Annotated in this window: 49 protein-coding genes and 2 pseudogenes; 39 read left to right on the top strand and 12 right to left on the bottom strand. The window is 47.8% G+C overall.

The features are described 5' to 3' along the window. Window positions 1-107 precede the first annotated feature (107 nt). The 7 genes from KTG14_RS10260 (at window position 108) to KTG14_RS10230 (ending at window position 8,231) form a co-directional block, all read left to right on the top strand. Entirely contained in the window at window positions 108-1,196 is a 1,089-nt protein-coding gene (locus tag KTG14_RS10260) for a D-alanyl-D-alanine carboxypeptidase family protein (protein WP_254178102.1), read from the top strand. A 291-nt stretch (window positions 1,197-1,487) separates the two neighbouring features. Beyond that, entirely contained in the window at window positions 1,488-3,395 is a 1,908-nt protein-coding gene (nagE, locus tag KTG14_RS10255) for an N-acetylglucosamine-specific PTS transporter subunit IIBC (protein WP_216970856.1), read from the top strand. A 57-nt stretch (window positions 3,396-3,452) separates the two neighbouring features. Beyond that, entirely contained in the window at window positions 3,453-4,631 is a 1,179-nt protein-coding gene (nagA, locus tag KTG14_RS10250) for an N-acetylglucosamine-6-phosphate deacetylase (RefSeq protein WP_308462001.1), read from the top strand. Continuing rightward, window positions 4,628-5,368, top strand: a complete 741-nt coding sequence (nagB, locus tag KTG14_RS10245) for a glucosamine-6-phosphate deaminase (RefSeq protein WP_216970854.1) — start codon at window positions 4,628-4,630, stop codon at window positions 5,366-5,368. Before nagA ends, nagB begins: the two co-directional genes overlap by 4 nt. A 5-nt stretch (window positions 5,369-5,373) precedes the next feature. Further along, the gene (locus KTG14_RS10240) at window positions 5,374-6,096 is read left to right on the top strand and encodes a GntR family transcriptional regulator (RefSeq protein ID WP_216970853.1); all 723 of its coding nucleotides are present in this window, start codon (window positions 5,374-5,376) and stop codon (window positions 6,094-6,096) included. Between the two features lie 123 nt (window positions 6,097-6,219). After that, window positions 6,220-6,954, top strand: coding sequence for an SIS domain-containing protein (locus tag KTG14_RS10235; protein ID WP_216970852.1), 735 nt, complete (start codon window positions 6,220-6,222; stop codon window positions 6,952-6,954). A 308-nt stretch (window positions 6,955-7,262) separates the two neighbouring features. Then, window positions 7,263-8,231: an NAD(P)-dependent alcohol dehydrogenase gene (locus tag KTG14_RS10230; protein WP_216970851.1), complete on the top strand. Its 969-nt coding sequence runs from the start codon at window positions 7,263-7,265 to the stop codon at window positions 8,229-8,231. 129 nt (window positions 8,232-8,360) lie between these two features. Here KTG14_RS10230 and KTG14_RS10225 read toward each other — a convergent pair whose 3' ends face one another. Beyond that, the gene (locus KTG14_RS10225) at window positions 8,361-8,879 is read right to left on the bottom strand and encodes a GIY-YIG nuclease family protein (protein WP_216970850.1); all 519 of its coding nucleotides are present in this window, start codon (window positions 8,877-8,879) and stop codon (window positions 8,361-8,363) included. A 175-nt stretch (window positions 8,880-9,054) separates the two neighbouring features. Between KTG14_RS10225 and KTG14_RS10220 the strand changes: the two genes are divergently transcribed. Then, a complete protein-coding gene (locus KTG14_RS10220) occupies window positions 9,055-9,411 on the top strand; it encodes a hypothetical protein (protein ID WP_216970849.1) in 357 nt (118 codons plus the stop codon). A 189-nt stretch (window positions 9,412-9,600) separates the two neighbouring features. Here the strand turns inward: KTG14_RS10220 and KTG14_RS10215 are convergent, their stop codons facing one another. Continuing rightward, window positions 9,601-10,104 (bottom strand): hypothetical protein, encoded by a 504-nt coding sequence (locus KTG14_RS10215; protein WP_216970848.1) that lies wholly within the window; start codon window positions 10,102-10,104, stop codon window positions 9,601-9,603. A 268-nt stretch (window positions 10,105-10,372) separates the two neighbouring features. Further along, a complete protein-coding gene (gene ade, locus KTG14_RS10210; protein WP_216970847.1) occupies window positions 10,373-12,100 on the bottom strand; it encodes an adenine deaminase in 1,728 nt (575 codons plus the stop codon). 396 nt (window positions 12,101-12,496) lie between these two features. On the opposite strand from ade, the gene KTG14_RS10205 reads away from it, so the two are divergent. The 8 genes from KTG14_RS10205 (at window position 12,497) to KTG14_RS10170 (ending at window position 26,232) form a co-directional block, all read left to right on the top strand. Continuing rightward, window positions 12,497-14,056, top strand: coding sequence for a response regulator transcription factor (locus KTG14_RS10205; RefSeq protein WP_216970846.1), 1,560 nt, complete (start codon window positions 12,497-12,499; stop codon window positions 14,054-14,056). After that, the gene (locus tag KTG14_RS10200) at window positions 14,016-15,794 is read left to right on the top strand and encodes a sensor histidine kinase (protein ID WP_216970845.1); all 1,779 of its coding nucleotides are present in this window, start codon (window positions 14,016-14,018) and stop codon (window positions 15,792-15,794) included. Before KTG14_RS10205 ends, KTG14_RS10200 begins: the two co-directional genes overlap by 41 nt. A 732-nt stretch (window positions 15,795-16,526) precedes the next feature. Next, window positions 16,527-17,825 carry an ABC transporter substrate-binding protein gene (locus tag KTG14_RS10195; RefSeq protein WP_216970844.1) on the top strand — a complete coding sequence of 433 codons (1,299 nt, stop codon included), beginning with the start codon at window positions 16,527-16,529 and terminating at the stop codon, window positions 17,823-17,825. A 111-nt stretch (window positions 17,826-17,936) separates the two neighbouring features. Next, window positions 17,937-18,884, top strand: coding sequence for a carbohydrate ABC transporter permease (locus KTG14_RS10190; RefSeq protein WP_216970843.1), 948 nt, complete (start codon window positions 17,937-17,939; stop codon window positions 18,882-18,884). Further along, on the top strand, window positions 18,881-19,708 hold the full coding sequence (locus tag KTG14_RS10185; protein WP_216970842.1) for a carbohydrate ABC transporter permease: 828 nt from the start codon (window positions 18,881-18,883) through the stop codon (window positions 19,706-19,708). Before KTG14_RS10190 ends, KTG14_RS10185 begins: the two co-directional genes overlap by 4 nt. A 314-nt stretch (window positions 19,709-20,022) precedes the next feature. Beyond that, window positions 20,023-22,233 carry an alpha-galactosidase gene (locus tag KTG14_RS10180; protein WP_216970841.1) on the top strand — a complete coding sequence of 737 codons (2,211 nt, stop codon included), beginning with the start codon at window positions 20,023-20,025 and terminating at the stop codon, window positions 22,231-22,233. 212 nt (window positions 22,234-22,445) lie between these two features. Continuing rightward, complete coding sequence (locus tag KTG14_RS10175) at window positions 22,446-24,170, top strand: glycoside hydrolase family 35 protein (RefSeq protein ID WP_308462000.1); 1,725 nt, start codon at window positions 22,446-22,448, stop codon at window positions 24,168-24,170. 31 nt (window positions 24,171-24,201) lie between these two features. Next, window positions 24,202-26,232, top strand: coding sequence for a beta-galactosidase (locus tag KTG14_RS10170; RefSeq protein ID WP_216970840.1), 2,031 nt, complete (start codon window positions 24,202-24,204; stop codon window positions 26,230-26,232). A gap of 451 nt (window positions 26,233-26,683) precedes the next feature. On the opposite strand, the gene KTG14_RS10165 is transcribed toward KTG14_RS10170, so the two are convergent. Genes KTG14_RS10165 through KTG14_RS10150 form a run of 4 tightly spaced genes read right to left on the bottom strand, consistent with a single transcriptional unit; the run spans window position 26,684 to window position 31,503 of the window. Beyond that, on the bottom strand, window positions 26,684-27,781 hold the full coding sequence (locus KTG14_RS10165; protein WP_216970839.1) for an ABC transporter ATP-binding protein: 1,098 nt from the start codon (window positions 27,779-27,781) through the stop codon (window positions 26,684-26,686). Window positions 27,782-27,824: 43 nt separating this feature from the next. Next, window positions 27,825-29,321: a UDP-glucose--hexose-1-phosphate uridylyltransferase gene (galT, locus tag KTG14_RS10160; RefSeq protein ID WP_216970838.1), complete on the bottom strand. Its 1,497-nt coding sequence runs from the start codon at window positions 29,319-29,321 to the stop codon at window positions 27,825-27,827. Beyond that, window positions 29,318-30,319: a UDP-glucose 4-epimerase GalE gene (gene galE, locus KTG14_RS10155; RefSeq protein ID WP_216970837.1), complete on the bottom strand. Its 1,002-nt coding sequence runs from the start codon at window positions 30,317-30,319 to the stop codon at window positions 29,318-29,320. Before galE ends, galT begins: the two co-directional genes overlap by 4 nt. Further along, the gene (locus KTG14_RS10150) at window positions 30,316-31,503 is read right to left on the bottom strand and encodes a galactokinase (protein WP_374939897.1); all 1,188 of its coding nucleotides are present in this window, start codon (window positions 31,501-31,503) and stop codon (window positions 30,316-30,318) included. The genes galE and KTG14_RS10150 overlap by 4 nt, the downstream gene beginning before the upstream one ends. A 104-nt stretch (window positions 31,504-31,607) precedes the next feature. Between KTG14_RS10150 and KTG14_RS10145 the strand changes: the two genes are divergently transcribed. From KTG14_RS10145 to KTG14_RS10095, 11 genes and pseudogenes are all read left to right on the top strand, one after another. After that, window positions 31,608-32,759 (top strand): ROK family transcriptional regulator, encoded by a 1,152-nt coding sequence (locus KTG14_RS10145; RefSeq protein ID WP_216970835.1) that lies wholly within the window; start codon window positions 31,608-31,610, stop codon window positions 32,757-32,759. 51 nt (window positions 32,760-32,810) lie between these two features. Next, complete coding sequence (locus tag KTG14_RS10140) at window positions 32,811-33,857, top strand: aldose epimerase family protein (RefSeq protein ID WP_216970834.1); 1,047 nt, start codon at window positions 32,811-32,813, stop codon at window positions 33,855-33,857. A 341-nt stretch (window positions 33,858-34,198) separates the two neighbouring features. Continuing rightward, complete coding sequence (locus KTG14_RS10135) at window positions 34,199-35,095, top strand: hypothetical protein (protein WP_216970833.1); 897 nt, start codon at window positions 34,199-34,201, stop codon at window positions 35,093-35,095. A gap of 379 nt (window positions 35,096-35,474) precedes the next feature. Continuing rightward, on the top strand, window positions 35,475-38,270 hold the full coding sequence (locus KTG14_RS10130) for an EAL domain-containing protein (protein ID WP_216970832.1): 2,796 nt from the start codon (window positions 35,475-35,477) through the stop codon (window positions 38,268-38,270). A gap of 196 nt (window positions 38,271-38,466) precedes the next feature. Continuing rightward, window positions 38,467-38,940, top strand: a complete 474-nt coding sequence (locus tag KTG14_RS10125) for a MarR family winged helix-turn-helix transcriptional regulator (RefSeq protein ID WP_216970831.1) — start codon at window positions 38,467-38,469, stop codon at window positions 38,938-38,940. After that, window positions 38,937-40,661 (top strand): ABC transporter ATP-binding protein, encoded by a 1,725-nt coding sequence (locus KTG14_RS10120; protein ID WP_216970830.1) that lies wholly within the window; start codon window positions 38,937-38,939, stop codon window positions 40,659-40,661. The genes KTG14_RS10125 and KTG14_RS10120 overlap by 4 nt, the downstream gene beginning before the upstream one ends. After that, the gene (locus KTG14_RS10115) at window positions 40,658-42,484 is read left to right on the top strand and encodes an ABC transporter ATP-binding protein (RefSeq protein WP_216970829.1); all 1,827 of its coding nucleotides are present in this window, start codon (window positions 40,658-40,660) and stop codon (window positions 42,482-42,484) included. The genes KTG14_RS10120 and KTG14_RS10115 overlap by 4 nt, the downstream gene beginning before the upstream one ends. Window positions 42,485-42,828: 344 nt before the next feature. Then, entirely contained in the window at window positions 42,829-43,395 is a 567-nt protein-coding gene (locus tag KTG14_RS10110; protein WP_216970828.1) for a TetR/AcrR family transcriptional regulator, read from the top strand. A 67-nt stretch (window positions 43,396-43,462) separates the two neighbouring features. Continuing rightward, a complete protein-coding gene (locus tag KTG14_RS10105; RefSeq protein ID WP_216970827.1) occupies window positions 43,463-44,317 on the top strand; it encodes an SDR family oxidoreductase in 855 nt (284 codons plus the stop codon). A gap of 324 nt (window positions 44,318-44,641) precedes the next feature. Further along, window positions 44,642-44,938 carry a ferredoxin reductase domain-containing protein gene (locus KTG14_RS18000; RefSeq protein ID WP_367948938.1) on the top strand — a complete coding sequence of 99 codons (297 nt, stop codon included), beginning with the start codon at window positions 44,642-44,644 and terminating at the stop codon, window positions 44,936-44,938. Then, window positions 44,934-45,452: pseudogene (locus KTG14_RS10095) on the top strand (phytoene desaturase family protein); the annotation flags it as partial. The gene KTG14_RS18000 and the pseudogene KTG14_RS10095, both read left to right, overlap by 5 nt. A gap of 116 nt (window positions 45,453-45,568) precedes the next feature. Here KTG14_RS10095 and KTG14_RS10090 read toward each other — a convergent pair. From KTG14_RS10090 to KTG14_RS10080, 3 genes are all read right to left on the bottom strand, one after another. Further along, entirely contained in the window at window positions 45,569-46,768 is a 1,200-nt protein-coding gene (locus KTG14_RS10090) for a cytochrome P450 family protein (RefSeq protein ID WP_216970825.1), read from the bottom strand. Between the two features lie 142 nt (window positions 46,769-46,910). After that, on the bottom strand, window positions 46,911-47,723 hold the full coding sequence (locus tag KTG14_RS10085; protein ID WP_216970824.1) for an alpha/beta fold hydrolase: 813 nt from the start codon (window positions 47,721-47,723) through the stop codon (window positions 46,911-46,913). A 15-nt stretch (window positions 47,724-47,738) separates the two neighbouring features. Further along, window positions 47,739-48,578, bottom strand: a complete 840-nt coding sequence (locus tag KTG14_RS10080) for a DUF4097 family beta strand repeat-containing protein (protein ID WP_216970823.1) — start codon at window positions 48,576-48,578, stop codon at window positions 47,739-47,741. A 221-nt stretch (window positions 48,579-48,799) separates the two neighbouring features. On the opposite strand from KTG14_RS10080, the gene KTG14_RS10075 reads away from it, so the two are divergent. The 6 genes and pseudogenes from KTG14_RS10075 to KTG14_RS10055 all read left to right on the top strand — a co-directional run bounded on the left by KTG14_RS10075 (window position 48,800) and on the right by KTG14_RS10055 (window position 51,187). After that, window positions 48,800-49,246, top strand: a complete 447-nt coding sequence (locus KTG14_RS10075; protein ID WP_216970822.1) for an SRPBCC family protein — start codon at window positions 48,800-48,802, stop codon at window positions 49,244-49,246. An 80-nt stretch (window positions 49,247-49,326) separates the two neighbouring features. Further along, window positions 49,327-49,512: a hypothetical protein gene (locus KTG14_RS10070; RefSeq protein WP_216970821.1), complete on the top strand. Its 186-nt coding sequence runs from the start codon at window positions 49,327-49,329 to the stop codon at window positions 49,510-49,512. A 48-nt stretch (window positions 49,513-49,560) separates the two neighbouring features. Then, window positions 49,561-49,689: a hypothetical protein gene (locus KTG14_RS17945; RefSeq protein WP_258048462.1), complete on the top strand. Its 129-nt coding sequence runs from the start codon at window positions 49,561-49,563 to the stop codon at window positions 49,687-49,689. 96 nt (window positions 49,690-49,785) lie between these two features. Continuing rightward, window positions 49,786-49,959: a hypothetical protein gene (locus KTG14_RS10065; RefSeq protein WP_216970820.1), complete on the top strand. Its 174-nt coding sequence runs from the start codon at window positions 49,786-49,788 to the stop codon at window positions 49,957-49,959. A gap of 128 nt (window positions 49,960-50,087) precedes the next feature. Then, window positions 50,088-50,729: pseudogene (locus KTG14_RS10060) on the top strand (bile acid:sodium symporter family protein); the annotation flags it as partial. Between the two features lie 125 nt (window positions 50,730-50,854). Beyond that, the gene (locus tag KTG14_RS10055) at window positions 50,855-51,187 is read left to right on the top strand and encodes a hypothetical protein (RefSeq protein WP_216970819.1); all 333 of its coding nucleotides are present in this window, start codon (window positions 50,855-50,857) and stop codon (window positions 51,185-51,187) included. A gap of 26 nt (window positions 51,188-51,213) precedes the next feature. Here the strand turns inward: KTG14_RS10055 and arr are convergent, their stop codons facing one another. Then, window positions 51,214-51,630, bottom strand: a complete 417-nt coding sequence (arr, locus tag KTG14_RS10050; protein WP_216970818.1) for an NAD(+)--rifampin ADP-ribosyltransferase — start codon at window positions 51,628-51,630, stop codon at window positions 51,214-51,216. A gap of 383 nt (window positions 51,631-52,013) precedes the next feature. On the opposite strand from arr, the gene KTG14_RS10045 reads away from it, so the two are divergent. The 6 genes from KTG14_RS10045 (at window position 52,014) to KTG14_RS10020 (ending at window position 57,319) form a co-directional block, all read left to right on the top strand. Then, on the top strand, window positions 52,014-52,541 hold the full coding sequence (locus tag KTG14_RS10045; RefSeq protein WP_216970817.1) for an RNA polymerase sigma factor SigX: 528 nt from the start codon (window positions 52,014-52,016) through the stop codon (window positions 52,539-52,541). Then, window positions 52,538-53,671: an anti-sigma factor family protein gene (locus KTG14_RS10040; RefSeq protein ID WP_216970816.1), complete on the top strand. Its 1,134-nt coding sequence runs from the start codon at window positions 52,538-52,540 to the stop codon at window positions 53,669-53,671. Before KTG14_RS10045 ends, KTG14_RS10040 begins: the two co-directional genes overlap by 4 nt. A 62-nt stretch (window positions 53,672-53,733) precedes the next feature. Continuing rightward, a complete protein-coding gene (locus tag KTG14_RS10035) occupies window positions 53,734-54,669 on the top strand; it encodes an ABC transporter ATP-binding protein (RefSeq protein WP_216970815.1) in 936 nt (311 codons plus the stop codon). Continuing rightward, window positions 54,653-55,525, top strand: coding sequence for an ABC transporter permease subunit (locus tag KTG14_RS10030; protein ID WP_216970814.1), 873 nt, complete (start codon window positions 54,653-54,655; stop codon window positions 55,523-55,525). The genes KTG14_RS10035 and KTG14_RS10030 overlap by 17 nt, the downstream gene beginning before the upstream one ends. 150 nt (window positions 55,526-55,675) lie before the next feature. Continuing rightward, the gene (locus KTG14_RS10025; RefSeq protein ID WP_216970813.1) at window positions 55,676-56,662 is read left to right on the top strand and encodes an aldo/keto reductase; all 987 of its coding nucleotides are present in this window, start codon (window positions 55,676-55,678) and stop codon (window positions 56,660-56,662) included. A gap of 174 nt (window positions 56,663-56,836) precedes the next feature. Next, window positions 56,837-57,319 (top strand): hypothetical protein, encoded by a 483-nt coding sequence (locus tag KTG14_RS10020; RefSeq protein WP_216970812.1) that lies wholly within the window; start codon window positions 56,837-56,839, stop codon window positions 57,317-57,319. A 76-nt stretch (window positions 57,320-57,395) separates the two neighbouring features. Here the strand turns inward: KTG14_RS10020 and KTG14_RS10015 are convergent. Beyond that, window positions 57,396-57,671 (bottom strand): AIM24 family protein (locus KTG14_RS10015; RefSeq protein ID WP_216970811.1); only part of this gene is annotated, 276 nt, incomplete at its 5' end.

The raw sequence follows: 57,671 nt of genomic DNA, 5'->3' as shown, positions 1-57,671 counted from the left end.
GTATGATCATGGACGTAGCGAAAAGCTTGTATCCTGGTGCCCAAAGATATGTGACCTGATTTTTATGTGTAATAAAGATACAGCAAAAGAAGATGGAGTTGGTTTTTATGACGAAAAACAAAATGACAACAAAAGCGGTTATCTCAACAGCAGTACTCACATTGGCTATTTCCATCGTGCCAACGGGCAATGCTTTTAGCAATAGCGAATTCGGACTGATTCAAGCAGAGGCGTCGACAGCTACGCACGTGGCGAAAGGGAATTTGAATCTTCGCAGTGGCGGTTCATTAAAGGACAAGATCATTTTGCAAATTCCGAAGGGTGGAAAAATTGAGTACATCTCGGGAAGCGGCATTTGGTACAAAGTGAAATATGGCACGACCACGGGTTATGTTCATTCCGACTACATAACGAAAATCGAAACAGTAGCCCCGGAAACACCAAAGGCAACCCACTTTGCGAAAAGTAACGTCAACCTCCGTACCGGGGCTTCGACCAAACATGAAATCGTGTTAGTGATTCCTAGAAACGCAGAAGTTTCGTATATTTCGAAGAGCGGCATTTGGTATAAAGTGAAGTACGGCACAAAAACGGGCTATGTTCATTCCGACTACCTAGCAAAAATCGGAGCAGCAGAGCCATCGAAATACCCGGCTCCTTCTACGGACACACCGGGCAAATATGTAGAAGACATTCTGATTGTCAATAAAAAGTACGCATTGCCTTCAACTTACAATCCTGGAGTAAATGCGACGGCGAAAAAAGCATTAGATGCTATGATTGCGGATGCAAAAAAACAGAGCGTCACATTAAAGATCACGAGCTCATACCGTTCTTATTGGTATCAAAACACTTTGTATAATAACTATGTAGAAAAGCACGGCAAAGCAAAAGCAGATCGCTTCAGCGCACGTCCTGGACATTCTGAACATCAGACTGGACTAGCCTTCGATTTAGGTGGTGTTAATCAGGCACACTGGTTTGAAGAGTCGTTTGCAAACACCAAAGAAGGAAAATGGCTGGCTTCAAACGCTCATAAATATGGTTTCCACTTGCGCTATCAAAAAGGCAAGGAAGACATCACGGGTTATATGTTTGAGCCATGGCACTTCCGTTACATCGGGGAGGCCAACGCTACTAAAATCAAAACTAGTGGAAAAACACTGGAAGAGTATTTCGATATTCCGGGGAAATAAACGGAATGAAAAGAGTCTCATAGGAGGCTCTTTTTTTTTGCGCAAGTGGCGTCCCTGTGCATGGCACAATTCGAGCGAGGAGAATGGCAGTAGAAGTAGGTTTTTATAGTGTGAGTGATTGATTACGTCCCTGTGCGTGACACAATTTCAGCAAGGATACACGGTTTTTCATCGTACTGATCACTGATATGAAAGCGAATACATTTCTTTAATTAATGCCTTAATTGGTATAGACAACTATACATATTAACTCTATAGTAAAAGCAAGAATACATAAAGGGGTGGAATAAAATGTTTGGTTTTCTGCAGAAAATTGGTAAATCATTGATGTTTCCGATCGCGACACTTCCGGCTGCCGCATTGCTGTTGCGTTTTGGGCAGGACGATTTGCTCGGGATTCCGTTTCTATCGGCAGCGGGCGCTGGGATCATTGATAACTTGGCGATTATTTTTGCCATCGGTATTGCCATGGGGCTGGCTCATGATGGAAATGGCGGAGCGGCACTTGCTGGGGCCATCGCTTATTTAGTTTTAACTTCAGCCATCGTCACCATCAACGAATCCATAAATATGGGCGTTTTCGCCGGTATTCTCTCAGGAATCGTCGGCGGGCTGCTGTATAACAAGTTTTATGATGTGAAACTGCCGAGCTGGCTGGCTTTCTTTGGAGGCAGGCGCTTTGTGCCGATTATTACAGCGGCCACCATGACCATAATTGCCGGCGCACTCGGTTATTTATGGCCACCGGTTCAAGAAGGAATTGACGCGGCCGGGGCGTGGATTTTAAATGCAGGGATGTTTGGGGTTGGTTCCTATGGGTTCTTAAACCGCCTGTTATTGCCGACCGGTTTGCATCATGTCATCAATACGGTCGTTTGGTTCGATTTTGGTACTTTCACGGATGCCAACGGCGAAGTGATACGCGGGGAAATCAACCGCTTCCTAAAAGGCGACCCGACAGCCGGGCCTTTCCTTTCCGGATTTTTCCCGGTCATGATGTTCGGACTTCCGGCTGCTTGCCTTGCCATGTATATGGCTGCGAAAAAAGAACGTAAGGCAGCAGTGGGCGGCATGCTTTTCAGTATTGGATTTACTTCTTTCTTGACAGGGATTACAGAGCCAATTGAATTTTCTTTCATGTTCTTGTCTCCGATATTGTATGTCATTCATGCATTGCTGACAGGAGTCTCCATGATGGTCGCCTATGCGCTGGACATCCGTCACGGGTTTGGCTTTTCAGCGGGCGCCATCGACTATGTGCTGAATTATGGTTTGGCGGAAAATCCGCTCCTGCTTCTCGTCATGGGGCTCATTACAGGAATTGTTTACTTTACGGTCTTTTATTTCATGATCATAAAATTCGATTTGAAAACACCTGGCCGTGAAGATGAAGATGCAGAAGACGGGAATGCTTATTCCGGAGATGATAAAATTGATGTAAGAGCTTACCAAACGATTGAAGCACTTGGCGGAAGCAACAATCTCACGTCAGTGGATTATTGTACAACGCGTCTTCGAGTGACGGTGAAAGATGCTGGGGAAGTGAACGAAAAAGATTTGAAACGCCAGGGCGCAATGGGTGTTATGAAAGTGAACAAAACCAACGTTCAAGTCGTTATTGGAACTGCAGTGGAATTCTTGGGAGATGCGATGAAGAAACGGTTGGCAGATGGCAATCCTGCTCCGGAAAACACGGATCAAGTCCTAGAAGACGCACCGGCTGGCCAAGAAATGACAAAAGAAATTTTAGCTGAAGATTTCGTTATGCCGATAGAAGGGGAAATCGTTCCTTTATCAGAAGTCCCGGATGATGCTTTTGCAAAAGAAATGATGGGGCCAGGGTTTGGCATCAAGCCTTCAAGCAGTATTGTCTATTCACCGGTTGACGGCAGATTGGTTACTGTATTCCCGACCAAGCATGCTCTTGGAATTGAGACTGACACAGGAGTGGAAATATTGATCCATGTCGGGCTGGATACAGTCAAGCTGAACGGCGAAGGATTTGAATCGCTGGTCGAACAAGGGCAGCTGGTTCAACGGGGAGACGCTTTATTGAAACTCGATTTGGCCTTTTTGGAAGCCAATGCGCCTTCTATCGTTACACCAATTGTTTTCACTAATTTATCAGGCCAAAAATTGGATATGTTAAAAAACGGATTCCAGCAGCAAGGAACGGCGTCTATCTTGAAAATTAAATAACTTAAAGAAGCAAAAGCCGGGGATGTCAGTGATGATTTTCCCGGCTTTTCGTAAGGAGTGCTGATTTTGAATAAAACAATATTGATTTCAAATGTGGCCATCGCCAATGCGAAAACCGAAAGCCGAATAGCCGATCTCCTTTTGGAAGGCGGCAAAATAGCAGAGATTGGAGAAAGCCTATCCCGGAAAGCAGATTTTCACATCGACGGAAATGGTAAAAATTGGGTTGTTATGCCAGGGTTTATTGATGTCCATATTCACGGGTCTTCAGGCTTTGATACGATGGATGCGACACCGGAGGCATTGAACGGACTAGCTAGTTCGCTCCCACGGGAAGGGACAACCAGTTTTTTGGCGACCACGATGACGCAGTCGGATGAAGCCATTTCGAAAGCTTTGCAAACCGCCAGTGCTTTTCAAGCCGATGAACAGCAGGCAGAAATGCTCGGTGTGCACTTAGAAGGGCCGTTCATTTCTCCGGAGATGGCGGGGGCACAGCCGCTAGAATATATTATGGCCCCTTCGCTTTCTTTATTCGAAAAATGGCAGGAACTCAGCGGCAAGCGCATCAAGCAAGTGACTATTGCTCCTGAGGCAGATCACAGTATGGAATTCATCAGAACGCTATCAGCGGATGGAGTTGTGGCTTCAATCGGGCATTCGAACGCCAGCTTCGAAAAAGTCCAAGAAGCGATAGCAGCGGGAGCGAAACAAGTCACTCATTTGTATAATCAGATGAGCCCGTTCCATCACAGGAATCCGGGAGTGGTCGGGGCTGCTTTTCTGGAAGAAAGTTTGGCGGTGGAGCTGATTGCAGATTTTGTCCACAGCCATCAGCAATCCGTCCGCTTGGCTTACCAGCAAATAGGCGCAAGCCGCTTAATTCTCATCACGGACGCTATGCGGGCTAAAGGTCTCGCGCCGGGAACTTATGATTTAGGGGGACAGGGCGTACAAGTGAGTGAGCGGGATGCCCGCTTGCCAAATGGAGCGCTCGCCGGCAGCATCTTGACGATGGAAACTGCAGCGAAAAATGTAAAAGCGATCACGGACTGCACGTGGCCGGAGCTCGCAGCGATGACTTCGGCCAATGCCGCCAGACAATTGGGCCTTGAAAATAAAGGCGTTATCGCAACGGGGAAAGATGCAGACCTGGTGATTCTGGATGAAGACGCGAATGTCCAGTTGACAATTTGCAGAGGGAATATCTCATATGCAAAGGAAGAGTTGCAATGAAAATAATTACAGTCGATAATTACAATGCAATGAGCGAGACAGCCGCACGACTGGTAGAACAGCAAATTTCAGAAAACAGCAAGACGGTATTGGGGCTGGCCACAGGAGCCACGCCGCTTGGCCTTTATGAGAATATGATTGAAGGACACAAAAAACGTGGAATTTCCTATAAATATGTCCAGACCATCAATTTGGATGAATACAGAGGCCTGAGCAAAAATCATCCGAATAGCTATTATGCGTTTATGTGCGAAAAGTTATTTAACCAGCTCGATATCCCTTTGGAAAATGTCCATCTGCCCGACGGAATTGCCCGTCCGGTCGAAGCGGAATGCCGCCGTTACGAAGCCCTTCTGGATCGTATCGGGCCGCCGCATCTGCAGATATTAGGCATGGGGACGAATGGGCATATCGGGTTCAATGAACCGGGAACTCCAGAACATAGCTTGACCCATTGCGTGAAACTCGATGAGTCGACGCGGGCGAACAATGCGCGTTTTTTCAAATCGGCTGATGAAGTGCCCCCACATGCAATCACTTTAGGGATTGCCTCGATTCTAAAAAGCAAGGAAATTCTTGTGCTGGCTTCTGGTAAAAAAAAGGCGGAAGCTGTAAAGCGCTTGCTTGATCGAGAAATCAGCGAAGCTTTTCCTGCTTCTTTTTTGTGGAAGCATCAAAATGTTACGCTGATTGTTGACCGGGATGCTTATCAATTGGCCCAAACAGAAAGGCGGTGAATCTTTTGCTAGACAAGCAATCACGGATACCGATGTATGTCCAAATCGAAGAGGAATTGAAGAGCCGCATAGAGCGGGGCGAGTTTCCTGTAGGGACCGCCATTCCTTCTGAGCGCGAACTGACGGAGCTTTTCAACGTCAGCCGCATGACCGTCCGGCAATCCATCACTAATTTGGTGAACGACGGGTTGCTGTACCGTGAAAAAGGGCGGGGCACGTTTGTTGCTTCGCCGAAAGTTGAACAGCCGCTGATCGGCATGACCAGTTTTACCGAAGACATGCAGTCACGCGGCATGGTCCCTGGCAATAAACTGATTCGTTTCGAAAAAATGACTCCCAGCCCGGATATCGCAAAAGAGCTTCAGCTGCAAAGCGGCGAAAAGGTTTTTTATGTGGAGAGAATCCGTTATGCAGATGACAAGCCGATGGCACTTGAAAAGACGTACCTTCCAATCAAACTTTTTCCCCAGCTCAGCAAAGAAGCGTTAAAAGGCTCTCTCTATTTATTAATTGAGCAGGAGCAACAATTGATGATCAGCCATGCAAAGCAGCGCATGGAAGCGGCACTCGTTAAACAGGAGGATGCGGAACTGCTTCAGATCCATGTTCCCTCGGCCATCCTGCTCATAGAAAGAGCCAGTTACTTAACGAACGGGCAGCCCTTTGAAGTGGTCCGCAGCATCTACCGCGCAGACCGCTATAAATTCATTACCGAAATTAAGCGTTAAAGAAAATGAATTCAGTGGCCCCCATTCTGTGGAGCAAACCGAAGTGGCATAAGTGGGGAAAACGAGCCACCTCAAGGAACTGATAAGCCACTGGCTATTTGAATAAGCAGGGAGCTGGGATAAATGTTAACTGCGTACTTTGAAAAAATAAAAGAAAAGCTCCAAGCGATTGAAGCATGTGAAAAAGAGAATATGGCCGAAGCGGCACGAAAAGTGGCCGAAGCCATAAAGCAGGGCAATATCGTCCAGCTATTCGGCTGTGGGCATTCGCATATCTTAACGGAAGAAGTGTTTTTCCGCGCGGGCGGATTGGTGCCAATCAAGCCGATATTGATAGAACCGCTGATGCTTCATGAAGGCGCCGTCACTTCCTCGCAATTGGAACGGCAGCCGGATTACGCCGCGAGTTTTCTAGCGGAACAAGATTTTCGTCCTGGAGATGTGCTGATTGTATTATCCACTTCAGGCCGCAATCCCGTACCCGTGGATGTGGCCCATCACGCGCGTGAAAAAGGCGTGTATGTCATCGGGCTGACTTCCCTGGCCTATTCACAAAGCCAGCCTTCCCGGCATAGCAGCGGAAAACATTTATATAACTCTGTCGATCTTGCCATAGACAACCATTCTGTCGCCGGAGACGCCATTCTTTCAGATGCCAAAGTAAAAGTCCCGTTCGGCCCTACGTCAACTGTGACGGGAGCCGCCATCTTGAACGCCGTCTTCGCTGAAGCGATTGCCCTGATGGCAGCCGAAGGGTTCGAACCGCCTGTTTTTTTAAGTGGTAATATTGACGGCGCAGATGGCCACAACCACCGACTTGTGGAGAAATACCGCAACAGAATTCCTTTATTGTCCTGATGTCCCTGTGCACGGCACAATTCGCTCAGACAGAAATGGCGGCGTTGCTGGTTTTTCTGCCGTGTATAGTCGAGTTGCGTCCCTGTGCAAGACACAATTCACCAGCTATCCATCTAGCCTGGGGCAGGAATAGCCGGCATCAAAGTGGAAGTAATGAAGTATCGGATTGGCAGCTAGTTGGATGGAATTCTATCACCTGCTGGTCATTGAGCAATCTTAAGTCGATCCACTGCAAGGGAACCATGCAAGCTATAGATAATGATGCTTGAGGAAGACATGGCCAAATTGTAGAAAAGGGGAGAAGACACATGAAAGCGATGGTCTGCACGCGTTATGGAACTCCGGATAGACTAGAGCTACAAGAGCTTGAACAACCGCTGCCAAAAGCCAACGAAATCAGCATCAAAGTCCTGGCATCTACTGTCACTGCAGGAGATTGCGAGATGCGCAGCTTTACTTTTCCTCTGTATTTGCATCTTCCAATGCGTTTATTGTTCGGTGTCCGTAAGCCGAGAATGAAAGTGTTGGGGCAGGAATTTGCCGGTGTGGTGGAGGCGGTCGGCGAAAGCCAGAAACACTTCAAGAAAGGCGACCGTGTAGTCGGGTCGACCGGAATGAAACTCGGTGCGAACGCCGAGTATGTGTGTTTGCCGGAACGTTATGCGATCGTCCACATGCCAAAAGAGCTGGATTATGAGCAGGCCGCAACGATTCCGACAGGCGGGATGAATGCTTTATTTTTTCTACGGAAAGCTAATATCCAAGCCGGGCAAAAAGTATTGATTCTTGGAGCAGGCGGCAGCATCGGCACAATCGCTGTCCAGCTCGCGAAACATGCAGGAGCTGAAGTGACAGCGATCGACCGGCAGGAAAAACTGGACATGCTTTTATCAATCGGGGCGGACAAGGTCATTGATTATGAGCGGGAAAATTTTACGGCTAGTGGCGAAACGTATGACGCCATCTTTGACATTGTAGGGAAGAATACGTTTTCACAAGCCATGGGTTCGTTGAAACCAACAGGCATTTACTTAATTGGCAATCCGAGCCTTGGCAAAGTCCTACGGAAGTTTAGTGGGAGAAGGAAAGGTGCAGGGAAAGTGTTTGTGGGTGTAGCGGATTACAAAGCCGATGACTTGCGCTATTTAGTCGATTTATCCGCAAAAGGAAAGCTCACGACGGTCATTGATCGTACTTTTCCACTTGAAGAGTTAGCTCAGGCGCATCATTACGTGGAGAGCGGGATGAAAAAAGGGAATGTGGTTATTGTGCACTGACTGTCCCTATGCTTGAACCTCCAGTGCAACATATAATACTAGCAAAAAATGCATGAAGAATATTCCCGATATTAGGGGGAAGTTCTTCATGCATTTTTATGTTGTGGTGTTGAAATTAAAAAACTATTTTTAAATAGAGGCCTCCTCGTCCTGCACCTTAAACATTTCGTATTCAATATCGTCTAATTTGCCAGTCCATCGCAACCCTGAAATTTCCGGCAGCAAGGACCGATGATCGCCCCAGTTCAAGATATGTATAAGCTGCAATTCCTTTTCGGGAAAAGAAGCAATGCTTCTGGCGTTATAGGCAGGCTTATGCGAGTAGATTAATAGGCGTTCTGCCAAATCAATATACGTAGACCACAGTTCCTCGTTTGTAGGTTGAATGCCGTGGAGCCTGCCAATATAAATTTTGTGGTTGTTGGAATCATTAGTGTATAACCAATTTTCTTGAGAAATTCGTTTGCCCAGTGTTTGATAGTCTGCTTTGCCAATATAAAGCAAGACATCACTTCCATACACAGGATGCGTTCCATAAATCTGATAAATTCCATAGTCGGTTTCATCATTCATTAAATGCGGTAAGTCTGTTAATTTATAAGACCCTTCCCATTGAATTTGAATTATAGTTGATGCAGTAATTGTCATATAGATCGCTCCTTTTAATAACTAAGATTTTTTAAAAAAGACAGAGAGTGGATAAATCATATTATTTAAAATTTGTATTTTAGTGTATAATTTATAATACTATTTACTTAATAATTTTAATAGTAAAAATTTATCAATAACTTAAACGTTTTAGTGTGGAAAGGGCGGGGAACTGGTGAAAATTACGATGGAAATGAGTGAAAGAGCATTCCCGATAGCCAAAAAAGTGTTCGCTGGACAGCTGACAAGAAATGATGGGAAGATCGAAATTCATAGAATTTCGGGTATGAACGAGGGATCTGCACAAGCATATATCACTATATTTCTGGCGATGATGAGTGGAGAAGAATACAAGCGGGCATTTAATAATAAGACGAATAAATTCTTGCTGGAGAACATTCGAAAAGATTATGGTGAAAAGCATTTCACTCACGCATTAAATGCTGCACAGAAGCATATAAATTACTACGCAACGCTCAATAAAGGAAATTTAACTGGTTTACAGAGCATTGTTGATCAGCTGAGACCGTGATTGGCTGAGTCCTTTAAGCACGGTGTTTGAAACACAAAAAGCATGAAGCCCTCGCTTATTCTCTAAGGGAGAGCTTCATGTTTTTTTCAGTTAAATTGTATGGCGCACAGGGACGAGCATCAACAAAAAGTAGTCCCGAATGCAGTCATATCAACATTCTTGGGGCATCTACCCAATAAGGAAGCCTTTTTAACCAATCGTTTTATCGTTGAAGCTTTCCCGGAGGTTTTGATAGATGCGCAGGCCATCGGATGGATAGCCCGACAATGCGCCGAAAAACCCTGGATATGTAACGGGGATTACGCTCGTGAGAAACAGGCAGAAATTGACCGCAGCAAACGGATAAGCATATTGAAAGCTTTCAGCACTAATAGACAAGCCATAAGCCAGCGTCCCGGCAATAAGAGAAAACAACGGGCCGCATGCATCGACTAAGAGTCTCTGTACGTTTGATAAGGGAGGGATGTCTTTGTAGTTGGAAATTAAACAAAAACCTGATAATCCCAATCCGAGGTAAAAATGAATCTTGCGGATGCTGAATGCCAACTTATTTTCTTTATGCGGCGTGCCTAGAAAAATATTCGCCTCGCCAGATTTTGTCGATAGGACGATCGGTAGAGCATGTCCGAGTTCGTGGATCAGGATGGAAATCGGCAATAAAATGAAAAAGATAGTCAATAGATCTAATATCAATTAGCATTCTCCTCCGCAAAGTACCAATTAAATGCTGGCCAATTCGTTTGTCATTATAGTATAAATAAATGAAATAAAAGTCAATTTCTCTTATATTTCCATATTTAAAAAAGGAACGCAGTGCCGGGATACATCCGCTAGCTGCGTTCCTTTTTCGCTTAAATTGTGTCATGCACAGGGGCAAAAACAGCAACGCCCAACACGGAAATACAGTTATGCCAACGTTCTGGAGTGATCATCGGCATTTGAATTGTGTCGTGCACAGGGACTACTCTCCCCGAACCACTACCTCGATATGCCGGAAGCTCGCGACATCAAACAATCCGCGATCGGTCAGTTTCAGGTGAGGAATGACCGGCAGCGACAGAAACGACAAAGTCAGGAAGGCGTTGAAATGCGTTGGGGCGCCAATTTGCAGGAGGCCTTGGTCAATTGCCTTGAGCTGACTGTAAACAGCGGGGAACGGTTGATCGGACATCAATCCGGCAATCGGCAACGATAAACTGGCCAAGACTTTGCAGTTTTGGACGACGGCTAGCCCGCCTTGTAGCTCTTGCAGTGCACGAATTGCCGCCAACATATCCTCATCATTTGTCCCGACCACAATGATGTTATGGGAATCGTGCGCTACGGTTGTGGCGATGGCGCCGTCTTGGAGGCCAAGCCCTTTGACGATGCCGAGCCCGATATTGCCAGTCGCCCGGTGGCGTTCGATGACGGCGATTTTTAAATGATCGCTTGCCGCATCCGAAACAAAGTATCCGCCGGCGACTGATACTTTTTCTATTAAATGTTCGGTGATCAATTTGTTCGGATTGATGCCGATAATATGGGCGCTCGCATTCGCCTCCATTGGAATTTGTAGATTTTCTGTGGATAGCCCGGCAATGCGCACTGTGTCTCGCACAGTTGCCGTTTCGCTATCTTCTTGAACGGGTCCGGCGTAGCGCCCGTCTTTCGCTGCCAATTGCCCGCCTTTATAAACTTCATCAATCGTGAATTCTTCCAAATTATCGAGCACAATAAAGTCCGCATCGTAGCCGGGAGCGATAGCGCCTTTTTGGTGCAGTCCGAAACATTGGGCTGCGTTGAGAGTCGCCATGGAAATGGCGGTGATGGGGTTGATTCCGGAGCGGATCGCTGTCCGGACATTATGATTGACACTGCCTTCATCGATTAGATCATCGAGATGCTTATCGTCGGTGCAGAATAAGCAACGATGAGCGTTTTGTTCGGTCACGCCTTCAAGCAGCGCGTGCAGGTCTTTTGCGACCGAACCTTCACGTAGCATGACGTACAGGCCGCGTTCGATGCGAGCCGTCATTTCATCTTTTGTTACGCATTCGTGGTCCGTCAAGATGCCAGCGGTGCCGTAGACATTGATATCGTTATCGGTGAGGCCTGCTGCGTGGCCGTCAATCTGCCGGCTCAGCAATAGTTTATCGAGCATCGCCTCGTCTCCTTGGAGCACCGCGGGAAAATTCATCACCTCCGCCAAACCGAGCACTGAATCGCGACTGGTAAAAGGCACCAGGTCTTCAGCGGAGAGCCGGGCGCCAGCGTTTTCAAAAGGTGTCGCCGGGACGCACGACGGCAGCATCATTTTAATATCGAGCATGGCCTGCTCTGCGTCTTTTAGCATGAATTCAAGTCCCGCCGTTCCCTTGACGTTGGCGATTTCATGCGGATCGGTGATGACCGTCGTCACACCATGGGACAGCACGACTTGCGAGAACTGCGGCGGCGTCACCATGGACGACTCGATGTGGACATGGGCATCGATCAAGCCCGGCGCGATGAATTTTCCGGTGGCATCGATTTCCTGCACGCCTTCATAGTCTCCGATTCCGACAATCACGCCGTCGGTTATTGCCACATCACCGGCCGTCAAGCTCTTCGTGTAGACATTGACGATGGATGCATGCCGAATAACCAAGTCCGCTTTTTTTCGTTTATTCGCAACATCGATTCTATTTTTTAATTGGGCTTTTTTCATGGCTATTCATGCTCCTTTGATTGCTCGGTATCATATTGAACGCGAAATAAGTTTTGCTTTATTCTACAGCAGACTGGTGACAAGACCTAGCGAAAAAGAGAAAGAACTCTGTGGCTGTCCCTGTGCACGACACAATTTAGAGCACTGAAAACGCGCTGAGAGTGGATGTAGGTATGAAAACGTCCCTGTGCAGGACACAATTCATCCAGATGTCACCTTCTACCGAGAGTCAAAACTTGGGAACTATCCCAATCCGCTCAAAAGGTGGTAACATATCAACAAGAAAAGGATTCAGAGAATTGCCACGGAGATGGGCAGGTCGAGCGTGCCAAGCAGAGAGAGATGGCGTAAGGGCTCGGAATGTACCGAAGAGTTTCATATGATGGGGGTAAAATCATGGGAGAAGTGTGCAAAGTCCTGATTGTCGACGACGAGATGCTGATCAGGCAGGGGATCATCAATTATCTTGCCTGGGAACAGGAAGGCTTTCAAATTGTTGGAGAAGCTTCGAACGGCAAAGAAGCGATGGGCTTGATTGCAGAATTTGCACCGCATATCGTCATCACGGACATCGTCATGCCGATCATGGATGGCATCGATTTGGTGAAAGAAGGAAAGATGGAGTTTCCTGACACCGAATTTATTGTGCTGAGCAGTTTTGAAGACTTCGAATACGTCCGGTCGATGTTCCAGAACGGCGTCGCTGATTATATTTTAAAGCCGAAACTCAACGGCCCTGAGCTATTGAAAATATTAAACCGCGTAGTGAACCGAATTCCGGGCCTGCAGCATTGCGTTTCGGCGGCCCAAGCCGAACCAACGACAGAAGAGATGGTGGAAGGCGTGATCCAAGGCTACGATCTGCCTGTCGACCGTGCCGAACTATCTGGTATTCTGCCAAACAGCCACTTCACTTTAGTGGCGATCCGCGGAAAAAGCGTCGATCCACTCCAGCTAAAAATGACTTTGGAGCGTTCCATACTGGAAGAACTGCCGATTCTCGCCTTGAATTCCAGCGAAGCCGATGCGCTGTTGTTGCTAAACTTCCATCCGCATCAACTGGATGTCATTAAGCAGGCCATCAAACAGCAGGCGGCTCGCTTGCCAGAGGCGGCATGGATGATGTGCGAGCCTGTCAGTGCCATCGAAGATTTAAAGAAAGCGTATGATGATGGCTGTGCGAAGATGAAGAAATATGCATTTTATTTGCCGGAAGACAAGCTGTTCATCTTTGGTGAATTGCCGCAGGAAAATGAAAAGCAAGCGACTTTCGATTTAAATCATTTTATCGAGATGTTCAAGGACCGGCTGTTCAATGCAGCGTTCACTTATTTGGAAAACCATGTGGACTATTTGTCTGGGCGCTACAACAATGACAGCTTTGAGTTCAAGTCGTTTTTGGGCAATATCGTCTTCAATATCGGCGTCTTATTAGATGCCATGAAATACGATGCCCAAGATCTTGAGCAGAAGAAATACAGCTATTTCTCGACGATTAACGAAGCTGCCGATGTCAATGAAGCCTTAGGGTTGCTTGACACTTTCATTGAGGAAGTGAAGGAAATCATCCATTTGGGGGATAAAGCGAGCGAATCCAACAACCTTGATAAGATCCTTGAGTATATTGAACTTCATTACACCGAGCCGCTCCGCTTGTCGGAAATCGCCAACCATTTCCACTTTAATGCCTCGTATTTGTCGTCTTATTTCAGTACGCACCATAAAGAAGGCTTCAGCGAATACTTGAACCGCGTGCGCATCAAAAAATCGATGGAATTGCTGGAAAACAGTACGGTGTCCATCTCGAACATCAGCGGCATGGTCGGTTATTCGGAACACAGTTATTATTGCAAAGTGTTCAAGCGCATAACCGGGATGTCTCCAGGCAGTTATCGAAAGGAGCTCCACGTCCGCAATGAACATGAAGAAAAAGGCCTTTCGCATTTTAAGAAATAATAGCTTGTTCATCAAAATGTTCCTAATCATGGTCATTAGCATCGTGGCGGTTTCCTTATTGATCACATTCAGTTCGATCCGGATGTCCTCGGATCTGTTCATGGACACTTTCAGCATTTCAAACACGAAAGCATTGGAGCAGATCGAAAATGAGTTCGAAGACTATAGTTTTGCGATCGTGGCGGCGACAAATGAAGTACAAAACAACGGCACCATCAAACGGGTACTGACACAAACCGACGCCACGACCTTGGAAACGTACAGCTCTTATCACGACATCAGTGAACAGATCGAGCGCATTTACCGGGCTGTCGAGTCGTATGATACCAATATGATCGTGCTCGGCAACAATGAGCGTTTGTACAATGTCAATTACTCGAACTGGCCGGTGTCGTGGGAAGCGCTGCGCAACCACCCGATTTCGCAATACACAATCAATCGGCCGAACCGGATCATTTATCAGTTTATGCCATCCACATCGTTCGCAGATGAACCGATGATCGTTGCGACGAAAGCGCTGATGGAGCGGTCGACGGGCGAGATTTACGGTGTGCTGTATTTCCCGATCCGCGAAGCGCAGCTCAAAGGTTTTTACGAGGGCTACACGAGCGAGGAAAACGAAGTGATGCTGGTCGATGCTGAAGGGAAGATCGTTTCCGGCAATCAAGAGGAAATGATCGGCCAACAGTCGCCTGAGTTGATGTCCCTGGCAAAAGAAGTGGACGATGAGGGATTGGAATACAAAGACGTTGAAGTGTTTGGCAAAGATTATATGCTGATGGCGCAATACTTGCCGACTTATAATATGTATTTGGTCAATCTAGTCGACAAAGATGCGGTGCTCGCCAATCTGGTCAATACGAAGGAAATCCTGCTCATCAGCCTCGGCATCGTGCTGCTCGCGGTCATTGTCGTGTTTATCATTTCGCGGCGCATGACCAACTCCATCAGCCGTTTGGTTAAACAGATCTCGACGATGGCGAAACACGATTTCAATGTGCCGGTCGCTGAAACCGGCGGCTACGAAGCGAAGAAAATCGCCAATGCATTTAACTCGATGCTCAATGAATTGCAGGAATACGTGGATTTGGCGATACAGGCCCAGCAAAAGCAGCGCAGTGCTGAATTGATGGCGCTGCAGCACCAGATCAATCCGCATTTTATTTATAACACCTTGGCGTCGATCAAGTTCATGATCCAGCAAGGCAAAAAAGAGCAAGCGACCGATATGATCCATGCCTTGATTGCACTGCTGCAAAATGCGCTCAGCAATGTCGAGCAGACGATCACGGTGGAGCAGGAAATAGCGGATTTGAAAAACTATGTGCTGATCAACCAATCGCGTTACGGCGATGGCATCAAAGTGAATTTCTTCATTTCGCCGGATTGCTTGGATTGCCAATTGCCGAAGCTGATCTTGCAGCCATTTATCGAAAATGCGTTTTTCCACGCATTCAATGAGAAAAAACAAGGTTTTGTGCAAATTCTCGTATCCCGAAAAGGCGATAATTTATTATGCGAAATCGTTGATAATGGCGACGGTATGGAAATCAAAGGCGACCACACGAAAGAAGACATTAAGGAAAAACGCCACTTGTTCAGCGGTATCGGCATCCGCAATGTCCACGAACGCATCCAGATGCTTTACGGCGAACAATACGGCGTAGACATCTCAAGCGTCAAAGGCGAAGGCACCAAAGTGAGAGTGGAATTGCCGCTTCAGAAAGTCATGGTGTAAGTTGAATGAATTTTTTAGATTTCTTTATAAGCGATATTCCGCAAAACAGCTGAAAAGCTTTGCTCAACTCTCTCTGCGATCGAGCATCGCAAACGAATTGGCTCAGCTCCGCTTCACTAATTCGCTTCCTGGGGGCTTGCGCTGAACTAATTCGGGCTAAACGCCCGAATGGATTTCAGCACTTCGTCGAAACGGAGTTGGAAAGCCACCTCCGTTTCTGCTCCCCAAGGAGTCTGCGCTATTTTGCTACATATCTATTCAATAGTTCATCCGAAATAGCGGAAGGTGGCGAAGAGCAAAGAGGTGCTCCTACATCGCTGCGCTGCTGCGTCGCAAACGAATCCTGCCAAGCACGATTCGCTTCCTGCGGAAATAGCACGAGCTGAAGACCCTGGACTGAGCGTAAGCGAGGGAAGCGGCTGAAGCCGTGTCCTGGCAGCTGGCATCGCGACGTCCTGTCGCGCCAGCTGCATGATCCACATCCTGTGGACCCGAAAGCGCCCACCTGAAGCGATTTTAAAATTCTATTTTTCTATCTCTGATTTATTTGTTCACCAAAAGCCAACGAAATTCCAAGAACCTAATAATAGTACAAGAAAAAAGAGAGATAATTGAAATGTCTAAAAATTTTCGGATAGAACACCTAAAGATTGTGCTAACAATCTTTTTTTTTTGGCCGCTATACTGTTTACAAGGCGAAAAGTTAAGCGCTTACAAAAAGGGGGATTTCAAATGAAGAAGTTTAATCTTATGTTTGTGGCGGCAGCGAGCATGGCCGCTTTAGCAGCTTGTTCTTCCGGGGATGAAGAAGCAAGCGGGGGCAGCGGTGCAGAAGGTTCAGCAGACGTAGATGAAATTACGGCATGGGCCTGGGATCCAGCTTTCAATATTGCAGCTCTTGAAAATGCAAAAGAAGCTTATAACGGCGATGGCGATTACGAAGTCAACGTCATTGAAAATGCACAAGACGATATTATCCAAAAACTCAACACGGGACTCAGTTCAGGGACAACAAATGGCATGCCAAACATTGTCTTGATCGAAGATTACCGTGCACAAAGCTTCCTGCAAGCGTATCCGGATGCGTTCCATCCATTGACGGACGTTATCAACGCTGAAGACTTTGCGGATTATAAAATCGCCACGACGAGCTTTGACGGTGAACAATACGGATTGCCGTTCGACTCAGGCGTAGCAGCACTTTATGTGCGCACGGACTATTTGGAAGAAGCCGGCTACTCAGTTGAAGACGTAACCGACATCACATGGCAGGAATACATCGAAATCGGGAAAGACGTCAAAGAAGCAACAGGCAAAAACATGCTGACGCTTGACCCGAACGATTTGGCGCAAGTGCGCATGATGATCCAGACAAACGGATCTTGGTATGTGGAAGAAGACGGTTCGACACCGAACATCGCAGGAAATGAAACACTCGAAGCAGGTTTTGAAACATATAAAGAAATGATGGAAGCGGACATCGCGAAAATCGTTTCTGACTGGAGCCAATTTGTCGGTGCGTTCAATAGCGGCGATGTGGCCAGTGTTCCAACAGGAAACTGGATCACGCCAAGCGTCAAGCAAGCAGCTGACCAGTCCGGCAACTGGGCAGTCGTTCCAATGCCTCGCTTGGATATGGAAGGTGCGGTTAACGCATCCAACCTAGGCGGCAGCTCGTGGTACGTACTGAACGTGGACGGCAAGGAGCAAGCAGCAGATTTCCTATTGAATACATTCGGGTCTAACCCTGATTTGTATCAAACACTTGTAGAAGACATTGGCGCACTTGGAACATATTCACCAGCAGCCGAGGGAGATGCATATGCAGTGGAAGATGAATTCTTCGGCGGGCAGCAACTCATCACAGACCTTTCTACATGGACGGATGAAATTCCAGCAGTCAATTATGGCCTTCACACGTACGCGATTGAAGACATCCTGGTCACTGGAATGCAAGATTATTTGAACGGCGCAGAACTGGATACAGTACTTGAAAATGTCCAAGGGCAAGCTGAAGCACAACTCAAATAATTGATCGGAAATACATGGAGCCTTGAGTTGACGCCGACGAACTGGTAAAAGTGCTTTATCACTTACCAGTTGGGCACAGCTCAAGGTTTTTTTATAGGAGGAATGAGGAACATGAGCCAGCTAGGAACAAAAAAAGCCGAGGTGGATCTCCCGGTTCGTACGAAATACGAAGAAAGCAGGCGCCAAAAAACCGGTGTCTTTTTCAAGAAAAAAGTGGGTTGGCTGTTTATCATTGTCTCAGTCATCGCCATCACCATATTTAACTTTTACCCGATGGTTCAAGCGTTCCTGTTGTCTTTCCAGTCAGGCATGGGCGCGAATCTGGAATATGTGGGACTCGATAACTGGCGCAGATTGTTCGGCGACCCGACCTTTATCGCAGCGCTGACCAATACTACGATTTACTTGCTGATTCAAGTGCCGTTAATGATCGTCTTGGCTTTGTTCTTTTCAGTGTTATTGAATGACCCGAAATTGAAGTTCAAGAGTTTTTTTAGGATTGCAATCTTCCTGCCTTGTGTAACGTCACTCGTTGCCTATTCAGTCGTCTTTAAATATTTGTTTGGCATTGATGGCATCGTCAATCAATTCTTGCTCAATTTCGGCTTAATTCCCCAAACGATCAACTTTCTAGCAGATCCGTTTTGGGCGAAAGTCGTCATCATCTTGGCCATTACATGGAGATGGACAGGCTACAACATGATTTTCTACTTAGCAGCTTTGCAAAATGTCGATAAGTCGATTTACGAAGCGGCGAGAATTGATGGGGCGAGCTCTTTCCAGCAGTTTTTCCAAATCACCGTTCCAATGCTCAAGCCAATCATTTTGTTCACCTCGATTACGTCTACGATCGGTACTTTGCAGATCTTTGATGAAATCGTCAACATCACCAACGGCGGGCCTGGGAATGCAACCATTTCGATTTCGCAATATATTTACAACTTGTCCTTTGAATACACGCCTGACTTTGGTTACGCATCAACCGTTTCCTATGTCATCGTAATTCTCGTAGTAATTCTTTCAATTATTCAATTCAGAGTGGCGGGTGAGAAAAAATGAACAGCTTAAAACGAATTTTCATCTATACGTTTCTCAGTGTCGCAGCGATTGTTTCCATTTTTCCTTTCCTATGGATGCTCACCAGCATCACCAATAAATCGGTCGATGTGACGCAAGGGCGTTTGCTTCCGGGAACGCATTTGATCGAAAACTTGAAAACCCTTTTCGCAACAGTGGACATCGTCCCGGCTTTGATCAATTCCTCCATTATCGCGGTCATCACGACTTTCTTGACGCTTCTCTTGGCATCGCTTGCCGGTTACGGCTTTGAGATTCACCGCAGCAAAGGAAAAGACATCGTCTTCACCATTTTACTGTTGTCGATGATGATCCCGTTTGCGGCGATTATGATTCCGCTGTACCGCATGTTCGGCAGCATCAGTGAAACGGCACCGCTCATCGGCATCGACTCGCTTGGCGCGGTCATTTTGCCGACAGCAACGACGGCGTTCTTCATTTTCTTCTTCCGCCAGAACACGAAGATGTTTCCAAAAGATTTGGTGGAAGCGGGACGCATCGACGGCTTGAGTGAAATCGGCGTGTTTTTCCGTATCTATATGCCGACGATGAAAACAACTTACGCAGCTGCGGCGATCATCGCCTTCATGAACAGCTGGAATAACTACCTATGGCCATTGGTCATTTTGCAGTCACCGGAAAAACGGACGATTCCACTGTTGATCTCGAATCTCGGCTCGAGCTATTCACCGGATTACGGTGTCATCATGTCAGCCATCGTCATCGCGACCTTGCCGACAGCGCTCGTGTTCTTCCTCATGCAGAAGCACTTTGTTGCAGGCATGATGGGCTCGGTTAAGGGTTAAATGAAAGTTAGTTTAAGTGGACATGTCACTAGTTAAAGACGTGTTGACTTAAACGCCGCTTCGGCCATGGCTCCCGCAAGAAGCCAGGAAAACCACCTGTCTTCTTGCTTCGCCTAGCCCGTGTGATGAATGCATTAAACAAAAGTAACTCCACTTTTCAACTACTACTAATTCAGATATGGAAAAAATAGCGTAGACTCTGCAAACCCGCGCCGTTCTTCCAAGATCCATATCTGGTGGCCGCGAAAGCGCAGCTGTTTTGCGGAATATCGTCACTGCAAAACTATTAACTTAGCTGATACGGGAGGTAAATTGTGCCGATTTTATATAACGACGCCACACGTGAGTTTCATCTGCAAACCGACAAGACCAGCTATATTTTCAACATCTTGAAAAATGAACAGCTCGGCCAGCTGTATTACGGCAAGAAACTGCGCCACCGGGACTCGTTCGAGCGCTTGTTTCATATCGAGGAAATGCCGAATACCGCTTGCGTCTATGAAGGCGATTTGGTGTTTTCGCTCGATATTCTCAAACAGGAATACCCGGCATACGGAACGACGGATTTCCGTGAGCCGGCATATCAGATTTTGCAACAAAGCGGCAGCCGCATCACGAACTTCGTCTATCAACATCACACCATCCATCAAGGGAAAAACAAGCTCGCCGGCTTGCCCGCGACGTATGTCGAGCATGACGAAGAAGCGACGACCTTGGAGATTTCGTTATACGACGAAGCGATCGATGTGGAAATCCAGCTGTCTTATAGCGTTTTTGAACAACTGAACGCCATCACACGCTCTGCCCGCTTTATCAATCACGGTCGAGAAGACATCGATTTGACGAGAGCGATGAGTGCCAGCATCGATTTGCCAGATTCGGATTTCGAAATGGTCCAGTTGTCCGGTGCATGGGTCAGAGAGCGTCATATCCACAACCGCAAGTTGGTGCCAGGCCTTCAAAGCATCAGCAGCACAAGAGGCACGAGCAGTGCCCAGCAAAATCCGTTCCTTGCGCTGAAACGCCCGTCGACGACCGAACATCACGGCGACGTGTACGGCGTGAGTTTGGTCTATAGCGGCAATTTCCTGGCGCAAGTGGAAGTCGACCATTACGACGTGACCCGTTTGATGGTCGGCATTAACCCATTTGATTTCAATTGGCTATTGGAAAGCGGCGAAAGTTTCCAGACGCCGGAAGCGGTGATGGTGTATTCGGCGGATGGCTTGAACGAGATGAGCCAGACTTATCACAAGCTGTACCGTAGCCGTTTGGCGCGCGGAACATGGCGCGACCGGGAACGCCCGGTGTTGATCAACAACTGGGAAGCGACGTATTTTGATTTCGACGAAACGAAAATCTTGGGGCTCGCGAAGTCTTCCAAGGAATTGGGCGTGGAGCTGTTCGTCTTAGATGACGGCTGGTTCGGCAAGCGCGATGCGGATACGACGTCTCTTGGCGATTGGTTTGAAGACAAGCGCAAATTGCCGAACGGTATCAGCCAATTGGCGAAAAACATTGTCGATTTGGGAATGAAATTCGGTTTGTGGTTCGAACCGGAAATGGTGTCGAAAGTAAGTGAATTGTACAAAGCGCATCCGGACTGGATCATCCATGTGCCGAATCGCAAAAGCTCGCACGGCCGCAATCAACTCGTATTGGATTTCTCCCGCCAGGAAGTGGTTGATTATATCTACGGCTTGGTAGCTGGCGTACTGCGCGATGCACCGATTTCCTACGTGAAATGGGACATGAACCGCTATATGACTGAAATCGGCTCATTGGAATTGCCGTCGAACCGCCAGCGGGAAGTCGTACATCGCTATATCCTCGGCGTCTATTCCTTGTACGAACGATTGACGTCGGAATTTCCGGAAGTTTTGTTCGAATCCTGTGCAGGAGGCGGCAGCCGTTTCGACCCTGGGATGCTCCATTACGCGCCGCAAGGGTGGACGAGTGATGACACCGATGCCGTCGAACGTTTGAAGATCCAATACGGAACGTCAATGGTCTACCCAATCAGCTCGATGGGCGCGCACGTGTCAGCTGTACCGAATCATCAAGTAGGACGCATCACGAGCTTGAAGACGCGGGCAGAAGTCGCGTATTTCGGCGCATTCGGCTACGAGCTTGATGTAACGAAAATGGACGATGAAGAAAAAGCCATCGTTACCGCGCAAATCGCTTTCTACAAAGAGAACCGTTCGCTCATTCAACAAGGGCAATTTTACCGGCTGGCCAGCCCGTTCGCAGATGACGGCAACGTGACAAGCTGGATGGTCGTGTCAGAAGACCAGAGCGAAGCGATATTCGGCTATTACCAAGTCCTCGCCAAACCGAACCCAGGATATGCACGCGCATTCTTCAAAGGGCTCCACCCCGAATTCGAATACGCCATCGACGGGATCGACGATACGTTTTACGGGGATGAATTGATGGGAGCAGGCGTGCAGCTCAATCGCTACCGCCATGAGAAACATCCGAGTGATTTCTCTTCTATTATTTATAAATTAACGCGAATTTAAGTAAGGTGTTTTAGTAATTAAGTGCTTGGCATTTCGTCGCGCAACTCCTTGACGTGTCATGAACGGATAATTTTAACGAAAAATGACTTTACTTAAATTGTTTTCATCTTAGGCATGGAGCAAAAAAGCGAAGACTCCCGCCGGAAAGCGTAGCTTTTTTGCGTAATGCCGGCCACACAATAATATTTTCACCATACATAGGAGGCGTCGATGTGCTGACTGCTAAAAATGGATCGTTTTATTTTGAAGGAGAGCCGTTCCAAATATTGTCAGGCGGCATGCATTATTTTCGCACCGTGCCGGAACAATGGGAAGATCGCTTGCAGAAATTAAAAGCGCTCGGGCTGAATACAGTTGAAACCTATATTCCGTGGAATTTCCATGAACCGAAAAAAGGTCACTTCGACTTTTCCGGAATGGCGGATATCGAAGGCTTTATCGAGCTGGCTCATCGCTTGGGGCTATATGTCATCTTGCGCCCAGCACCTTATATTTGCGCAGAGTGGGAAATGGGCGGCTTACCGTCCTGGTTGATGACAGACAAAAACCTGGTTCTGCGAAGCAGCGATCCGGCTTTTCTTGGCCATGTGGAAGATTATTTTGCGGAGTTGCTGCCGAAATTCAAAAAGCACTTATACCAAAACGGTGGCCCGGTCATCGCCCTGCAGATCGAAAACGAATACGGCGCATACGGCAATGATTCGGCTTATCTTGATTTCTTTAAAGCCCAATACGAACACCACGGACTCGACACTTTCTTGTTCACCTCAGACGGCCCGGATTTTATCACACAAGGCTCGATGCCAGGTGTGACAACGACCCTGAACTTCGGGTCGCGCGTGAACGAATCGTTCGATGTGCTCGAAGCGTTCAAACCGGGTTCGCCGAAGATGGTTGCCGAGTTTTGGATCGGCTGGTTTGATTATTGGTCCGGGGAACATACCGTGCGGAGCGGGGACGATGTCGCTTCAGTGTTCAAGGAAATCATGGAAAAGAACATCTCGGTCAATTTCTATATGTTCCATGGCGGCACGAACTTTGGTTTCATGAACGGCGCCAACCATTACGATATCTACTACCCGACGATCACCAGCTACGATTACGACAGCTTGCTGACAGAAGGCGGAGCGATCACCGAAAAATATAAGGCGGTTAAAAAAGTCTTAAGCGAGTATCGGGAAGTACCAGCCGATTTCGTGGAAAGTGTCTCTACGAAAGCGTATGGAACGGTCACGCTGACCGAATCAGCTAGCTTGTTCGATGTGTTGGAAGATATCAGCGACAAGGTCGAGCATATTGTGCCGCTGTCAATGGAAGAAATCGGCCAGAATTACGGCTACACGCTGTACCGCACGACCGTTAACCGGCGGGGAGAGTTGAAAGTCAGTTCAAAAGACATCCGCGACCGCGGCTTTATGTACATCAACGGCCGCCACGTCGCAACGACATATATCAACGACGATGAAAAAATGCTGACACTCGATTTCCCGGAAGCGGTGAACACGCTCGAGATTCTTGTGGAAAACATGGGTCGCGCCAATTATGGGGAGCATTTGACTGACCCGAAAGGCTTGGTTAACAATTTATGGCTCGGCGAACAGTATTTCTTCCATTGGGAGATGTTTAAAGTGGAACTCGAACACTTGCCAAAAAACTATGGCACAGAGCAGGACGTGCGCTTCCCGAAATTCTTCCGCGGCTCGTTCGATGCTGCAGAAGGCTTGGACACCTATGTCGACACGCACGGATTCACCAAAGGCAATGTCTTCATCAATGGCTTTAACCTCGGCCGCTACTGGAACACCGCAGGGCCCCAGCAACGCCTATATTTGCCAGGCCCATTATTGAAAAAACAACACAATGAAATCGTCGTACTGGAACTAGAGCATACCGAGACGGATCAAATCCAATTTCTGGATGAACCGAAGCTAAGCTGAGTGATGGCTATTATAGAAGGGATGGAATCAAATGATCAACGATAAATTGCCGAAGATTTGGCACGGCGGGGACTATAACCCGGAACAATGGGATTCACAAGAAATCTGGGATGAAGATGTGCGCATGTTCAAACTGGCGGGCATCGACGTCGCAACCTTGAACGTCTTTTCATGGGCGCTCAACCAGCCGAACGAAGACACGTACAATTTCGACTGGCTTGACGACAAAATCAACCGTTTGTACGAGAACGGCATTTACACATGCCTCGCGACAAGCACGGCCGCGCATCCGGCGTGGATGGCGAAAAAATATCCGGACGTCTTGCGCGTCGATTTCTACGGCAGAAAACGCAAATTCGGCAGCCGCCACAACTCCTGTCCGAACAGCCCGACTTACCGCGAGTATTCCGAGAAAATCGCCGACAAACTGGCCGAACGCTACAAAGACCATCCGGCAGTCTTAATTTGGCATGTGGCCAATGAATACGGCGGCTATTGCTATTGCGACAATTGCCAAGACGCTTTCCGCGTGTGGCTGAGCGATAAATACGGCACGCTTGAAAAGCTCAACAAAGCGTGGAATACCGGTTTCTGGGGCCACACATTCTATGAATGGGACGAAATCGTCGCGCCGAATATGCTCAGCGAAGAGCGCGAAGACAATGTCTCAGACTTCCAAGGGATTTCTCTTGATTACCGCCGCTTCCAGTCGGACAGCCTGCTCGATTGCTATAAGCTTGAGTACAACGCGATCCGCAAGCATACGCCGAATATCCCAATTACAACGAATTTAATGGGCACTTACCCGATGCTCGATTATTTCAAATGGGCGAAAGAAATGGACGTCGTGTCGTGGGATAATTACCCGGCGATCGATACGCCGTTCAGCTATACGGCGATGACGCATGATTTGATGCGCGGCTTGAAGAGCGGGCAGCCGTTCATGCTGATGGAGCAGACGCCGAGCCAGCAAAACTGGCAGCCGTACAACTCCTTGAAGCGCCCGGGCGTCATGCGCTTGTGGAGCTACCAGGCAATCGGCCGTGGGGCGGATACGATCCTTTATTTCCAGCTGCGCCGTTCGGTCGGGGCTTGCGAGAAATACCACGGAGCGGTCATTGAACACGTCGGGCATGAAAATACGCGTGTCTTCAACGAAGTGGCGCAAATCGGCAGTGAATTCAACCAGTTGGGCGATACTTTGCTCGATGCGCGCGTCAACGCCAAAGTGGCGATTGTCTTTGACTGGGAAAACCGCTGGGCGACAGAGCTATCGAGCGGGCCGTCCGTGTCGCTTGATTATGTCAATGAAGTCCATAAATACTACGACGCGCTGTATAAATTGAACGTCCAAGTCGACATGGTCGGCGTCGAGGAAGACTTGAGCCAATACGACGTCGTCATTGCGCCGGTCTTGTATATGGTGAAAGAAGGCTACGCGGCAAAAGTCGAGCGCTTCGTCGAAAATGGCGGCACGTTCATCACGACGTTCTTCAGCGGCATCGTCAACGAAACGGATATCGTGACACTCGGCGGCTACCCGGGCGAATTGCGCAAGGTACTCGGCATTTGGGCAGAAGAAATTGATGCGCTGCATCCGGACGAAACGAATGAAATCGTCGTGAACGGATCGCGCGGAAGTTTAAGCGGCAGCTATTCCTGCAATTTGCTGTTCGACTTGATCCACACAGAAGGCGCGCAAGCAGTCGCTGAATACGGCTCCGATTTCTATCAAGGCATGCCAGTCCTTACCGTCAATGAATTTGGAAAAGGAAAAGCCTGGTACGTGGCCTCGAGCCCGGACGCAGAATTCCTCGTCGATTTCCTGCAAACAGTATGCGAAGAAGCAGGCGTCGAGCCCTTGCTCGCTGTTCCAGAAGGCGTCGAAACGACAGAACGCGTCAAAGACGGCCAGACCTATTTGTTCGTACTGAACCACAACAACAAAGCAAAATCGATCGACTTGAAAGACAGTCAGTATAAAGAACTGCTGACTGCCCAGCAACTGAGCGGCACGGTGGAACTCGAAGCAAAAGGCGTATACATCTTAGCGAAAGTATAAGCAGTTGCAATAGAAGCAAACAGAAAACCCATGCACAGCGTCCGGCTATTGGAATCAATCCAATGGTGGGGGGCGGGTGCATGGGTTTTTATTGGTGGAAATTTTTGTGGAGTATTGAATAGAATAAACAAAGCTTTTTAAATTGCATGAGGTAGATATTTTACTCAATCTTAATCTGAGTGAAATAGTCAAGTGGCTTGGAGAAGCGTCCACTCGTAACCCCTTCTGCTCAATAATGCTGCGCATTACTTCGCAAAGATAAGCTCTCACGTAGTTCGACCTTATCTTTCCTGTGGATCAGCGAGACGACCGAGACCCCGCAAGGCGCACAGCGACTGAGGAGGCTTGGGCGCGAGCCCACGGAAAGCGAGCGATAAGCTTCGGAAAATACGGTTTCCTGAGTTTCTCTACATACAGAAAAACCCGGCCAGAACTTTGGCCGGGTTTCCTTTTATTTAATGCGCAATTCGGATTCGCTATCGAAGAAATGAGCTTTATTCATATCGAAGGCCATGTCGATCGTCTGGCCGGATTCTACATTGAAGCGTGCATCTACGCGCGCAACGAAATCCTGCTCATTCACATTCGAGTAAAGAATGATTTCAGAGCCCATCAACTCCGCCACTTCTACATAAGCTTTCACTTTTGTATGTGGGGAATGGTCAAGGAACAAAGGTTCATCGTGGATGTCTTCCGGACGGATGCCGAGGACGATTTCCTTGTCTTTATAGCCCTGGTCGCGCAGTGTCGCAAGCTTGCCTTCAGGGACGAGCACTTTGACATCGCCCATGACGAACGAATCGCCAACGATTTTCCCGCGCAGGAAGTTCATGGACGGCGAGCCGATGAAACCGCCGACGAACATATTGTCCGGCTTGTCGTATACTTCTTTCGGCGAGCCGACTTGCTGGATAAAGCCGTCCTTCATGACAACGAGGCGAGTCGCCATAGTCATCGCTTCTGTTTGGTCATGCGTAACATAGACAGTCGTTGTTTGCAGGCGGCGATGCAATTTTTGGATCTCCGTGCGCATCTGTACGCGCAGTTTGGCATCCAAGTTGGACAAAGGCTCATCCATCAAGAATACTTCAGCATCGCGCACAATGGCACGACCGAGAGCGACACGCTGGCGCTGTCCGCCTGAGAGCGCTTTCGGTTTGCGATCCAAATAATCATCAAGGCCGAGAATGCTCGAGGCATTTGAAACGCGTGTTTTGATCTCGTCTTTTTTCATCTTGCGCAGTTTCAAGCTGAACGCCATATTGTCGTAAACGCTCATATGCGGATACAGTGCATAGTTTTGGAACACCATCGCGATATCGCGGTCTTTTGGCGAGACGTCATTGACGCGTTTGTCGCCGATGTATAAGTCGCCATCCGTGATTTCTTCCAAACCTGCGATCATCCGCAAGGTAGTGGACTTGCCGCAGCCTGAAGGGCCAACGAGCACGAGAAACTCCTTGTCGCGGATTTCTAGATTGAAATCCTGAACGGAAACGACCCCTTTTTCGTATTCTTTTCGTATATTCATTAAGTTTAAGCCTGCCATCTAAATCCCTCCCATGTATGTAAGTGCATTGGTTCCATCGTACTTAAACGGTTTTTGCCGGTTGCTCATTGATTGCATGAATAAATCGTTCGAATGCTTGTTGTCCTTTCAATACACCGGCGTCTTCCAAGATCCGGACGAATTTCTTGCCCAATTCTTCCCGCACGAGCGTTTCGGCTTGTTCGCGGTTCGCGATGGGGCCGGATTGCGCTTTTAACTGCTCGGCCCAGTCGAGATGGGCAGGTTCTACGCGGCTGGCCTGGCCCAGCAGGAAGTCCTGGATTTGTTCCAGTTCCTGTTTCAAGCGCGGCGGCAGGACTGCGAGCCCCATCACTTCGATCAAGCCGATATTCTCTTTTTTGATGTGATGGACATCTGCATGGGGATGGAAAATCCCCCCAGGATGCTGCTGTGTCGTGCGGTTGTTTCTCAACACCAAATCGATTTCGAACAGCCCGTCGCGTCCTCTGGCAATCGGTGTGATCGTATTATGCGGCGTATCCCCGGTGAAGGCGATGACGTCTGCCGCTTCATCCGAATAGTGCTTCCAGATTTGCAAAATCTCATCTGCGGCATCCACTAGTTCATCGATGTTTCCGCCTCTCAAGCGAATGACCGACATCGGCCAGTTGACGACAGAGGCCCTGATATCCGGGAATGAATCCAAGCGGAATTTAAACGCATCTTCAGCGCGCGTCATCGCGAATTCATAACGGCCTGCCTGGTAATGATCATGGCTCAAGATGGATCCGCCGACAATCGGCAAATCGGCATTCGAACCGACGAAGTAGTGGGGAAACTGTTCTGTAAACTTCAGCAATCGTTCAAAGCCGCCGCGGTCGATTTTCATGTCGCGGTGTTCTTCGGATAGAAGGATGCTGTGTTCATTATAATAGACATAAGGCGAGTATTGGAAATACCAATTTTCCCCGGTGAGCGGAATCTTGACGACGCGGTGGTTGGCGCGTGAAGGATAGCCGACTCGCCCCACGTAGCCTTCGTTTTCCTTGCACAATAAACATTTCGGGTAGCTGAGCGTTTGCTTCATTTCGCGTTCGCGTTTGATTTGTTCCGGGTCTTTTTCCGGTTTGGACAAGTTGATCGTAATGTCCATCTCACCGTAAGGGCTGCCGTGTTTATAGGAAATGTTTTTTCGGATCCGGTTCATTTGGATATAATTGCTGTTTTGGCTTAGTTTGTAAAAGTAATCGGTCGCAGCGATTGGCGATTCCGCGTATTTGTCGTTAAACGCGGCATTGATGGCGGAAGGCCTGGCGACGAAACAGTTCATGATATTTGCCGACAGCATTTCCTTGTCATCCAAGAGATTTTGGATGACGCCGTTTTCAACTGCGTAGTCGATAAGCTCTTCCAATAAATTGGGGATGCTGTCGTCCGTTGGCTCGACAGCTTCTTCCGGGAAGGCGTCCAGTTCAAGCAAGTGCATCACCTGGTTGCGGGCGTAATCGATATCGTCTGCTTCGATCAATCCAGTTGCCAAGGCTTTATGGATGAGTCCGGCAAGGGTTTGGTGAATCATAGTTTAACCTCTTCTCCGTAGCCTGCAGGGTGAGCGGAATGCCAGTTCCAGGCATCTTCAATGATTTTCGTCACCGAGGTATGGCTTGGATGCCAGCCGAGAATGCGTGTCGCTTTTTCTGTGCTGGCGACAAGAATACTTGGGTCGCCTGAACGGCGCGGTCCGATTTTCACCGGAATGTCCTTGCCGGTGACAGAGCGGGCGGCAGAAATCATTTCATTTACCGAGAACCCTTGGCTACTGCCGAGGTTGAAGACATCATTTTCTCCGCCGTTCCGTAAGTATTCAAGTGCCAACAAGTGGGCGTTGACGAGATCTTCGATATGGACGTAGTCACGGATGCAGGTGCCGTCCGGGGTGTCGTAATCGTCGCCGAAAACGGTGATTTCCTCACGCTGCCCGAGGGCTGCCTGCAAAATGATCGGAACGAGGTGAGATTCTGGGCGGTGATCTTCTCCGATTTCACCTGTCGCCCGAGCGCCTGCAACGTTGAAATAGCGCAAGGAAACAAAGTTCAACTCATGCGCCACAGACGTCCATTTCATCATTTTTTCCATCGTCAGTTTGGTTTCGCCGTAAGTGTTGGTCGGCTGCGTCGGCATCGTTTCGGTGATCGGTACGGCTTCTGGCTCGCCGTAAGTGGCGGCCGTCGAAGAAAAGACGATGTTCTTCACGCCGTGTTTTGTCATGGCCTGCAAAAGCACTTGTGTGCCGTATACGTTATTGTCAAAGTACTTTAACGGATTTTCCATCGATTCGCCGACCAGTGAATTGGCCGCAAAATGAAGAACTTCATCGATTGACTCGTTTTCGAATACTCTATCCAAGAAGTCCGCATCCCGGATATCGCCTTCGTAAAAAACAGCTTCCGGATGGACCGCTTGCCGGTGCCCGTTCTCCAAATTGTCGACGACCACGACCTGCATGCCTTGGTCGATCAATTGATAGACCGCGTGAGAACCGATATAGCCTGCTCCGCCTAATACCAATACACTCATAATTGCCACTCCTCTACTAGCTCTTTTGCCCCGTCAGAGATCTTCGTTTCATAAAATGATGGGGGATAGCCGAAATCTTCGCTATAGACTGTTGTCAGGTTTTTTTTAAAACTGTCGATATGCGCCTGCTCGACGATAGCGATTGCACAGCCGCCGAATCCCGCCCCGGTCATCCGTGCGCCAATGACACCGGGATGGCCCCAGGCCGTTTCGGCGATTTTATCGAGTTCCGCGCCCGTAACTTCGTAATCATCACGAAGAGAGACATGGGAGGCATTCATTAAGTTTCCGAACGCTTCAATATGGCCATGCTCCAGTTCGCTGAGCGCACGCACGGTCCGTTCATTTTCGTAGACGGCGTGTTTGGCGCGCTTGCGGTTGATGTCGGTAGTAATCAAATGCTTATGCTGCTCGAATTGTTCGCCGGTCAGTTCGCCAAGGCTATCGATTGGTAATTCTGTCCGCAAATCCATCAAAGCCTGTTCGCATTCGCTGCGGCGTTCGTTGTATTTGGATGAGGCAAGCGTGCGTTGTTTATTGGAATTGATGATGACGATCTCATAGCCGTTCAATTCGACCGGTGCGTAATGGAAGTCCAGCGTCTGGCAATCCAATAGCATGGCATGGTCTTTTTTGCCTTTGCCGATGGCGAATTGGTCCATGATGCCGCTATTGACGCCGATGTAGTCATTTTCAACTTTCTGGCCCAAGCGGATCATTTGCAGGCGCTCGATCTCCAAATCGAATAGCTCTTCTAGCACCACGCCTGTCGCCATTTCAATGGAAGCGGAAGAGGAAAGGCCGGCGCCGTTTGGAATATTGCCATAAAATAAGATATCCATGCCGGTAGCAATAGGAAAACCGTTTTCGATGAAAGTATGGATCATGCCTTTTGGGAAGTTCGCCCAGTCGTGATCGGAATTGAAAGACAAATCGCTGAGTGTGCACTCGATAATTCCGGCATCCGGAAAGTTCATTGAATAAAAACGCAATGTTTGGTCGGTGCGCTTCCTGGCGATGGCGTAAGTACCGAGTGAGATGGCGGCTGGAAACACATGGCCACCGTTATAATCGGTATGTTCACCAATCAAATTGATGCGGCCGGGTGCGAAAAAAGAACGCGGTTTGTCAGCGGTCTGAAAGATATCCTGATAGTTTTGCAGCAAATCTGGCTGTGTCATCATGTCCCTCCGATACTTTGTAAATTAATTTAATTAACATAAGTATATGGTATTTTGTTAAACTATTCAATAAAGAAACTGAAAACTTTAAAAACGGAGGAATCAGTATGCGCCAAGGCAGCTTTCAATGGATGAAGTCGATGAACAAATCGATCATCCTCAATAAAATCAGAACGCAAGGGCCGATCTCCAGGGCGCAGATTGCGCGCGAGACCAACTTGACCCGTCCGACAGTGAGCAGCAGTGTGAAAGAACTGATCGACCAGAACATTGTCGAAGAAAGCGATATCGGCCAGTCCCAAGGCGGCCGCAAACCGACGATGCTGGTGATCAATCACGGCGCTTTTTGCATTCTCGGGGTGGATGCCGGCCCGGATTCGATTGAATGCATCGTGGCGGACCTTTCCGGAAAAGTGCTCGAAAGATCCGAAACCCAATTGCAATTGCCGACCGATAATGAAAAGTTTCTCGATGCCTTGAAACGCTGCATTGAGGACTGCCTTGTAAAAGCAGCAGGGAAAGATGTCGTCGGCATCGGGGTCGCCATGCACGGAGTGGTGGACGTCGAGACGGGCGTATCATTGGTCGCGCCGAATTTAGGGCTGACGGACATCCCCATCAAAGAAGAGCTCGAGAACACGTTCGGCCTGGAAGTGAAAGTGGAAAACGATGCACGCGCCATGGCACTTGGTGAGTTTTGGTTTGGCGATCACGGTGAGCTGGAGAGCATGCTTGCCGTCAATATAGGACGCGGTGTGGGCGCGGGGCTCATCATCGGCGGAAAACTGTACCACGGCTCATCAGACATTGCCGGTGAAATTGGCCATATGACGATCGATCTGCACGGGCAGGTGTGCGAATGCGGTAACCGTGGCTGCCTGCAAACCTTTGCCGCCGGCCCGGCAATCGCACGGAACATCAGCGAAAAAACGGCTGAATCATTAAATGCGGAACAAGTCTTCGAACAAGCGCTGGGCGGCAATGAAGCTTGCATCGAGGTGCTGACACAAGCCGGAAGGGCCATGGGCGTTGGGCTGACCAATTTGATCCATATCGTCAATCCGGAAAAAATCGTTCTCGGCGGCGGCGTTTCCAAAGCGCAGCAATTCATTCTGCCGGCGATCCGTGAAACGATTCAGGCATCTGCATTGACGCAATCGGCAAGCCGGACGAAAGTGGAAATTACCAAGCTTGGCGACGACGCCACGTTAATCGGAGCAGTGACGCTGTTGTTGGTGGACGTTTTTGAACTGACGTAAAGCGACTGAGTTGTACTTGAGGATATAAACATTGAAAGGGTGGTCAACAACATGGCAATTACTGAAAAAGCATTCGGGCAGATGAACGGCCAAGATATCACGCGCTATACATTGACGAATGACAAGGGCTTTCAAGTCTCGTGTCTCGACTACGGCTGCATCATCACGGAAATCCTGGCGCCAAACCAAGAGGGGTTGCTGGAGAATGTTGTACTCGGTTTCGATACATTGGATGAGTACGGAAGCAACCCGCATTATTTTGGGGCCATCGTCGGACGTTTTGCCGGCCGTATCCAAGAAGGGGCTTGTACAATAGAAGAAACGGATTACCAGCTCGCAAAAAATTCTGATGGCCAGCATTTGCACGGCGGCCCTGGCGGCTTTCATTCGGCTATCTGGAAAGCGAAGTTGAATGAGAATGAGCATGAATCAATTGTGGAATTTACCCATTTCAGCCCGGACGGGGAAGAAGGGTTTCCTGGAAATCTAACGATGACGGTCCGCTACATAGTGAAAAACGACGAAAATCAATTGGCGATTTCCTACTCCGCGAAATCCGACAAGACGACCTTGCTGAATGTCACCAACCATTCCTATTTCAATTTGAGCGGCGATTTCAAGCGGACGATTGTGGATCATCAACTGACCATCCCAAGCAGCCACTACGCGGAGTTAAACGGCGACATGCTGCCGACCGGTAAACTCGTGCCGGTAGAAGAAGATCCGCTGTTTGATTTCCGTAAAGGGAGAACCATCCGTGAAGGAACAGACTCTCAGCATCCTCAAATCGAGCTGGTTGGCGGCGGTTATGACCATCCGTTCCTATTGGATAAAGAAGCCAAGCCGGTGATTGAGCTTAAAGACGAAGAAAGCGGCCGCAGTTTGCAGGTTGAAACGACAGAGCCGGCAGTCGTCTTGTACACCGCCAACCATATCGGCGGCCCGTATTCATTCAAAGGCGTGGCGGCTCAAAATCAGCTCGGGCTATGTCTCGAAACACAAGGGATGCCGGATTCCATCCATCATCCGCATTTCCCTTCTGCGATATTGAAAGCAGGGGAAGCGTTTGAGTCTCAGACGGTGTACCGTTTTTCGTAATTCTGTCCCTGTGCATCACACAATTCAAGCCATGGAAACCGCGTAGATGATGGGGTGAAGGCTGAAAACGTCCCTGTGCACCACACAATTTCAAGCAAAAAGGCGAGCGCAAATTTTCGCGCTTGCCTTTTTGCGTTCTGATGCCAACTTCATATCATCTATCTGTAAGATCCTAAGAAAACCACGTATGTAAAGTGTCATAAATTTTAAAATAATAAGTTCTAAATATTTAGTTACTATTATTTAGTATATGATAAAATGATCATAAAAAGATCGTGCGAATAGGGCGATAATCACCGTTCTACACGTACAAAAATCATCCGCCGAAAAGAGGAAATCCTTTGAAAATCCATATTAAAAAGTCTTTGTATTCTACCTTGGCAACTTCTATCTTATTAATGGGAACGACGAGTGGTGTTTCAGCCCATGAAACAGCAGGAAGCATCGATCCGCAAACGTATGAAGCTTACTCACAACAAGATGCCAAGTATTCGAAGAAAGTTGTAAAAGCCATCAGTGAAGTATTGGAAATGGACGCTAATTCCCAACAAGCTGTAGCGGTTATCAACCAGCTACCCAAAATAATGGCATGGGAATACTATTTATCTTCGTTTGGGAAAAAACTCAAAGGCAACGAAATTCGTCAAGCGGTGGAGGAAGTCTTTGACATCGACTTAGACTATGTGTCAAAAAATGACTACGGCAGCAAACTGTCAATTTACCCAACGCCTGTCATGGAATCCGTACGCGTTTCGTTGAAGGAAGAAATTACATCTGTTGCAAAAGATGCTCGCATTATGAACATGTCCAAAAACGAAGTTATGGATCGCTACATTAAACAGCAAAATTATGCACTAAGTGGGGCACAAGCGAGTTTGTTGATTAACCAAATTTTCGGCGTAAATCTGGTAGGGATTTCAGGCTTGGAAGGCAAGCAGCTTGCCATCAGTTCGAAGGGGCAATGGATCGTAAAAAGCGACCGGGATTTGTTTATTCTCGAATCCAGTCTGGATGATGTAGATGTTTCGATTTATGCGGGCTCTCATCTTCAGGAGTTGACAGGCGGCAGCGAATTGCCTGCGCCATTAATTGCCAAGCTGACAGAATTAGGATTTACGTATCATGAAACGGAACAACTTCTCTATTACAAAAATCCAACTGGTGAATCAATTCCAGATGCATTCAAAGGGCAGTTGATCGGGATCCTTTTGGGCACTATTGCACAAATGAATGGCTAAGGATAACGTTTAAAAAAATATCCTAATAAACCCTGCAGCTGCTTTTTCGGCAATTGCGGGGTTTGTTATGTCTTCATGATTTGGCATGGTGGTTTGTTTTCGGATTTTCAGCCAATTAGCAAGGGCATTTGGCCTGTAAATTAGGTGCTTGTTCGTTAAATTTCAATATTAACAAGGATGAAAGTGAATGATTTAAATTAAGATGTGGGATAAAAGTAAAAAATAACTATTTAAGCTATTTTTTTATACGGTAATATAGTAGTAGAGTAGTACGTTCGAAAAGTAAAGAACAGAAAGTAAACTAAAAGCAAATCATTACACTGTCTTGTTTTGTCACCTTCTGCAGTGGCGAGCGAGTTAAGTATTGGAGGTTTGAATAATGGAAAAAAATCAAACGAGATACTCCCGCTTGGCCCATATCACAAAATTAATCAATACCAACTTAGAGCTGCGTCCGTTGCTTGAACAAGTGGTAATGGCCATTTCTGAAGAAGTGATGCGCTGTGATTCGGTAGGCATTTATTTGCCTCAAGAAGATGGAAGATTCCGTGGGTATGTAGGGAAGCCTGAGGTCATCAACGGCATGACACTCGATATGCATGTTGTGGATACGGACTTTGACTTATTGGCGAAAGAAGTTATTGAGACGCAGGAAACCATTTATATCCCGGACACTGCAAACGACCCCCGTCCTGACCCAAGGGCTGTTGCGGGCTTTGGCATCAAGTCTTTATTGGTGCTTCCGATTTCGTATGAGGGCGAGTTGTTTGGGCTGGTGTTCTTGTTTGACTACGGGATCCCCATGGAGTTGACGACCGATGAAATTCAAACGGTTGAAGCGTATGTCAACATGGCTGGAGTGGCCATTAGGAATGTGAATAATTTAAAGCGCAAAGAAAGCCTGTTGTCTGAGAAACAGATGCTCTTGGATTTGACGCGGGATTTGTCGATGAGCTCGTCGATGACTGAAGTGCTGGAGATTTGTCTTTACTACACAGGTGCAGTATTGAAAAATGACAATATCGGAGTGCATTTATTGGATCCGGTGGCTGGCAGAAGACTAAAGCCATCCCATTTAAGTGCCAATAGTGAATGGAATGAAAAAGAGTGGTTGAAAAAGCACGAAGAAATGGCATTTGATCCTACAACAGATCCTGCTTTTGAAGCGGTAATGCATTCCAAGAAACCTTTGTATATTCTGGATGTGAAGCAAGATAATCGGGTGAACCAGGACGTGTGCCAAACATTCGGCATCGAACGGATGCTGTTTCTCCCATTCGTCACGATGGGGAAAATGCTGGGTGCCATGGTACTTGTCAGCTTTGATAAAACAGAAGAGGTATTTAGTGAATCCCATATTGACCTTGCACAATCCGTCGCCGAAGCAACCGCTTCCATATTATCCAATCTGCTGTATATGGAGAAGCAGGAGATGCTGATACAGGAAAGGACTTCCGAAATTCGCGTGAAAAATATTGAATTGAAACAAGTTATTTCCCAGTTGAAGAGTCTAGGGCGGGAAAACGAATTGGTTTTGAGTTCGGTGGAAGAAGGAATTTTCGGGCTTGATTTGGATGGGAAAATCACTTTTTGCAACCGTGCAGCAGAAGCGACATTGGGCTATGCAAAAGGTGAACTGATTGGGCAATACTATAGCATCATTTTGAACAAAGACACCGCATTATCGACGGACTCGCTTTCCCTGAAACAGGATTTGAAGTTTCGGAAAAAGAGTGGGCTCGAGTTTTCGGTGGAATATGTCGTGTCTTCTGTGAAGGAAGAAGGAAAGATGATCGGGGAAGTTGTTACATTCCGGGATATTACGAAAAGAAAGCAATTGGAAAAAGAAATTACCCATCTTGCTTATTACGATCATTTGACGGACTTGCCGAACCGGGCATTACTGGAGTATTTTCTAAAGCAGGAAATCGACAAAGCGAAATTAGCTGGACAGAAATTAGCTGTGCTGTATCTGGATTTGGACCGCTTCAAAACCATCAATGACAGCCTTGGCCACAGCTACGGGGATATTTTATTGAAAGACGTCGCCAATCGGATAAGTCAATATGTACCAGATCAGGCATTCGTTTCCCGCCAAGGAGGGGACGAATTCACAATTGTACTGCCTGCGTTCGATAGCCTGGCAGAATTGATGGATTTGGTCGGGCGGCTAGTGGATTCATTTGCAGATGCATTCATATTTAAAGGAAACGAAGTTCATATCAAAGCCAGCATTGGAATCAGCATGTTTCCTGAAGACGGGGAATCAGCAGAGGTATTGATCAAAAATGCAGATGCCGCAATGTACAAGTCGAAAGAGAAATCTGGTACGTATTATCACTTCTTCAGAAGTGAAATGAATACGCGGAACATGGAAAGCATTTTTCTCGAGAATGCATTATATAAAGCGTTGGAAAACGATGAATTGCTGTTGCATTATCAACCGCAAGTAGATAGCCGAACCGGACGTGTCACAGGAGCTGAGGCGTTGATTCGGTGGATGCATCCGACGCGGGGAATGGTATCTCCGGTGGAATTCATTCCGACAGCGGAAGCGACAGGCTTGATAGTGCCGATCGGGAAGTGGGTACTGGAGACTGCATGCAGCCAATTAAAGAAATGGCATGAAGAAGGCCGTACCGAGATGTCAGTTTCTGTGAATATGTCCGGGAGGCAGTTTGAAGAGGATGATTTGGTTTCTATGGTCGAATGTATCCTAATGAGAACTGGTGCAGCTCCTGAATGCCTGCATATTGAATTGACTGAAAACCAGATTTTTAGAAATACCCATATGACACTCGATAAAATGAGGGAACTCAAAATGCTGGGGGTCAAAATCGCGCTGGATGACTTCGGCACGGGCTATTCATCTTTAGGGTATTTGAAAAATTTCCCAATTGATACATTGAAAATAGACCGCTCCTTCATGGTCGATATTTTATCCAATAAAAACAACGCAGCCATTACGAGCACCATTATTACGCTTGCGCAAAATCTGGATTTGAATGTCATTGCAGAAGGTGTCGAGATGAAAGAGCAGCTGGATTTTCTGGCTGCGAGAAATTGCTTTAACATTCAAGGGTATTATTATAGTAAGCCTTTGGAAGTGGGGGAATTGGTAAAGTATATGAATCGGGTTGCGCCGATTTTAACTAATGATTTTCCGCATTCGTAACACGATATAATATGTATTCCGGCTGTTTATAAAACATAGTCAATCTCCTCCAGTCCCCACGCTGGCAGGAGATTTTTTTAGTGCAATCAAAACCGGCACTTCAAAATTGACGGCTTGCAGCAATGGGAGTAGCTTAAAGACATTACAGTAGATAGTTCCGTTTGGAACGATTGAAAATGGGAGAGTGGTGCGCGAGATGAAAGTTGAAAATGAAATCGCTGACTATATGCAATTGATGCTGTCTTTTGCTGAAGTGCAGAAAAGTATACTGCGCATTATACAGAAGTCGACAGCAGACAAGGGCATGTCGATGCCGCAATATTCAATTTTGATGACGCTCTTCCGTGGCAGCGACATGACACAGAAGACCATCGCGGAAAAAACCTTCCTGCCCAAAAGCACCTTGAGCCAGGCGGTGGACGGGATGGTCAAGGATGGATATGTTGCCCGTCAGCCGATGGAATGCGATCGCCGCGAGATGTGTCTTGAACTCAGTGAGGCAGGATTGGCATTAGCTCAGGAGCTCCATATTCAGGAAGATGGGCTTCATCAGCTGTTCAGGGCAGCGAGCGCGCAGTTTACCGAGCGGCAAATTGAAGAACTGATCGCTGCACACAGAAAAATCTCTTCTTATCTAACCAAATCGGAAATGGAGGGGGCAGTGAAATGATTAAAATCCTTAAAAACCTCAGTCCCTATAAGTGGATTGTGCTCGGCGTCATTGCCTTGGTATTCGCTCAGTCGATGGCGGAGCTGTTTTTGCCGACATTGATGGCTGACATCATCGACAACGGAGTCGTTCAAGGAAACATCCCCTATATTTGGAGAATTGGGGGCTGGATGCTGTTGGTATCCGCGATTGGCGCCATTGCTGCCATCTTTGCCAGTTACTATTCAGCCAAAGCAGCGATGGGGCTCGGGCGCGATTTGCGGCAGAAAGTCTTCAAGCATGTCGGCCAGTTCTCGCTTCAGGAGTTCGATGAAGTGGGGACCGCATCTCTCATCACACGGACAACGAATGATATTACGCAAGTCCAGCAAGTGGTCATCATGATGCTGCGCATGGTCATCAGCGCGCCGGTCATGCTGGTCGGCGGCTTGATCTTAGCGATTTCAAAAGACGCAAGATTGTCTTTGGTCATCATCGGCGCGATGCCGGTTCTGGCCGTGTCGATCCTGCTCATCCTGAAATACGGCATTCCATTGTTCCAACAAGTGCAAAAGCAGCTGGATGGCTTGAACTTGGTTGTGCGGGAAAATTTGACGGGCATCCGGGTCATCCGTGCGTTTAATCGCGAAACGGAAGAAAAAGCCCGTATGCAAAAAGCCAACCGGGAACTCGCCGACGTCTCTATCAAAGTCAATAAAGTCATGGCATTCCTAATGCCGGTCATGATGCTGGTCATGAACATGACCGTGGTCGCCGTCATCTGGTTCGGAGGCATCCGTATCAGCAACGGGGCGATGCAGATCGGGGATTTAATGGCGTTTATCCAATACGTCATGATGATCATGTTCGCACTTGTCATGGCGTCCTTTATGTTTGTCATGATTCCGCGAGCGGCTGTGTCAGCTAAGCGCATCAATGAAGTGCTGGAGATGCAGCCGGCCTTCAAGGACGACGGTACGGAAAAAGCGAACCGCGAACGCGGCACCTTGGAGTTTGACGATGTCACATTCTACTACCCCGGAGCATCCGAGCCGGCGCTGTCGCATATCAGTTTTACGGCAAAACCTGGTGAAATCACGGCCTTGATCGGGGGGACGGGTTCCGGCAAGTCGACGCTGGTCAATTTGGTGCCGCGTTTTTACGAGGCCACAAATGGTACAATCCGTGTCAATGGTGTCGACATTCGGGAAGCTCCGCAACAGGAAATCCGCTCGAAAATTGGCTTTGTCCCGCAAAAATCCATTCTTTTCACGGGAACGATTGCCGACAATATTCGCTTTGGCAAGCAGGACGCTAGCCAAGTGGAAGTGGATCAGGCGGCAAGCATCGCACAGGCACAGGAATTCATCAATCGAATGGAAGGCGGCTACGCAGCGGAAATCGAACAAGGCGGTTCGAATCTATCCGGCGGGCAGAAACAGCGTTTGTCGATTGCACGTGCGTTGATCCGCAAACCGGATTTGTATATTTTCGATGACAGCTTTTCGGCGCTCGATTACAAGACCGATGCTAAACTGCGCAGAGCGTTGAAAAATGAAACGAAAAATGCCACAGTACTATTGGTCGCACAGCGTGTCAGCACGGTCGTCGACGCTGACCGCATCCTCGTCTTGGAAAAAGGTCGCGTGGTCGGCATGGGGACCCATGATGAGTTGTTGGAATCCAATGAAGTATACCGTGAAATCGCCCTATCCCAGTTGTCAGAGGAGGAGATCGCATGAGCCAGATGGGACCTCCACGCCCCGGAGCGAGCATGCCGGCGGAAAAAGCAAAAGACTTCAAAGGAACCTTCCGCCGTCTCGTCGCTTATTTGAAACCGCGCAGGAAAAAATTAGCGGCGGTCTTTATCGTTGCAATTCTTAGTACCGTTTTCGCCATTATCGGACCGAAAATCATGGGAATGGCGATTACCGAATTGTTCGAAGGTGCCTATGGCCAATTGCAGGGTGTGCCGGGTGGCGGCATCGACTTTGGGGTCATCGGTCAAATCCTTGCCATTCTGGCTGGACTGTATGTGTTCAGCAGCCTGTTCAGTTACATCCAGCAGTATATGATGTCGACAGTGGCACAGGACACGGTCTATGATTTACGCCAAGACGTCAATAAAAAGCTCGAGAAATTGCCGCTCGAATATTTTGATGGCCGGCCAAATGGCGAGACCTTGAGCCGCATGACCAATGACATTGATACGATCGGCAGCACCTTGCAGCAAAGCTTGACGCAATTCATCACGTCCATTGTGACGCTTGTCGGGATTCTCGTGATGATGCTGACGATCAGCCCGTTATTGACCTTGATCGCGGTTGTGTCCTTGCCGTTATCGCTGTTTGTCATCGGGCCGATTTTGAAACGGTCGCAAAAGTACTTCAGCAGCCAGCAAAAAAATCTCGGCCGCCTCAATGGCCATGTTGAGGAAATGTATACTGGCCATCAAGTGGTCAAAGCATTCGGCCATGAAACCAAATCGAATGAACAATTCGATGCGGTCAATGACGAACTCTATGACGCCGGGCGCAAAGCTCAATTCATCTCCGGAATCATCATGCCGATGATGAGCTTGATCGGCAACTTGAGCTATGTGCTAATCAGCATCGTCGGCGGTGTATTGGTTATCCAGCGAGCCATTTCAATTGGGGATATCCAGGCATTCATCACCTACTCGAAACAATTCACCCAGCCGATCACACAAACTGCGAACATCGCCAATATCATCCAGTCGACGGTGGCTGCAGCGGAGCGGGTATTTGAACTGTTGGATGAGGAAGAGGAAGTGGAGGCAGTGACTACCTCTGTATTGGCACGGGCAAAAGGAGCAGTAGCATTTGAAGATGTCGACTTCGGCTATAGCGACAATTTGCTGATTGAAGACATGAATATCGATGTCCAACCGGGCCAGACAGTGGCCATTGTCGGGCCGACCGGTGCCGGCAAGACGACTTTGATCAATTTATTGATGCGTTTCTACGAATTAAAAGGCGGCCGTATCACCATCGACGGCCTGGATTCGCGGCAGATGTCCCGCCAGGAGCTGAGGCATAATTTTGGCATGGTGCTGCAGGACACATGGCTCTTTAATGGCACAATCCGCGACAACATCGGTTACGGCAAAACGGGTGCGTCCGAAGAGGAGATTTTTGAGGCGGCACAAGCCGCACATGCCGATCACTTTATCCGGACTTTGCCGGATGGCTACGACACGGTATTGAACCAGGAAGTATCGAATATTTCGCAAGGGCAAAAGCAATTACTGACCATTGCCCGCGCAATCCTTGCCGATCCGCCGATAATGATTTTGGACGAAGCGACATCCAGTGTCGATACCCGGACAGAAATTTTGATTCAACAGGCGATGAACCGCTTGATGGCAGGGCGCACCAGTTTTGTTATCGCACACCGGCTGTCGACGATCAAGCACGCCGACCTGATCCTGGTCATGGATCAAGGAAAAGTCATCGAACAAGGCACGCATCAACAACTGCTCGACAAAGACGGATTTTATGCAGATCTGTATCGCAGCCAGTTTTCAGCGAAAGTGGCGGTGTGAAAATACAAAGGCCCAGCGTGCAGTTGCACGTTGGGCTTTTCCGTTTGTATAGCTTGCATAGCTGCAGCCGCAGAAGGGGCGAAGCATTCAATAATCAGGAATAGAATTTTGTCATAAGAGCTTAGCTTCTGTACTTCAAAGTTCAAACCTTTCACGGGATTCAAGATCAAGGAATACTGATTCAACCAACAACCATCATTGATCCTGTCCCAGGCAGATATCGGTGCTGATCTTATTGTTATTATTATTAGAATTATCTGACTTAATAATTGACAAAGAAGGAATGAAAAAGCTAAGATTTATATAGACCGATTGGTATAATTTGATTAAATGAGGGATTAGTGATGAATGTAAAAGAAAATTCAAAAAATAAGTTAGTCAAGACCGCTTCCCGGCTTTTTCAATTACAAGGCTACCATGCAACAGGCCTTAACCAAATTACTCAAGAAAGTGGAGCTCCGAAAGGTTCCTTATATTATCATTTTCCCAATGGAAAAGAGGAACTAGCGATTGAATCTGTTCAGGCCACTGCTGATTTTGTTTCAAGCCAAATTGAACAAGGATTAAGCAGTTCAACAGATGCGGTTGAAGCTATCCAAACATTCATTACCGACATGGCGGAACGGTTCCAAAAAGAACATCGAGCAGGCGGAATCCCAATTGCTGCTGTAGCGCTTGAAACGTCCCTGATCAGCGGGCCATTGAGGGAGGCTTGCCAATCCGCTTATCAACAATTCCAAAACGCCTTTACTGAAAAATTGATTCAATCCGGCTATGAAGAGGAGCGGGCAAGGGAATTAGGAAGCGTTATTAATTTAATGATCGAAGGCGCATTTCTTATATCCTTTACGACAGGGGATAGTAAACCGTTATTTCTCGTCGCTAAGCAAATTCCAGTTCTGCTCAAATAGAGTCGACTGGTTTTTTTACACCAGTTGATATATAGACGGGTCTATTTTGAATAAAGGGAGGTTGATGATGAAAATATTAGTCACAGGAGCATCAGGGAATGTCGGGAAACATGTAGTAGAAGAATTGCGCAAGAAAGGGGAGAGGGTCGTTGCAGCTGGTACGAACCTTCCGAAGCTAAAGAAGCTTTTTAACGAGGAAGTTGATGCTGTCTACTTCGATTTCACGGATGAGGACAGTTACGATTCGGCACTCCAAAATGTCGATAGGGTTTTTCTGATGAGACCGCCTCACTTAGGGAAGCCTGAAGACCTGTATCCATTTATTGACGCCATGAAATTACGGAACATCCAGCTGGTTTCGTTTCTCTCTTTAATGGGGGTGGAAACAAATACGATCCCGCCCCATCACAAAATTGAAAAATATATAGAAGAAGCAGGAATCCCTTTTGCGCACATACGTCCCAGTTTCTTTATGCAAAACCTATCAGGTGTCCATTCGGTAGAAATCAAGGAAGCCAATGAAGTATTCATTCCAGCTGGAAGAAGTAAAACAAGCTTCATCGATACGGAGGATATTGGGCTCTCGGTTGCTACTGTGCTTCACTTGCCAAACAAATATAAAAATACAGCCCATACAATAACCGGCCCCGAAGCGTTGGATTATTACCAGGTTGCGGATATTTTAAGCAAAGTGACCGGGAGGAAGATTACTTATGTAAAACCTGGATATTTGAAATACAGAAGACATTATATTCAAAATCGCGGATTAGATAAAGGCTATGTGAACGTGACTGTTGCACTTTATTTCATGACAAGGATGGGGAAAGCTCAAGACATTACAGACGATTTTTTCAAGCTGACAGGAAGAGATCCACATTCTTTTGAAGAGTTTTCACTGGTCCATAAAGAGTATTTCATGTAAAAAGGCAGGCTTTTCTATAAAGGAGGGTTCAGGGTGGGAGTTATCCAGGACATTGCACCGATTTTAAAAAAGAAAGAACTGACACTCGTGGAAAGCTATGAAGAAAGGGATGAAGTCTATACATTTATCTTCAAAAAGGAAGAAGGGCTGACATGGAAGGCTGGCCAACATGGCATATTCAGCATTACCCATAAAAAAATAAAAAAATCGACTCGGCCATTCAGCGTGGCATCAGCCCCTTTTGAAAATACCATCAAAGTATCAACTAGAATCAGCGAAGCGCCGAGTGAGTTTAAAAAAGCCCTATTGGAACTGGAACCAGGGATGAAGCTAAATATGCGTGGGCCAGTCGGGCCTCTTTATATCGACCACGAAACCCCTGCGCTATTGATAGCAGGCGGCATCGGCATTACTCCTTTTCGGGCAATCCTGAAAGAGGCAGAACAGCAAGGACGTCATCAGCTTCAGCTGCTTTATATTGATAGTAAGGAATCGTTTTTATACAAAAACGAGTTGGATGAAATCGCAAAAGACACTTCAATTACAGTGAATTACTTGAACTCAAGGGAAGAGCTTTATGCTGGAATGGACATATTTATCAAGGAACATAATGATGCATAATTTCTTCTTCTCAGATAATTTAAAAGAGCAGATGGACAAAGTGTTCGAGCGCCATGAGTTGCCGGACGACCCGACGATCTACCTTGTCAACGTCAATAAGACCGATCCGACGCAAGCGCCGGAAGGGCACGAAAATATTAAAATCCTCCCGCATATTCCGTATATCCAGGACAACCCGTTCACGCCAGAACAATATAAGGAATTCGAAGAGCGCGTCATCGATAAGCTCGAACGCATGGGGCTCGACGGCTTGCGCGACAATATCGTCGTACGCGATGTCTGGACGCCGCATGATATCGAACGTGTCTACGGTTCGGACCGCGGCGCGATCTACGGAACGGTCTCTGACAAGAACAAAAACGGCGGCTTCAAGCACAAAAAGCAAAGCGAACTATACGACAATCTGTATTTTGTCGGCGGTACGGTCAACCCGGGCGGGGGCATGCCGATGGTGACCTTGAGCGGCCAGCAAGTAAGCGATAAGATCGTCAAACGCGATAACGAAAGCAATTAACAGTTTTCAGCCCTCATGCGTATATTGAATTTCCCTCTGTATGGCTTGGGCTAATTGCATTTCAAAAGGCGGTGCCAATGACTTCGAAAAGTCATCGGCACCGCCTTTTTGCATATTCATTTTCCGAGCTTCACTGGAAGTTCGCGGACGCCCCGGACGATCATGCCCGGCCGCCATTCGAGTTCGTTTTCTGGAACAGCCAGCATCATGCCGGGGAAGCGTTTCAATAGCCCATCGATTGCGGTATGGCCTTCGAGACGTGCGAGTGGCGCGCCAAGGCAGAAATGGATGCCTTTGCCGAACGCCAGATGAGCGCTTTTTTCGCGGTGGATGTCAAACAGTTCCGGGTTATCGAACTGTTCGGGGTCGTGATTAGCCGCGTTCAGCGCCACGATGACCAAATCACCCTGGTGGATGGTTTTTCCGCCGAATTCCATCTCTTCTGCTGCCCATCTTGAAGTGCTGAACTCGACCGGCCCGTTCAAGCGCAGCGACTCTTCAATGGCTGGTCCAATCAGGTCAGGCTGTACGCATAATTCGTGCTGCTGTTCGGGATGTTTCAGCAGCGTAAGTACGGTGTTGCCGATCAAGTTCACCGTCGTTTCGTGCCCTGCAATGATCAGCAAGGAGACCAGTCCGTACAGCTCTTTTTCCGTCAGCCGGTCGCCAGCTTCTTCCGCTTCGATCAAACGGCTGATTAGATCGTCTCCCGGTTGCTGGCGCACTTTCGCGAACCATTCGCCGAGATAGCGGATAAATTCATTCATATGCTCATAGACGCTGACGCCTGCTTCGCCGCTTGTGCCTTCGATGAGCGAGTTTGACCAGGTCCGGAATTTATCGCGGTCTTGTGAGGGCACTCCCAAGATTTCGCAAATAACGATGATGGGGAGCGGGAAGGCGAATTCATCGATCAAGTTCACGCTCGATTTGCCTTCGAATCCCTCGAGCAATTCATCGGTAATTTCCTGGATGCGCGGCTGCATGCTTTCAATCATTTTCGGCGTAAAGGCTTTTTGGGCAAGCCCACGAAGCCTTTTATGGTCGGGCGGGTCAGAAAATAGCATGTTTTGAGTGAATACGCTCATCTCGTCCATGCTGCCGCCGAACAGCTTCGAAAAGTCCTTGATGAAGCGCGGGTCTTTCAGCACAGCTTCCGCATCCGTATAGCGCGTCACGAGCCAACCGAGCTGGCCGTCTGGAAAACGCACCTGATGCACAGGGTCTTCTTCGCGCAGCCGCTCATAGGCTGGGTAAGGGTTCTTGGTGAATTCAGGGCTGAACAATTTCGTTTCGTCTTTGTCATGCAAAGTCATTGAAATGCCTCCTTTTTAGTCTATACCCTGAGGCCGATGGTTCTTACTCGTTTATTTTCACATTTCTTCCTGCTCTAAAGAAACATGGAAGTCTGCTCTTTTCATCCAGGCTATTTTCCGGGGAAATGGGATTGTGCCATTATCACGGTTGTTGAACTTTAACGACAAATCGGGTGATGCTCTTTGCGACTTCTGTTGGGCCTTCCCAATAAAGCATATGGCCGAGCTGCGGGAGGAAGCATAGATGGGAATTTGCGATGGCAGCGGACAGCTTTTGCTGGTCTTCTTGTGAAGCTATGGGATCTTCCGTTCCCGAAATGACAAGCGCGGGTGCTGTCACTTGGTGGAGGAGGCCAGGGAATTTTTCATTCAATGCGGCTTCACTCGTTTCTCTCCACACACGCGCCGGAACTTTTTGGATCTCGTGGAACATTCTCTCCAAAAAATCGGCAGGCACCGGTTTGTTGTAAAGCCCTCCGGTGAATTTCCGGATGAACTCGGGGCTAACGGGATCTGTTAAGTGCCACAATGTGGAGTCATGAATGGCAACGATTTCCGGGTGGTTGCCAAGCTCGGAAGGGGAGCCGATTAAGATGAGCCCGAGTGTCTGCTCCGGATATTTCGCAGCAAAATTCCTGGCGGCAAACCCTCCGCTGGATGCACCCGCGATAAAGGCTTTTTCGATAGCTTTGGCATCCATAAACTGAAGCAAATCTGCTTCGAAGTCTTGTGTTCGATAATCTAAGGCTGGCAAATCGACACCGTCATGCCCTCGCTGTGTATAGGCGAGGGCATGCAGCCACTTAGGAAAACAAGCGAATAGCAAGTCGAAGGTATGACAAGAGTCTGCGAGCCCATGCAGGAAAATCAGCGGAATGCCCTGTGGGTCGCCTCGTTCGATATAACTCAGTTCCCTTGTATCCGCCAAGCGCAGCATTGCTGGTTTCAAAGGCATATTCATCCATTCCTTTCACTCGACAGTGATGCTGCCATTATTCGAAGCGAGCTGGATGAGCACCTCGCCATTGCCGAATACGGTTTCTTCATTTTCGCGCCCATATACATCGATATTGCCGTTGTCGACGCGCGCTTCGATGCGGGCGTTCGAGGGTTCAGTGCTGGTGCGGATTTCAATTTGCCCATTATCCGTATCGAAATCGACAGGGAAATCAAGCATCTCCGTCTCCAATTCGATGCGCCCGTTATTCGCTTGTGCTTCCAGGTCGCCTGAAACATCGCTGAATAGGATGCGCCCGTTGGAGGAGCGGACGCTGATATCGGCTTCCATGTCTTTCAGTTCAACGCGGCCGTTATTTGTCTCGACATCCACCGATTCGCTGTCGACCGCCTCCAAAGTGATGCGCCCATTATCTGCTTCAAGCACTGCCTCAGCGGTTGTGATGCCGTTCACTTCGATGCTGCCGTTATTGCTATCGGCCGACAGGGAATCAAGCCCGCTCACAGGCAGATAAACTTGCAGCGTATAGGAGCGGTTAAAGTCGAAATTGAAAAACGGGGAGCGGTCTTCGACTTCAATTGCCAAGCGGCCGCCTTCAATTTCTGTGTTTAAAGTGAAATTATCGTCATTGCCGGACATGACGACACGGATCGTTTCGTCTGCACTTGGCATAATCACAACCCGTGAGTTTTCAACGGTAACTTCGACTGCCCCAATCTCTTCATCGAAACTTTGTTCCTCAAGCACCTCTTGCTGCGCAGGATCTGAATTGTAGACGATATATAAGACAATGCCCACACCCACAAAGAACAGGCTCGCGATGATGATTAAAATCCTCAAAAACGATCTCATGAAATCATTTCCTTTCGTTGAGTAATAACTATCGTTTGGCGGGAGAGAGTCATATGGCTTCGGACTGATTTACCTAAGTATCATCATTTTACTATAAATATCAGAAAAGTCAGTTTATTTAATCGGAATCATGCTATATTAATGAATATAGGTAGTTCGTGGAAGAACAGAGCCGTCAATAGGGTCTGTCAGGGAGTTCTCAGGCAAGGGAGGATACCGAAATGTGGAGCCTAAAAAAGAGTATTTTCATCGATCGCCGGGTAGGCGAAGTCTATCAATTCGCAACGAACCCAAAGCACTGGTATCAATGGTATGCGGGATTGTCGGAAGCTGAAAACCTGAAGGGGAGGGGTGGGAAGAGCACGAGCATGGACCTGATGTACTTCTTTTTTGGAAGGAGCTTGGAATTGCACTTAATAGTCGTGGAAAATGGGCGAATTGAAGAGGGGTATGTGTGGCGTTGCCTGATTAGCGGCGCTTTTGATGGCAATCAGACTTGGAAATATTCGCCCGTGGAAAATGGAACTGAAGTTCAATTTGAAATGGATTATGATCTTCCAGGCAGTATTTTTGGGAAAGTGGCCAATACGCTGTACATTAAAAAACTCATGAACAACTCGATGGAGCAGACGTTGCAAAACTTGAAAGATATCAGTGAAAGTGATTGAACACGCAGCGGTCGCGGAGGTCAGCTGGATGATTTTCCGCTTGAAAGCCTAATTCATTGTATTTAGAGGAGGGATGAAGAATGGAACAAAACCACAAAAACGATTATTCCCAAATTCCATTTACCGGCCTGGGTTTGGTCATGGGAACTGCAATCGGAGCAGCTTTAGCACTGATTTTAACTGGGGATATTATATGGGCAGGAGTAGGGACGGGTGTGGGACTGGTTCTCGGGGCAGCGGCCGATAGCATGAAGAAGCGAAAATGAAATCTTAGCCTCTAATTTGCCGCCGTCGATGCGTTGGTGAAAGTATGGGTGTTGCTGTTAGTTAAGCTAATCGGGGCCGCGATTGCTGCAGTAGTGTTCGAATCGTTCTTCTATGTCCAAGAAGAAACAGGGATTGAAGTAGTTGGGGATTCTGAGGGCAAAAAGCTGATTAAATAAAGGGAAATGAATATCTTAGACATCGTAGTGCACGAGGGTTATGCTATACGCAATTGAGCTGGTTATAGGGATCAGCAGAATGGAAGGGTGATCGAGATGGCATTTTTGGACAAGCTGAACGCTGTGAAAGACAAAGCGATCGGAAAAGGCAAAACCCACTGGGACGAAAATAAAGATGACTATAAAGAAAAAGCGGCTGTCTATAAAGAGAAAGCCGTGATAATGAAAGAAGACATAGAGAACAGGTGGAAAGAGAGAAAAGGGAAATAATAAGAGACGCAGCCTCTGAATAAGGGGATGGTATGGCTTTCAGGTAGTTTGCTTTTGAAATTGAAAAACGCGTAGAGAAACGAATCCGTTTCTCTACGCGTTTTTGTTTTTAAATGAAGTTATGTCGCTATTTGGCTAAAGGCAATTTGGCTTTGTCGGTTGCGATGACTTCCTTGTCGACTTTGATGGCGCCGATCATGACGCCGCTGCTCTTGTTGTTGCTTGCGGGGCAATGGCTGCCGGTCGACCCGGTTTCAATGTTCACATCCATCATTCAAGTGATCATCTTGCCGATTGCACTCGGGATTCTCGTCCAGCGCATTTTCCCGGCGTCGGTTGCGAAAAGCATCTCGGTCGTACCGCTCATTTCGGTGGCAGCGATCCTCATCATCGTCTCTGCCGATACTGCCGCCAATGCACAAAACGTCATCAGCTCCGGCTTTATCGTTTTCCTGGCAGTGTTCTTGCATAACAGCTTCGGTTTGGTGCTCGGCTATTTGACGGCGATGGCAATGGGGCTCAACGAAACGGACCGCCGCGCGATTTCGCTCGAAGTCGGCATGCAGAACTCCGGCCTCGGCGTCGCCTTGGCAACCGCCCATTTCAGCCCGCTCGCGGCACTACCGAGTGTATGGGGAGCGATTTGGCACAATATTTCCGGGCCGATTTTGGCGACAATCTGGTCGAAAAAACCAGCCGCAGCGCCTAATAAGGAAAATCCGGAACTCGCCGCGCGGGTCAAGCCAGCGGTTGATTCCGGATCCAAATAAGCGAATGCTATGCTTGCAAAAACCATTCGTCATTTGGGTGGTTTTTTTAAATGGAGGAGATTGAAACACAAGTGGCGAAATTTACCAGATGGAAGATTATTATATGAAAAAGTGAGTGAGGCATTGTGGAATTCAAATTGGGAAATGGCACGCTGATGCTGCCGGAACTGCACATCACGGTGATGGCGTTCATCATCATTTATTTACTGGCCAAATGGAGCAAGGAGTTGGAAACTGGCCGCATTAAAATTTTCATTTATTTTCTAGTCGCAGCCTATGTCATGCCGGTTCTTTCTTACAGCACCCTGGAGTACAACTTCGAGCTGTGGATTCCGGCCGGCTTCCTAGTGGTGTTCTTTTATATTTACCGGAAAGAACGAGACCATCCCGCCAAAATGAAAGCCAGTGTGCTCGGTCTGTTGGTGGCGATATACCAAATCGTCGGCCATATGTTCTAAGACTTAGCCGGCGTTTTGAAAAGAGTTCAATCGATAATAATTGCTTTGCCTTGTTCACGCAGCGATTTCAGCGAGTCGAGCATATGCTGGATCTGCTCCTCGCTATGGCGTTCCCAGGAAGCAAGTTCCGCCACGATCTTCAACGGCGACTTGGAACGGTAAGAGCGAGTCGGGTTCCCGGGAAAGCGTTTGTCAGTCAGATTGGGATCGTTGTCAAATTCCCCTGTGGGTTCGACAATATAGATCCGTTCCGGTAAATCTGTGGCTGCGAGTTCCGCACCCCATTTCGCCGCGTCGAGTGAGGCTGTGAAATAGATGTAATTGGATTTTTTATCTTGATAATTCGATAAATTCTGCGCTTCCAATAGATTACCGATTTTCAGTTGTGCTTTTGTTCCGTGAAAAAAAGGGCCTGGATCCAAGACATCTTTTTGGCCATCCATTGAAATCTGCCTCCTCTAGTAGTGTTCTTGCAACCAGTATAAGACAGCGCTAGGTGAAAATGTAGACTGCAAATATTTTTTTGTTTGTACTATAATAGAAGTAGAGAGACGCCAATCAGGACAACCCAAGCCGAGCCCAATTCCTCAGGAACATTTGAGGGGTTGGGCTTTTTAACTGCCGCGGGTATCGATGCTTAAGACAAGGAAACTAAGCAGAGAAATTTACGTCAATTTACACAATAGCAATGAAGCGGGATCGAACTCAGCTGTAAAACAAAACTATATATAAAAAAACTGAAAATTGTCACAAAAACGGTGATTCCGGTGTCTTTATTATGAAAGCGTCTGAGGGGAGGGGCCGGATGATGGAGGAGGCGGCAAATTTGCCGGAAGTTCCCAGCAATCTATCTGATGAAGAAGAGTTCCAGGTTTTATTCAAACAGTATTACCCGAAAGTCGTCTGGAAAGTGATGATTATCCTGAAAGACCGGCCCCTCGCAGAAGATGTTGCGCAGGAAGTATTCGTCAAGCTGTATCACGCGGACCGTTCGGCAATTGACAATTTGCCGGGCTGGCTGACAAAAGTCGCCGTCAATACCGCTTATAATCAAGTGCGCACCGAAAAACGTCATATGGCCAAGAAGCAAAAGCAACAAGCGGAGGAGCGAATATGGCCAAGGTCGGTTGAAGAGGCTTATGTGAAACGCGAGGAGCTGGGGGAAGTCCAGAAAACACTGATGCGCTTATCCGAACAGGATCGGGATTTATTGGTGATGAGGTTTTCAGGCTATAGCTACGAGGAAATTGCAGAAAATAAAGGTTTGGAAAAATCCTCGATAGGCACGCTGCTGGCACGGGCGAAAAGCCGTTTCAAAAAAATGTATGCGGAGGAAGGGACAGAGAACCAATGACTTGTCATGATATTGGCACCTTACAAGCTTATTTGGACGGCGAAGTCAGTCGCGAAGAGAAAAAAAGAATCATGAAGCACCTGGAAAACTGCGCAATGTGCCGTGGAGCCGTCAGTGAGTTGCAGCAGCTTCAAGCTTTTTATGAGAACAAATTGGACTTGGATGGTGCAGACATCGATGTGGCCAGGGCATGGGCGAGGTTCGAAGAGAATTTGGAGCAGGGAGACAACCGTAAGTCAGCGGCAGTGAGTGAAACAACAAGCAGAAAGGGATGGAGTCCGTTGAAAACCAAGACCAAACGTTTCATCGTATCTGGCGTTGCAGCCGCCGCCATTTTCAGTTCGCTTGCCATTCCGCAAGTTCAAGTGGGGGCGAATCAATTTCTATCGCTGTTCCGTGTTGATCAATTCGAGATGGTGCAGTTGACGCCGGAAGACTTGGAGCAAGTCGAGAGCTGGGTAAGTGAACACAAAGCGGGAGAAATTGATTTGAAAGGCCTCGGCAACTTAGAGCGATCGGTAGTGGATGGTGAGCTGCAGCAGTTCCAGGCGATTGAATCGGCTGAACAAGCAGGGTATTCCATTCCGTTGTTCGATGAATTCGGATTGTCCGGCATAGACGTGATGCCGGCACAGACGATGACGTTTACACTCGATGTCGAAAAAGCGAACCAGTTGCTCACACAGCTTGAGGCTGACGAACAGTTTGAGGCGGTACTGGACGGTAAGCCATTCTCGGTATCGATTGCTGAAACGGTAAAAGCGGATTATCTGTCGAATGGACAATACATCTCCTATGTGCGTACAGAATCTCCGGAGATCAGTGTTCCAGATGGCACCTCGATTGACCAGCTGCGTGATACATTGCTGTCACTTCCGTTTTTGCCAGATAATGTGAAGACACAGCTCGCGAATATTTCCGATTTTGAAACGACGCTTCCGGTTCCGGTGGTTGATACGGAAGAGGCGAAAGTGAGCGAAGTCGATGTGAAGGGTGCAGAAGGATTCACCTTCGTGGGCACAGACGAATCTTCAATCGTCTGGAAACAAGGTGAGCAACTGCAAATGATCATGGCGGAAACTAAGATGACCGAACAGCAATTAATGGAACTCGCTGCACAAGTGAAATGAAGAAAGAAGTTCAGGGTGGACCAAGCGCCCTGGACTTTTCATTATGATGATGGAGGGACAGAATGGACGTTATCCGGACCAACTCATTGACCAAAACCTATGATGGTAAAGGCGGTATTTCAGATATTTCTCTGTCGATTGGAGAAGGGACGATTTACGGATTTTTAGGGCCGAATGGCTCCGGGAAAAGTACGTTCGTCCGCACGCTTCTCGGTCTATTAAAGCCGACAAGTGGAGAAGGGTTTATCCTCGGTGAACCAATCGGATCGATCAAATCACGTGAACAAGCAGGTTATTTGCCAGAGCTGTTCCGCTATCCTGACTGGCTGACGGGCAAGCAATTGCTTGAGCGCCATGCAGAACTATGCAAAATCCCGGTGCGGCAGCGGAAAACACGCATTGAAGAAGTGGTGGAGCTGGTCGGGATGAGCAGCCGGGAAAAGGGCAAGATCGGCGGCTTTTCAAAAGGCATGGCTCAGCGCATCGGCCTGGCTTGTGCGATTCTCAATGATCCGAAAGTCATTTTCCTCGATGAACCGACGTCCGCACTCGACCCGATCGGGCGTAAAGATGTGCGTGACCTCATGGTGTATTTACGGGACCAAGGAAAAACCGTGTTCTTGAACAGCCATTTATTGCATGAAGTGGAGTCGGTATGCGATAACGTATCGATCATCCACGAAGGCGATATGATCGCCCAAGGGCCTTGGCGAGAATTGATGCAAATCGAAGCGCAAATAGAGATCATAACGGATCATCCAGAAGACATCCAGTGGCCTTCGTTTGTATCGCATTCGCGGAAACTAGGGCAGCAAGGAACGAGAACCACATGGAATATCCAGTTCGGTGATGAACTCGATATCCCGCGAATGATTCACTACTTGTCCGAACGCCGCATTTCGGTGTATGAAGTTCGGCAGATTACACCTCATTTGGAAGATGTGTTTTTGCATTGGGTGAACCGGAAAAAGGAGAACTCCTATGTGGGCAATCACTAAAATAACCATACACGAAGTTATTTCAAAGCGAATTTTCCTGTTCACGGTGATTATGACGTTTGTGTTCCTGAGCTTATATGGAACAGCAATCTACTTTGCCGGAAGGGAAACATCAAACATGGGCCCTGAGGTCATGGAAGGTCCGGAAGCGGTGTTGATGCAGCAGTTTGTAGCGTCTCAGATGCTCGGGGCAGGGCTCTATTTTTCATCATTCATCGCATCGCTGCTCGCGATTATGTCTAGCGTCAGTGCGATTTCTGGGGAAGTGGCGAGTCATCAGATTGATACATGGTTGATGCGCCCGATTTCCAGAGCGCAGTTTGTATTAGGAAAATTCGTCGGTTTGACGGTTTTAATGATGGCTTATGTCATTGCATTATTTTTCAGCGTCATTGCCATCCATCAAGGCATCGGAGTCGACTGGCTAGCATTGGACCTTCAACCGATGCAAATGGTTAAGGCGGCTGGGGTATTCGCCATACAGCCCTTTGTCCTGATTGCATTCGGGATTTTATTAAGCACGAGAATGACAACCTTGAATGCCGGTATCATTTCCATCGTCCTTTATGGTGCTGCTTTTATCGGCGGCTTTATCGAACAATTCGGTGCGGTACTGGAAAAAACTGCGCTCGTCAACGTCGGAATCATAATGAGCCTTGTCTATCCGGTCGATTCCATTTACCGCAAGATGACCACGCTATTGTTCGTAACAACGGACAGCCCGCTTGCTTTTGCCCAAGGCGGCCTGTTCACCAGCATTTCCAGCCCGAGCAATTTACTCATCGGCTATGCGGTTTTTTACGGGATTATTGTATTGGCACTTGCGGTTTATAGCTTTAAAAATCGTGATGTGTAACTGGATGTGGAGAACCGCATAAACCTATTCAAGAGGTTCATGCGGTTTTTGTGTTGAGCTGCTTTAAGGCTGTTGTTTCTTGTTTAGCCTAGGGGATAGCGGGTAGACAACTGTATATTCAATACAATTATTTAGAAGAGGTGTTCACGAATGAAAAACGATGTGACAATCAAACATAAACTTGGCCTTGGGACAGCGCCGCTCGGCAATATGTTCCGGGACGTGCCGGAAGATGAAGCGATGGCGACCGTCGAATCTGCGTGGAACGAAGGCATCCGTTATTTTGACACGGCACCTTTTTACGGGGCAGGGCTTGCGGAACTGCGGCTCGGTGAGATTTTGCCTTCTTACAAGCGCGACGACTATTTGCTGAGCACAAAAGTCGGACGCATCGTGCTCGACGAGGAAGAAGAAAAAGAAGGGCTGTTCGAATTCGGCCGCAAAAATAAAATCCAGACCGATTACACGGAATCGGGCACGCTGCGTTCGATTGAAGACAGCTTGAAACGCTTGAAGACAGACCGTTTGGATATGGTTTACGTGCACGATATCTCACCGGACTTTCTTGGCGATGAATGGGTCACGAAATTCGATGAAGCACGCCTTGGCGCTTTCAAAGTGCTTGACCGCCTAAGAGACGAAGGTGTCATCAAAGCATGGGGCCTCGGCGTTAATACGACCACGCCGATCGAAGTCGCACTCGAACTGGAACAAGCGCATCCAGATTTGAGCTTGTCTGCGACGCAATACACCTTGCTTCAGCATGAACGCGCACTGGAGCGCATGATGCCGCTTGCTGAGAAAACAGAGGGCGGCCTGGTCATCGGCTCGGCATTCAACTCAGGCGCATTGCTCGGCGGCGATCATTTCGACTACGCAGAAATCACGCCGGAAATCAAAGAGCGGGTGGCGCGCTTTAACGACGTCGCCCAAAATCACGGTGTACATTTAAAAGATGCCGCGCTGCAATTTTCGACCGCTCATCCAGCGGTCAAAGCGGTCGTCACAGGGTCCACACGGCCAGACCGCATCAAGGAAGACTTGGCCGCCATGACAGCTGATATCCCGTCTGCTTTCTGGGATGAACTCGTCGACAAAGGTCTTGTCTCCCCGAAAGCTGTATTGCCGAAAAAATGAAATTAGAAACAGAGAATGACAAAAGGTTCCGGTCTGCTGGCCGGAACCTTTTGTTATGGATGAAACGATTATTTTTACCGGAGCATGCGTTGAGCACTGAATTGCCTTATCTTTAATTTTACAAATTTACCATTTGCTTTAATATGGACTAGTGACAAGAACTGGAGGCTAACAATGAGAACCTCGGCTAAATTATCGACAATGGCATTTTTATGGATCATCATCTCTTTATTAGCTGGCTGTGCCACTGTTGGGGAAAGTCCGGAAACTCTCGCGATTGAAAACCGTGGGGAGTACGAAGGCGTGCTCGTTTCCAGCACCTATTCCTCAGGCCAAACTGCAGGTTATGAAGAAACCTTCATCGAAGGGCCGGAAAAAGCTGATGAATTGATCGATCGTTTAAACGGAAAAGAGCTGATCCAAGCGAGTGAAGCGGAATTGCAGGACAGGGCAGAACAGCTTGAGCAGCCTGGCAGTTACCGGATGATGCTTTACAATATGCCGGCAGCTGACCGCATGGACGACCATATGTATTTGATTCACTTCTATAAAGATGGAACGATTCAAGTGGACCAGGAGGGCGTTACGTATTTCCTCTGCGATGCTCCAGAGGATTTGCTTTCGCAATTGAAACAACAATGGAACATCAGCTTTTAAAACAAAACAAACTGCCCCGCGGCGATTAGAGCAATGTCTAATCGCCGCGGGGCAGTTTTTAGTAGGTGGTATGTCATCAGCTCTGTGGTGCGTGATAGATTTCTTCAAAAGGCTGGACGACGACGAAGCCATTTCCGGAGAATTTCATTTGTACGGATTCTCCGCTGCCCCTCCCAAAAAAGCTTTTCAACTGTACATCGGTGACAAAATCAGGTTCCAAATTGCCTGACCATGCGACAGTCGCGTTTGGATCGGTGAATACCGGCGTATCCGGCGTGACGAGCAATGTGAGCGGCTCGTAATGGGAGGTGAAGGCGACGAGGCCTTGGCCTTCAAGACGCACATTGAACAG

The organism is Planococcus sp. CP5-4_YE (genome assembly GCF_019042655.1).
Classification (GTDB): Bacteria; Bacillota; Bacilli; order Bacillales_A; family Planococcaceae; genus Planococcus.
Note: the sequence above shows the minus strand (reverse complement) of the source record. Positions and strands in the feature narration are given on the sequence as shown.

Bases quoted from the DNA above. Each gene is read 5' to 3' on its own strand.
- KTG14_RS10260 (WP_254178102.1), top strand. From the start codon at position 108: ATGACGAAAAACAAAATGACAACAAAAGCGGTTATCTCAACAGCAGTA.
- nagE (WP_216970856.1), top strand. From the start codon at position 1,488: ATGTTTGGTTTTCTGCAGAAAATTGGTAAATCATTGATGTTTCCGATC.
- nagB (WP_216970854.1), top strand. From the start codon at position 4,628: ATGAAAATAATTACAGTCGATAATTACAATGCAATGAGCGAGACAGCC.
- KTG14_RS10235 (WP_216970852.1), top strand. From the start codon at position 6,220: ATGTTAACTGCGTACTTTGAAAAAATAAAAGAAAAGCTCCAAGCGATT.
- KTG14_RS10230 (WP_216970851.1), top strand. From the start codon at position 7,263: ATGAAAGCGATGGTCTGCACGCGTTATGGAACTCCGGATAGACTAGAG.
- KTG14_RS10225 (WP_216970850.1), bottom strand. From the start codon at position 8,879: ATGACAATTACTGCATCAACTATAATTCAAATTCAATGGGAAGGGTCT.
- ade (WP_216970847.1), bottom strand. From the start codon at position 12,100: ATGAAAAAAGCCCAATTAAAAAATAGAATCGATGTTGCGAATAAACGA.
- KTG14_RS10205 (WP_216970846.1), top strand. From the start codon at position 12,497: ATGGGAGAAGTGTGCAAAGTCCTGATTGTCGACGACGAGATGCTGATC.
- KTG14_RS10200 (WP_216970845.1), top strand. From the start codon at position 14,016: ATGAACATGAAGAAAAAGGCCTTTCGCATTTTAAGAAATAATAGCTTG.
- KTG14_RS10195 (WP_216970844.1), top strand. From the start codon at position 16,527: ATGAAGAAGTTTAATCTTATGTTTGTGGCGGCAGCGAGCATGGCCGCT.
- KTG14_RS10190 (WP_216970843.1), top strand. From the start codon at position 17,937: ATGAGCCAGCTAGGAACAAAAAAAGCCGAGGTGGATCTCCCGGTTCGT.
- KTG14_RS10185 (WP_216970842.1), top strand. From the start codon at position 18,881: ATGAACAGCTTAAAACGAATTTTCATCTATACGTTTCTCAGTGTCGCA.
- KTG14_RS10170 (WP_216970840.1), top strand. From the start codon at position 24,202: ATGATCAACGATAAATTGCCGAAGATTTGGCACGGCGGGGACTATAAC.
- KTG14_RS10165 (WP_216970839.1), bottom strand. From the start codon at position 27,781: ATGGCAGGCTTAAACTTAATGAATATACGAAAAGAATACGAAAAAGGG.
- galT (WP_216970838.1), bottom strand. From the start codon at position 29,321: ATGATTCACCAAACCCTTGCCGGACTCATCCATAAAGCCTTGGCAACT.
- galE (WP_216970837.1), bottom strand. From the start codon at position 30,319: ATGAGTGTATTGGTATTAGGCGGAGCAGGCTATATCGGTTCTCACGCG.
- KTG14_RS10150 (WP_374939897.1), bottom strand. From the start codon at position 31,503: ATGATGACACAGCCAGATTTGCTGCAAAACTATCAGGATATCTTTCAG.
- KTG14_RS10145 (WP_216970835.1), top strand. From the start codon at position 31,608: ATGCGCCAAGGCAGCTTTCAATGGATGAAGTCGATGAACAAATCGATC.
- KTG14_RS10140 (WP_216970834.1), top strand. From the start codon at position 32,811: ATGGCAATTACTGAAAAAGCATTCGGGCAGATGAACGGCCAAGATATC.
- KTG14_RS10130 (WP_216970832.1), top strand. From the start codon at position 35,475: ATGGAAAAAAATCAAACGAGATACTCCCGCTTGGCCCATATCACAAAA.
- KTG14_RS10125 (WP_216970831.1), top strand. From the start codon at position 38,467: ATGAAAGTTGAAAATGAAATCGCTGACTATATGCAATTGATGCTGTCT.
- KTG14_RS10120 (WP_216970830.1), top strand. From the start codon at position 38,937: ATGATTAAAATCCTTAAAAACCTCAGTCCCTATAAGTGGATTGTGCTC.
- KTG14_RS10115 (WP_216970829.1), top strand. From the start codon at position 40,658: ATGAGCCAGATGGGACCTCCACGCCCCGGAGCGAGCATGCCGGCGGAA.
- KTG14_RS10110 (WP_216970828.1), top strand. From the start codon at position 42,829: ATGAATGTAAAAGAAAATTCAAAAAATAAGTTAGTCAAGACCGCTTCC.
- KTG14_RS10105 (WP_216970827.1), top strand. From the start codon at position 43,463: ATGAAAATATTAGTCACAGGAGCATCAGGGAATGTCGGGAAACATGTA.
- KTG14_RS18000 (WP_367948938.1), top strand. From the start codon at position 44,642: ATGAAGCTAAATATGCGTGGGCCAGTCGGGCCTCTTTATATCGACCAC.
- KTG14_RS10090 (WP_216970825.1), bottom strand. From the start codon at position 46,768: ATGACTTTGCATGACAAAGACGAAACGAAATTGTTCAGCCCTGAATTC.
- KTG14_RS10085 (WP_216970824.1), bottom strand. From the start codon at position 47,723: ATGCCTTTGAAACCAGCAATGCTGCGCTTGGCGGATACAAGGGAACTG.
- KTG14_RS10080 (WP_216970823.1), bottom strand. From the start codon at position 48,578: ATGAGATCGTTTTTGAGGATTTTAATCATCATCGCGAGCCTGTTCTTT.
- KTG14_RS10075 (WP_216970822.1), top strand. From the start codon at position 48,800: ATGTGGAGCCTAAAAAAGAGTATTTTCATCGATCGCCGGGTAGGCGAA.
- KTG14_RS10070 (WP_216970821.1), top strand. From the start codon at position 49,327: ATGGAACAAAACCACAAAAACGATTATTCCCAAATTCCATTTACCGGC.
- KTG14_RS10065 (WP_216970820.1), top strand. From the start codon at position 49,786: ATGGCATTTTTGGACAAGCTGAACGCTGTGAAAGACAAAGCGATCGGA.
- arr (WP_216970818.1), bottom strand. From the start codon at position 51,630: ATGGATGGCCAAAAAGATGTCTTGGATCCAGGCCCTTTTTTTCACGGA.
- KTG14_RS10040 (WP_216970816.1), top strand. From the start codon at position 52,538: ATGACTTGTCATGATATTGGCACCTTACAAGCTTATTTGGACGGCGAA.
- KTG14_RS10035 (WP_216970815.1), top strand. From the start codon at position 53,734: ATGGACGTTATCCGGACCAACTCATTGACCAAAACCTATGATGGTAAA.
- KTG14_RS10030 (WP_216970814.1), top strand. From the start codon at position 54,653: ATGTGGGCAATCACTAAAATAACCATACACGAAGTTATTTCAAAGCGA.
- KTG14_RS10025 (WP_216970813.1), top strand. From the start codon at position 55,676: ATGAAAAACGATGTGACAATCAAACATAAACTTGGCCTTGGGACAGCG.
- KTG14_RS10020 (WP_216970812.1), top strand. From the start codon at position 56,837: ATGAGAACCTCGGCTAAATTATCGACAATGGCATTTTTATGGATCATC.